31 protein-coding genes (1 of these 31 running past the window's edge) are annotated in these 57,671 nt (G+C 67.5%); 14 read left to right on the forward strand and 17 right to left on the reverse strand.

Translation table 11 applies throughout. From position 1 onward, the window contains the following. Window positions 1-299: 299 nt before the first annotated feature. The 3 genes from IB256_RS25165 to IB256_RS25175 all read right to left on the reverse strand — a co-directional run bounded on the left by IB256_RS25165 (window position 300) and on the right by IB256_RS25175 (window position 2,364). Window positions 300-1,409: an alkene reductase gene (locus IB256_RS25165; RefSeq protein ID WP_192404526.1), complete on the reverse strand. Its 1,110-nt coding sequence runs from the start codon at window positions 1,407-1,409 to the stop codon at window positions 300-302. A 200-nt stretch (window positions 1,410-1,609) separates the two neighbouring features. Next, entirely contained in the window at window positions 1,610-1,921 is a 312-nt protein-coding gene (locus IB256_RS25170; RefSeq protein WP_192404528.1) for a DUF2388 domain-containing protein, read from the reverse strand. Beyond that, window positions 1,915-2,364 carry a GNAT family N-acetyltransferase gene (locus IB256_RS25175; RefSeq protein ID WP_192295668.1) on the reverse strand — a complete coding sequence of 150 codons (450 nt, stop codon included), beginning with the start codon at window positions 2,362-2,364 and terminating at the stop codon, window positions 1,915-1,917. Before IB256_RS25175 ends, IB256_RS25170 begins: the two co-directional genes overlap by 7 nt. Before the next feature lie 354 nt (window positions 2,365-2,718). On the opposite strand from IB256_RS25175, the gene IB256_RS25180 reads away from it, so the two are divergent. Then, window positions 2,719-3,036: a DUF883 family protein gene (locus IB256_RS25180; RefSeq protein ID WP_192210945.1), complete on the forward strand. Its 318-nt coding sequence runs from the start codon at window positions 2,719-2,721 to the stop codon at window positions 3,034-3,036. A gap of 45 nt (window positions 3,037-3,081) precedes the next feature. Here the strand turns inward: IB256_RS25180 and IB256_RS25185 are convergent, their stop codons facing one another. Then, entirely contained in the window at window positions 3,082-3,309 is a 228-nt protein-coding gene (locus IB256_RS25185) for a hypothetical protein (RefSeq protein ID WP_081520531.1), read from the reverse strand. Window positions 3,310-3,721: 412 nt separating this feature from the next. Here IB256_RS25185 and IB256_RS25190 point away from each other — a divergent pair, with 412 nt between their 5' ends. Both IB256_RS25190 and IB256_RS25195 read left to right on the forward strand, forming a co-directional pair. Then, complete coding sequence (locus IB256_RS25190; RefSeq protein ID WP_192295667.1) at window positions 3,722-4,099, forward strand: DUF3509 domain-containing protein; 378 nt, start codon at window positions 3,722-3,724, stop codon at window positions 4,097-4,099. Window positions 4,100-4,101: 2 nt separating this feature from the next. Next, window positions 4,102-4,254 (forward strand): hypothetical protein, encoded by a 153-nt coding sequence (locus tag IB256_RS25195; protein WP_167523197.1) that lies wholly within the window; start codon window positions 4,102-4,104, stop codon window positions 4,252-4,254. A gap of 171 nt (window positions 4,255-4,425) precedes the next feature. Here IB256_RS25195 and IB256_RS25200 read toward each other — a convergent pair whose 3' ends face one another. Genes IB256_RS25200 through IB256_RS25210 form a run of 3 tightly spaced genes read right to left on the reverse strand, consistent with a single transcriptional unit; the run spans window position 4,426 to window position 8,510 of the window. Next, entirely contained in the window at window positions 4,426-6,036 is a 1,611-nt protein-coding gene (locus IB256_RS25200) for an arylsulfatase (RefSeq protein WP_192404530.1), read from the reverse strand. Between the two features lie 48 nt (window positions 6,037-6,084). Further along, a complete protein-coding gene (locus tag IB256_RS25205) occupies window positions 6,085-6,912 on the reverse strand; it encodes an ABC transporter ATP-binding protein (RefSeq protein WP_192295665.1) in 828 nt (275 codons plus the stop codon). Next, the gene (locus IB256_RS25210) at window positions 6,909-8,510 is read right to left on the reverse strand and encodes an ABC transporter permease (protein WP_225601951.1); all 1,602 of its coding nucleotides are present in this window, start codon (window positions 8,508-8,510) and stop codon (window positions 6,909-6,911) included. Before IB256_RS25210 ends, IB256_RS25205 begins: the two co-directional genes overlap by 4 nt. Before the next feature lie 257 nt (window positions 8,511-8,767). Here IB256_RS25210 and IB256_RS25215 point away from each other — a divergent pair, with 257 nt between their 5' ends. Next, on the forward strand, window positions 8,768-9,829 hold the full coding sequence (locus IB256_RS25215; RefSeq protein ID WP_192404532.1) for an ABC transporter substrate-binding protein: 1,062 nt from the start codon (window positions 8,768-8,770) through the stop codon (window positions 9,827-9,829). Window positions 9,830-10,370: 541 nt separating this feature from the next. Here the strand turns inward: IB256_RS25215 and IB256_RS25220 are convergent. The 6 genes from IB256_RS25220 to IB256_RS25245 form a co-directional block, all read right to left on the reverse strand. Then, window positions 10,371-11,333, reverse strand: coding sequence for an alpha/beta hydrolase (locus IB256_RS25220; protein ID WP_192404534.1), 963 nt, complete (start codon window positions 11,331-11,333; stop codon window positions 10,371-10,373). Next, complete coding sequence (locus IB256_RS25225; protein WP_192404536.1) at window positions 11,330-19,213, reverse strand: non-ribosomal peptide synthetase; 7,884 nt, start codon at window positions 19,211-19,213, stop codon at window positions 11,330-11,332. The genes IB256_RS25220 and IB256_RS25225 overlap by 4 nt, the downstream gene beginning before the upstream one ends. Beyond that, window positions 19,213-31,980, reverse strand: a complete 12,768-nt coding sequence (locus IB256_RS25230; RefSeq protein WP_192404538.1) for a non-ribosomal peptide synthase/polyketide synthase — start codon at window positions 31,978-31,980, stop codon at window positions 19,213-19,215. The genes IB256_RS25225 and IB256_RS25230 overlap by 1 nt, the downstream gene beginning before the upstream one ends. Before the next feature lie 145 nt (window positions 31,981-32,125). Next, a complete protein-coding gene (locus IB256_RS25235; RefSeq protein WP_192404540.1) occupies window positions 32,126-33,106 on the reverse strand; it encodes a TauD/TfdA family dioxygenase in 981 nt (326 codons plus the stop codon). A gap of 21 nt (window positions 33,107-33,127) precedes the next feature. Then, window positions 33,128-33,850 carry a thioesterase II family protein gene (locus tag IB256_RS25240; RefSeq protein ID WP_192404542.1) on the reverse strand — a complete coding sequence of 241 codons (723 nt, stop codon included), beginning with the start codon at window positions 33,848-33,850 and terminating at the stop codon, window positions 33,128-33,130. Between the two features lie 3 nt (window positions 33,851-33,853). Further along, entirely contained in the window at window positions 33,854-34,063 is a 210-nt protein-coding gene (locus tag IB256_RS25245) for an MbtH family protein (RefSeq protein WP_192211110.1), read from the reverse strand. Window positions 34,064-34,410: 347 nt separating this feature from the next. Here IB256_RS25245 and IB256_RS25250 point away from each other — a divergent pair, with 347 nt between their 5' ends. Further along, on the forward strand, window positions 34,411-34,947 hold the full coding sequence (locus IB256_RS25250; protein WP_081516992.1) for an RNA polymerase factor sigma-70: 537 nt from the start codon (window positions 34,411-34,413) through the stop codon (window positions 34,945-34,947). A 3-nt stretch (window positions 34,948-34,950) separates the two neighbouring features. Here IB256_RS25250 and IB256_RS25255 read toward each other — a convergent pair whose 3' ends face one another. Then, entirely contained in the window at window positions 34,951-35,748 is a 798-nt protein-coding gene (locus IB256_RS25255; RefSeq protein ID WP_192404544.1) for an AraC family transcriptional regulator, read from the reverse strand. A gap of 267 nt (window positions 35,749-36,015) precedes the next feature. Here IB256_RS25255 and IB256_RS25260 point away from each other — a divergent pair, with 267 nt between their 5' ends. Further along, on the forward strand, window positions 36,016-36,909 hold the full coding sequence (locus IB256_RS25260; RefSeq protein ID WP_192295657.1) for a DMT family transporter: 894 nt from the start codon (window positions 36,016-36,018) through the stop codon (window positions 36,907-36,909). 91 nt (window positions 36,910-37,000) lie between these two features. Here the strand turns inward: IB256_RS25260 and IB256_RS25265 are convergent, their stop codons facing one another. Continuing rightward, window positions 37,001-38,050, reverse strand: coding sequence for an NAD(P)H-dependent flavin oxidoreductase (locus IB256_RS25265; protein ID WP_192404546.1), 1,050 nt, complete (start codon window positions 38,048-38,050; stop codon window positions 37,001-37,003). A 105-nt stretch (window positions 38,051-38,155) separates the two neighbouring features. On the opposite strand from IB256_RS25265, the gene IB256_RS25270 reads away from it, so the two are divergent. Continuing rightward, window positions 38,156-39,028 (forward strand): LysR family transcriptional regulator, encoded by an 873-nt coding sequence (locus IB256_RS25270; protein WP_192295655.1) that lies wholly within the window; start codon window positions 38,156-38,158, stop codon window positions 39,026-39,028. Further along, window positions 39,025-40,185, forward strand: a complete 1,161-nt coding sequence (locus IB256_RS25275; protein ID WP_192404548.1) for a YbfB/YjiJ family MFS transporter — start codon at window positions 39,025-39,027, stop codon at window positions 40,183-40,185. Before IB256_RS25270 ends, IB256_RS25275 begins: the two co-directional genes overlap by 4 nt. A gap of 73 nt (window positions 40,186-40,258) precedes the next feature. Here IB256_RS25275 and IB256_RS25280 read toward each other — a convergent pair whose 3' ends face one another. After that, window positions 40,259-40,699 carry a carboxymuconolactone decarboxylase family protein gene (locus tag IB256_RS25280; protein WP_081516986.1) on the reverse strand — a complete coding sequence of 147 codons (441 nt, stop codon included), beginning with the start codon at window positions 40,697-40,699 and terminating at the stop codon, window positions 40,259-40,261. 149 nt (window positions 40,700-40,848) lie between these two features. Between IB256_RS25280 and IB256_RS25285 the strand changes: the two genes are divergently transcribed. Continuing rightward, complete coding sequence (locus IB256_RS25285) at window positions 40,849-42,279, forward strand: PLP-dependent aminotransferase family protein (protein WP_192295653.1); 1,431 nt, start codon at window positions 40,849-40,851, stop codon at window positions 42,277-42,279. A gap of 270 nt (window positions 42,280-42,549) precedes the next feature. After that, window positions 42,550-42,840: a putative quinol monooxygenase gene (locus IB256_RS25290; RefSeq protein ID WP_192404550.1), complete on the forward strand. Its 291-nt coding sequence runs from the start codon at window positions 42,550-42,552 to the stop codon at window positions 42,838-42,840. 1 nt (window position 42,841) lies between these two features. Here IB256_RS25290 and IB256_RS25295 read toward each other — a convergent pair whose 3' ends face one another. Further along, window positions 42,842-43,630, reverse strand: coding sequence for an SDR family NAD(P)-dependent oxidoreductase (locus IB256_RS25295; protein WP_138214355.1), 789 nt, complete (start codon window positions 43,628-43,630; stop codon window positions 42,842-42,844). A 378-nt stretch (window positions 43,631-44,008) separates the two neighbouring features. On the opposite strand from IB256_RS25295, the gene IB256_RS25300 reads away from it, so the two are divergent. The 4 genes in view from IB256_RS25300 to IB256_RS25315 are tightly spaced (at most 38 nt apart) and all read left to right on the forward strand, a layout consistent with a single transcriptional unit that may run on beyond the window. Then, window positions 44,009-54,577, forward strand: a complete 10,569-nt coding sequence (locus IB256_RS25300; RefSeq protein WP_192404552.1) for a VCBS domain-containing protein — start codon at window positions 44,009-44,011, stop codon at window positions 54,575-54,577. 38 nt (window positions 54,578-54,615) lie between these two features. After that, window positions 54,616-56,205, forward strand: a complete 1,590-nt coding sequence (locus tag IB256_RS25305; RefSeq protein ID WP_192404554.1) for a TolC family protein — start codon at window positions 54,616-54,618, stop codon at window positions 56,203-56,205. Next, entirely contained in the window at window positions 56,192-56,968 is a 777-nt protein-coding gene (locus tag IB256_RS25310; protein ID WP_138214358.1) for an efflux RND transporter periplasmic adaptor subunit, read from the forward strand. Before IB256_RS25305 ends, IB256_RS25310 begins: the two co-directional genes overlap by 14 nt. Beyond that, on the forward strand, window positions 56,961-57,671 hold the 5' portion of the coding sequence (locus IB256_RS25315; RefSeq protein ID WP_192404556.1) for an efflux RND transporter periplasmic adaptor subunit. The gene runs 630 nt beyond the window's last position; only the first 711 of its 1,341 coding nucleotides appear in the window; its start codon is at window positions 56,961-56,963; its stop codon lies beyond the right edge, outside the window. The genes IB256_RS25310 and IB256_RS25315 overlap by 8 nt, the downstream gene beginning before the upstream one ends.

Here is a 57,671-nt window from a genome sequence, read left to right on the forward strand (position 1 = left end):
TCGAGCGGCGCGGTGACGTCCCTGATACTAAGCGTATGACGACTGTGATCGAAGAAGCGGTGGGCGGCATCGATGAGCATGGCGGGCGTCCGTTCCGGGGAGAACGTCGATCCCACCAGTTAGGCTGTGCCCTTGTCAGTCAGCCCCGTCCGTAAAGTCCGTGTGAACTTGCGCCAAACCACCGACTACCATGCAGGTCAGGTGGATGTACTCGCTGGTGCCGCATCTAGCGATGCAGCACCAGCGAGTGTCTGTGAGGACACATCCTCGGACTCCTGTCTTTAAGGCAGCAATGCAGTTCAGGCACTCAAGCGCGGGTAATCGGTGAGGCCGTGGGCGCCGCCGCCGAACAGGGTTTCGCGCTGGTGCGTGTTGAGCGGTGTGCCCAGGCGCAGGCGTTCGGGCAGGTCCGGGTTGGCAACGAAGGGCCGACCGAAGGCGATCAGGTCCGCCCAGCCTTCATTCAGCGCGGCGGTCGCGCGCTCGGCGGTGTATTTGCCGGCATAGATCAGCGCGCCGGGGAACACTTCGCGCAGGCGGCGCTTGAACTCCAGCGGCATGTGCGGGGCATCGTCCCAGTCGGCTTCGGCGATGTGGATGTAGCCCACGCCGATCTCGCCCAGCAGGCGAGCGGCGGCCAGGTAGGTGGTTTCCGGGTCGGCATCGGAACAGCCGTTCAGGGTGGTCAGCGGGGCCAGGCGGATACCGACGCGGCTCTTGTCGCCGGTGCCTTCCACCAGCGCCTGGGCCACTTCAGCGAGGAAGCGCAGGCGGTTCTCCAGCGAGCCGCCGTACTGGTCGGTGCGGTCGTTGGCGTTGGAGTCGATGAACTGGTTGACCAGGTAGCCGTTGGCGGCGTGCAACTCGACACCGTCGAAACCGGCGGCCATGGCGTTGCGCGCGGCCTGGCGGTACTCGTCAACGATGACCTGGATTTCCTCCACCTTCAGCGCGCGGGGCTTCGAGGCCTGGACGAAACCGGGAGTGCCGTCGCTCTCGGCGACGAACACATTGACGCCCTCAGCCTGCATCGCCGAGGAAGACACCGGCGACTGACCGTCGAGCAGGCTGATGTGACTGAGCCGGCCGACGTGCCAGAGCTGGGCGAAGATGCGCCCGCCGGCGGCATGCACCGCCTGGGTGACCTTGCGCCAGCCGGCGACCTGGGCCGGGGTGTGGATGCCCGGAGTCCAGGCGTAGCCCTTGCCCAGCGGAGAAATCCAGGTGCCCTCGCTGACGATCAGGCCGGCGCCGGCGCGCTGGGCGTAGTACTCGGCCATCAGCTCGTTGGGCACATCGCCCGGCTGGCTGGCGCGGGAGCGGGTCATCGGCGGCATGACGATGCGGTTGGGCAGTTCGAGCCCACCCAGGGAATAGGACTGGAACAGCGGGGATGCGTTAGTGGTCATGGCGGGACTCCTTCAGCGGCAAGAGGCGCGATCGGGAAGTCCGTGGGAGCCTTGGTGCAGCGCCGCGAACCACTCGATCGTTCGAATGGAAAGCAGTCTGCGGGCTTTGCCGACGGGGATTAAGACGCCGTTTCGGCAAAATCAATTGATTCCGGCTCACGAATGCAAGCCGAATTGCCTATCTGGAAGCGGAGAATCCTTCAGCCCTGGCTGGCAATGGCCTGGGCTACCTGCTGGTCACTCAAGGGCGATTGCGGGTGCTCGCTGCGGTACAGGCGCAAGGCTTGTTCGAGCTGGGCACCATGAATCTGCCCGGCCGAAGCGACGTACGCCAGTGCATCGTCGCGAGCCTGCTGATAGGCACGTGGCGCCTGGCTGCTGGACTCGCTGACAGCGGCCGTGCCCAGACTGGTGCCGACGGTGAAGTGATCCGCGGAGTTGCCCTTGCCATCCATGGCAGCGGCGGGGCCGGCAATGGCGAGCAGCAGAACGGCAGCGGTTTTCTTCAGCATCCGCAGACCGCCGGACGCGCGCTCCAGCCCATGCGCATCTCGGGATGTCCGGTGTGTTCGTCCTTGCGTTCCTCCAGCACCTCGAAACCGTGCCGCTGGTAGAACGCCACGGCGCCGGCATTCGCCGAATAGACCGCCAGCTCCAGCATCGGCAGGTGAATCTTGGCGTCGCTCAGCAGGTGCGAACCCAGCCCTTGGCCCTGGCACTCGGGGGCAACGAACAGGGCGGCCAGTGCGCCGTCGTGCAGGCTGTAGAAGCCAATCACGCAGCCGTCGCTCTCGACGACGCGCGACGCGGCAGCAGGCAGGTAGACGTCGCGCATGTCCTGCAGGCGCTGCTGCCAGAAATCGGTATCGATGAAATTGTGGGCCTGCTGCGAAGCGCGCAGCCAGATATCCAGCACCCGGTCCATGTCGTCATCGCGAAAGTCACGGATCTGCATCGGAGTCGTCTCCCGGTCTTTTTAAGTGCTCATGGCGTGGCGGGCGGCATCCTCGCACAAGCGATCACCCCTGCGCTCCCCCGCGCACTGCCACCAATCGTCGCACCTGCGCAGCCTCCAACAATGGCAAAAAAGAGCCGGCGAGCGACCCTTGCACTCAAGCACGCCCGAGGCGAACCGTCAGGTTCCGCTCATCCGAATCAGTGAACGACCGGCGGTCTCGGGGCTCTCTCGAATGGGTCTGGCAAATCCGCTAATGCGCGCGGCAGCGCGTGCCGACGCCCGTGGCGGATAGAAGCCCGAGGGCGCAACCGACCCGCGAATTCCAACCCGAAGCAATCAAGGAGACAGTCAATGGGCAGCTATCGATGGTTCCCCTCTACCCGCAACAGTGGCGTGCAGGAGTTGCAATCCCTGGTGAACGACCTGGAATCCCTGCTGGCCAGCAGTCGGGACCTGACGGCAGAACAACTGCCGGCGTTCAAGACGAGGCTGCGGGACCTGGTGGATGACAGCCGCGAAACCAGCGAGCACCTGATTCAGCGCAGCCGCCGGGCCATTCGCGCGGGCGGCGAGTATGCCGGTGAACACCCCTGGCAGACCGTTGCAGTGCTGGCCACGGCCGCGGGCCTGCTGGCGGCGGCCTGTGCCCTGAGCCGTCATCAGCACTGACGCACAGAAGGTGAGCGGCAGCAGCGTTGCCGCTCACCGCGCGCGCTAGTCGATGAAGCTGTCGATCAGCTCCAGGCCAAGACTGCGCACCCGCCCTGCGCTGCTCAGTTCGTCACCGTGGATACCGACCACGGTGGTACAGGGCATGTCAGCCAGCTGGCTGCTGAGTCGGATTGAATAGCGACCACCCTCCTCCCGGTAGCAGGAGAAATTGAACAGCGGATAGGCTTCGTGGAGCACCGCTTCCACGTCCAGGCGTCGGAACTGCGTCATGGCCACCTCCTCTCCCTGGCTCAACCCTGCCCGCTCGGCTGCCGGAGGGAAATACTGGCGATTGGCCCTGGTGCCGGGACTCGCCGGCATCAGCAAGCGGATCGCCCGCACTGGCAGGCGCCGCTGATATCAAGGCTACCCCGGGGTTGTGCGAGTTTCGGACGGAAGGCCTGCCAGGGGGCAACCATGGCGACCAGAAAGGCGGCAAAGCTACTGGCCGTGCATTATCCAGCCTCTTGCCGGTGCAACCTTGCATCCTGCAAGTGACCAAAGGCCAGCATCTCCTCACGATCTCCAGCAATAACAGCCTGTTAAGCGGCTGAAACAGTCTTTCCCGGCCTGGCACGGCTGATGCGAGGTTTCAGGCTCAAGCCAACGCTCTGGCTTCTGTCAACCACCGGGAGGGATCGACATGTCCAGTTGCCGCGACACTGCCATCGAGCACCTGAGCCACCTGTTCAGCGACTACCGGCCACAGTTCACCACCAGGCCAGACGGCACACTGCTGATCAGCCTACGCAATACCGCGGGCAAGCGCCTGATCTCCCGTGTCATCCAGCACGAGGAGCAGACCAGCGCCGTGTTGCTGAACAACCTCGTGGAACGCATCCGGCGAGACCTGATGACCGTCGAAGGTCCGCTGGAGGAGGACAACGTCGACTGGTTTCTCAAGCGCATCGAACTGCAGACCTTCGTTCCGGTGAATCCGACCCACCGGCCGCGCAAGGTGGTGGTGGCGGGCGCACGGTTGCGCGCCCTGGCCGGCAAGCAGACCCGGCAAGCGAGGTGAGCATGAAAACACCCGTGGATACCCCTGACCCCGATCCCAGAGTGACCCGCGAAGAGTCGCTGGAAGAACTGGTGGACATCGAGCCCGAGGACAGCCGGCAGGAGCCCCATCTGTCCGCCGCCCACCAGGACGGCCTCAAGGACGGGCCCACATAAGCCGATAAGACAGAAGGCCAGCGCAGCCAAACCAATGGGAAGTGCATTCCGGTGGCCGCCGTCAGTCCGAGCAGTCGGGCGGCCACCGGTTCTCCCCCCCGCGCGGGACTGTCCTTCCTTCCCGCACGGGCACGCATGAGCGAGGGAGCAGACAGGCTCCGGCGCTGGCGATCAGCGCGCCAGGAACGGTGGCGGCGCGTCGATCACGCCGGTCTCGTTGACGTATTGCTTGTAGTGCTCGATGAGCGCTGCCAGCTTCGCCGGCTCGCTCTTGGCCAGGTCCCTCGTCTCGCCGGGATCGCTGGCCAGATCGTAGAGCTGCCAGGTGGCCGGGCCGACCGGCGCGGGCAGGTACACCGCCTTCCAGTCACCCTGGCGGATGGCGCGCATGCCGAACAGTTCCCAGCCGGTAACGGTCTTCTCGTCGTGGGCCTGCTCGGTCTCGCCGGACAGCCAGCCCAGCCACGACTTGCCACGCACCTCGGCCACTTCGCGGCCATGCCACTGCTTGCCCGGATGGCGCACGCCGGCCAGGTCGAGAATGGTCGGGGTGATGTCCATCACCGTGGAGAAGCCGTGGCTGATCTCACCCTGGCGCTGCAACGCCGGGTAACGCACCAGCGCCGGCACGCGGATGCCGCCCTGGGTAGTGAAGGCCTTGTACAGCCGCGATGGCGCGGTGGCCGCCTGGGCCCAGCGCGGGCCGTACCAGATGTAGGAGTTGGCGCGGCCGATGTTCTCCAGGCTGTTGTCGTAGTGCTGGTCGAGGAAGCTCAGCAGATCAGGGCCGAAGCGCGGGAAGGCTTCCAGCAGCGCACCCTCGGCGCCGTTGTCGGACATGAACAGGACGAAGGTGTTGTCCAGCTCACCCTGCTGGCGCAGGTACTCGACGACACGCCCGACGTTCCAGTCCAGGCGCTCGACCATCGCCGCGTAGACCTCCATGGCCCGCGCCGATTTCGCCTTTTCCTCGTCGGTGAGGCGCCCCCATTCCTTGCTGATTGCCAAAACCGGATGCGCCTTCACGTCGGCTTCGATCAGGCCCAGCTGCTTGAGCCGCTCCAGCCGTTCCAGGCGCAGTGCCTCGGGGCCGGCGTCGTAGCGGCCCTGGTACTTGTCGACCACCTCCCTGGGCGCCTGCAACGGCCAGTGCGGCGCGGAGAACGGCAGGTAGGCGAAGAACGGACGGCTCTGGTCGCGCTCCTTGAGGTAGTCGATCAGCTTGTCGCCGAAGGCGTCGGAGGAATAGAAGTCCGCCGGCAGTTCCTCGATGAACTGGTCGTCCTCTACGTACAGCGCTGGCGTGCCCTTGAGGATGCGCGGCGTGGTTTCATCGTAGGGCGGCTCGAAACCATAGTGGTTGGCGGCACCCGGCAGCAGCGAGAACGAGCGCTCGAAGCCGCGCGCGTGGGGCGCCTGCTCCAGTTTCAGGCCCAGGTGCCATTTGCCGGCCATCAACGTCTGGTAGCCGGCCTCGCGCAGCAGCTCCGGCAGCGCCACCACGCGGTCGTTCAGGTAGCCCTCGTAGCCGGGCTTGCCTTCCAGCTCCGGGGTCAGCGCCTCGGCCATGGTGCCGATGCCGGCGATGTGGTGGTCGGTGCCGGTAAGCAGCATCGAGCGCGTCGGCGAACAGGTCGGCGCGGTGTGGAAGTCGGTCAGGCGCAGACCGTCGAGGGCCAGGGCGTCGAGGTGCGGCGTGGCGATCTCGCCACCGAAGGCGCCGAGGTCGGAGAAGCCGAGGTCGTCGGCGACGATGACGAGGAAGTTGGGGCGTTTGCTCATGGTCGGACTCGTTAGGTTGGGTGAGCCTGCAAGGGCGGGTTCTCTGGATCAGCAGGCAATGAACTCGAACGGCAGGTCTTGCACCCGCTTGAGCTGCGGCGCGACGTAGTCGCCCTCGCCAGTCAGCTCGTGCAGCAGCGCCTCGCGCTGGCGCAGGAAGTCGTAGCCACCGCGCTCGCGCGGATGCACCAGCGGCACCTGGACGATGCGCTTGATGCGCCCGGGGCGCGGCGCCATGACCACCACGCGGTCGGCGAGGAACAGCGCCTCTTCGACATCGTGGGTCACCAGCACTGTGGTAATGCGTTCGCGCTGGCGGATGCGCAGCAGCTCCTCCTGCAACTGCTGGCGGGTCAGCGCATCGAGCGCGCCGAACGGCTCGTCCAGCAGCAGGATGCGCGGGCTGGCCACCAGGCCGCGGGCGATCGCCACGCGCTGCGCCATGCCGCCGGACAGCTGATGCGGGTAGGCGCGGGCGAAGGCCGTCAGGCCGACCAGTTGCAGATAATCGGCGACCCTGGCGGCCTTGCCGGTCTCGCTCAGCGGTTCGTTGACCAGACCGAGGGCGACGTTCTGCTCCACGCTCAGCCAGGGGAACAGGCGGTGCTCCTGGAACACGATGCCGCGCTCGCCGCCAATACCGTCGATGAGCGTGCCGTCGATACGGATCTCGCCCTGGAACTCGCGGTCCAGTCCCACCAGGAGCCGCAGCAGCGTGGACTTGCCGCAACCGCTGGCGCCGACGATGGCGATGAATTCACCGTCGGCGATCTCCAGGTCGAAACGCTCGATGGCCTGAAGTTCGCGGCCGTCCACGGGGAAACTCTTGGCGACCTGGCGAAAGCTCACCAGCGCCTGGGATGCGAAAGCGTTCATGCGTGTCTCCAGCGCGTCACCCGCGCTTCGATGCGCTGGCCGAGGGCGGCCAGCAAGGCTCCGGTGAGTCCGACCAGCAACATGCCGGCGCCGACCAGGTCCATGCGGAAGAGTTGTTGCGCGCCGATCATCAGGCTGCCGATGCCGCCGTCCGAAGGCATGAAGTACTCGGCACCAATGGTCCCGAGCCAGGCATAGATCAGCGCCAGACGCACCCCGGCGAACACCGAGGGCGCGGCCCCTGGCAGTACCAGCCGCCGCAACCGTTGCCAGGGCGAGAGGCGCAGCGCGATGGCCGCTTCGCTCAGTTGCGCCGGCAGGCTGGCGATGCCGCGCTGGGTGGCCAGCAACAGCGGGAAGAATGCGGCCAGGCCGACGAACACCACCTTGGCCAGCTCGCCCAAACCAAACCAGGCGGTGAGCAGTGGCACCCAGGCAAAGATCGCCACTTGCCGCAGCGCAGCGAAGGACGGGCCTAGCACCCGCTCCGCCGGGCGCCACAGGCCCAGTCCCAGGCCGAGCAGGAAACCCAGCGAGCCGCCCAGCAGCAGGCCGGCGAGCGTGCGTTGCAGGCTGGCCAGCAACGCGGCGGTCAGGCTGCTATCCAGCAATCCCTGCCACAGCGCGACGGCTACCGACGCGGGGCTGGCGAGAATCGCCGGATCGACCCACTGCAGTGCGCTCGCCGCCTGCCAGATCGCCAGCAGCGCCAACGGCAGCAGCCAGGGTTGTAGGCGTTCCCAGCCCTGCCCCGCCGTACTTCTCCGGAACTCTCCTGCGGCCTGTTGCGGCCAGTGAACCAGACGCCGGTCCAGCGCCTGGATGCCACGGTCCATGGCCGCGCCCACCAGGCCGATGACCAGGATGCAGACGAACACGATGTCGAGCATGAACAGCTGGCGCGCCTGCACCATCAGGTAGCCGACGCCTTCGCTGGAAGCCAGCAGTTCCACGGCCAGCAACGAGGTCCAGCCCTGCGCCAGCGCCAGGCGCACGCCGGTGAGGAAAGCCGGCAGCGCCGCCGGCAGGATCAGCCGCCACAGCAACAATCGGCGCGGCAGGCGCAGCACGGCTGCGGCCTCGCGCAGACGCGGCTGGGCATCACGCACGCCGACCAGGGTGTGCAGCGTCACCGGCACGATGATCGCCTTGACCAGCACCACCAGCTTGAGCAGCTCGCCGATACCGAAGAACAGCATGAACAACGGAATCCAGGCCAGGGTCGGAACCTGCGCCAGGGCACTGAAGGTGGGCAGCACCAGACGCTCGGCGCGGCGGCTGAAGCCGAGCCAGGCGCCCAGTGCCAGCCCGCTGAGGATGCCGGCCAGCAGGCCCCGGAGCAGACGTTTCAGGCTGATGCCCAGTTGCTCCCAGAGCTCGCCGGCGAGCAGCTCGCGGCCGGCCTGCAGCACCAGTTCGGGCGTGGGCAGGATCTGCGCGGACATCCAGTGACGGTGGCTGGCGGTCCACCAGAGCACGGCAATGGCCAGCGGCACCAGCCACGGCAGGATGGGGTCAAGCCCGCTCCAACCGACGGTGGAAGGCCTCAGGCGGGGGCTGGGAAAAGCAAGGCGATAGGGCTTCGTAATATTCTTCATTGGAATATAAATAGTTATATCAATTCATTTATGAGCTAACACAAGCCATTTAAGGGAAGGTCCCGGTGCTCATCCAATGCATTCGCCGAATATTTTTTATGCCCGCCGGGCATCTACCCGCGAAGCCTTGTCATCCCTCGCTTAGCTCGAACAGTTTCTAAAAAATGAATTTTTATTATTTTGTTGATGAACAGCCCCATGCCTTTAGTGCGCTCGCCGGAGCCACACGCGCTCCCCCACTGCAGGAGGCAGGCGCCATGAAGGCCCTCACCACTCAATTGCTGTCCCTCTTCGCTGCGCCGGTGCTGGCCGGCCTCCTCGGCGTCTACCCGCTGGCCACTCAGGCCGCCGACCCGGTGAAGGAAATCCGCATCGCCGTGCCCGACGTCAGCGCCGGCCAGAACCACTCCGGCGGCGGCGTGGTGGACATCCTCTACACCCGCCAGTTACTGGAGAAGGAATTCGCCAAGGACGGCATCCAGGTCAAATGGAGCTTCTTCAAGGGCGCCGGCCCGGTGGTCAACGAGGCCTTCGCCAACGGCCAGGTGGACTTCGCCTACCTGGGAGACCTTGCGGCGATCATCGGCAAGTCCAGCGGCCTGGACAGCCGCGTACTGGCCGCCACCGCGCGCGGCGTGAACCATTACCTGGGCGTGCAGCCGGGCTCAGGGATCAAGGCCCTGGCCGACCTCAAGGGCAAGCGCGTGGGCATCTTCCGCGGCACTGCCAGCCAGCTGTCGTTCGACAACGCCCTGGCCAGCGCCGGCCTTACCGAGAAGGACCTGAAGGTGATCAACCTCGACTTCAGCGCAGCGCTTGCGGCGTTGGCGGCCAGGCAGATCGACGCCACCTGGGGCCTGGCCGGCCTGTTCGCCCTGCGCGACAAGGGCCTGGCGGAAATCCCGCTGAACACCCGCGACCTCGGCGGCGCCGGCACCCTGCAGGCGCTGCTGGTGGGCAACGGCGAATTCGTCGACGCCCACCCGGACATCACCGAGCGGCTGCTCAAGGTGCAGCTGCAGGCCGTGCAATGGGCCAGTGCGGAGGCCAACCGCGATGCCTATATCGAACTGGTGTCGAAGCAGGCCAGCTATCCGGCGGTGATCTTCAAGAGCGAATACCAGGACCGGCCGCTGGTGGAAGTACTGTCGCCGAAGCTGGACGCCGATTTCCTCGGCCGCCTCGATGCGTCCATCACGGCCGCGAAGAGCTACGGCCTGATCCGCCGCGACTTCAAGGCCGCCGACTGGGCCAACCCCGCTCCACTGGAGGCAGCGAGCCGGCAGGTGGCTGGGCAGCCGGTGGCGGCGATCCAGTAGTCCGTAGCAACGGCGCCTACCGGCGCCGTTCGCGGGCATGGCCCGCTCCTACAGGAAAACGTCGGTGTTGGGCGGTTCGCGAGCAAGCTTGCTCCTACAACCGCTCTTCGCTCTCTGAAGACTTCCAGCGACATGTCCGAGCACGCCGAACGCCCCGTTCAGGAGGCCTCGTTGAAGCGGAGTTTCAGGGGTTGAGCGACATGGATGTCGCGAGAGCTGCGATGGGCCAGGGATGGCCCTTCGCAGCGTGCCCCTGAAACTTCGCTTCAACGAGGGTATTTTTCGCCTAAGCGAAAAACCGGATGTCCGGGGCAAGCCTTTTGGTTACTTTTCGGCGTTTGGAAAAGTGACTCGCCCGAGGGGGCGAAACAGGAAGTCCGGGCGCACGCCGAAGCGACGCAGAAATACCCAAGCCAACGCAGCAATACAGGACCAACATCGGAGCGGAGGAAGGCGCCGGCCATGCCGGCGGATCGCGGGCATGGCCCGCTCCTACAGGTTGAAGTCGATGATCCGGGTTATGCAGCAGCAGGCCGCCGGCTTACCAACGGGCAGCGAGGAACTCGGCCACGCGCCGGTAATACCCCTCCACCTCCGGCACCAGGTTGCCCATGCGCAGGAAGTCGTGGGTCATCCCGCAGCAGCGCTCCGCCTCCACTTCCACGCCCTGCTCCACCAGCGCGCGGGCGTAGGCCAGGCCTTCGTCCAGCAACGGATCGAACTCGGCCGCGAACAGCAAGGCCGGCGCGCTACCTTGCAAAGCAGCACCGGCATGGACCGGAGAGCAGCGCCAATCACCTCGCTGCGCAACGTCAGGCATGTACTGCTGATAGAACCAGTCCAGGCTGGCCGTCTCCAGCAGATAGCCCTCGGCAAACAGTTCCTCCGACTCAGTGCGCGCGCTGGCGTCCGCCGCCGGATAGAACAGCAACTGCGCGCAGGGCTGCTCCGCCCCCTCGCCTGCCAGCTCGGCGCAGAGCACGGTGGCCAGTGTCGCGCCGGCACTGTCGCCACCGACGGCAAGGCGGCGCGGACTCAGGCCGAGGCTGGCAGCCGCGTTCAGCAGCCAGTTCCAGGCATCACGCGCGTCGAAGGTCGCCGCCGGGAACGGCGCCTCCGGCGCCAACCGGTAACCCACCGAAATCACCGCGCAATCGCAGTGCTTCGCCAGCCACCGGCACAGCCCGTCATGGGAATCCAGGCTGCCGACCGTGTAGCCGCCGCCATGGAAATACAGGATCGCCCCATCGCCAGAACCGGCAGGCCGGTACAGGCGGACAGGCAGCTGCCGGCCCTCGCGCGCCGGGATCAGCAGCGCTTCCACCGGCATCGACGGCGCCCCGGCCTTGAGTGATTCTGAGGAGGCCTCGAAGTCCTGCCGCGCCTGCTCCAGCGGCAATTCGTGCAACGCCGGGCGCCCCGTGCGGCGGCCGTCGTCGACCATGTCCAGGAAGGCGGAAATCTCCGGGTGCAGCATGCCGACCTCAATCATCAATGCGTTCATACCGTGGCTTGCTCCTTGCGCGCGCCGCTTTCCACCTGGGCGCAGCAATGGCCGATCACCCCTTCCAGTTCCGTGCGCAGCTGCGCCATCAGCGACTCGATGCGCGACGGGCGGAACACCCGGCGACTGAACATGCAGCGCAGGGTCAGCTCGCCGTCATAGACCTGGCCGACAATCTCCAGCCAGTTGTTCATCGGCGTGCTGGCGGCGTAGGTGTCGCCGGGCTTCTCCTGCAGCGGTACGAACAGCGCCTTGTCGTCGAAGCTCTGGTCGAACTGGCCGAGGTAGTTGAAGGTGACGCGCGGCTCGGCGCGGGCGGCAAGCTGGCGGCGCAGCGCACTGTCGCCCAGGTAGCGCAAGGCGCCATAGCCAATGCCCTTGTCCGGCACCGCGCGCAGTTGCTGGCGGATCGCCGGGATGGCCTGGGCGTAGTCGCCCTGCCCCGGCGTCAGGCGCAGCGGGAACAGGCTGGTGAACCAGCCCAGGGTACGGCTGTGGTCGACTTCGTCGAGGACATCCTCGCGGCCGTGGCCTTCCAGGCCGATCAGCACGGATTGGCTGTCGCACCAGTGGCACAGGGTGCGACCAAGGGCAGTCAGCAGCAGATCGTTGATCTGCGTGCGGTAGGCCTCTGGCGCCACCTTCAGCAGGCGCTGGGTCTGCTGGCGGTCCAGGCGCAGGAACAGCTGCTCCAGGTGCGTCATGCGCTCGGCGCCGCGCGGGTTGTCGCGTTGCGGCTCGCCAAGGCCAGCGCTGTCGGTCTGTTCCAGCCAATACGGCAGGTCGGCCTGGGCCAGTTGGCTGTCGGCGTAGTCGCGCAGGCCTTCGGCCCAGGCGCGGTAGGCGCTGGTGCGTTCGAAGATCGGCGCCGGCTCGCCAATGAGCTGCGCGGCATAACGCTGTTGCAGCTCCTCCAGCAGGATGCGCCAGGACACGCCGTCCACGCCCAGGTGGTGGATCACCAGCAGCAGACGCTGGCTGCCATCGGCCATGTCGGTGAGCACGCCGCGCAGCAGCCGGCCTTCGCCCAATTCCAGGCTACGTTGCGCCTGGTTGGCGATCAGCAATGCCTCCTCGGCGTTCGCCGCCTGCCGCTGCCAGAGCAGCGCACCGGTGATCTCGCTGGCCTCGCGATAGCGCTGGCGCCACAGGCCGTCAGCCCCTTGGGCGAACGACAGGCGCAGGCTGCCGTGCTCGGCCAGCAGGCCTTGCAGCGCCGCTTCCAGCGCCTCGGCGTCGAGGCGCTGGCGGCACTCCAGCAGCACCGCCTGGTTGAAGTGGTTCGGCTCCTCCAGCTGCTGCTCGAACATCCATTGCTGGATCGGCACCAGGCCGAAGGATTCGCCATCGTCGGCCACCGCCACAGACACTGTTGGCGCTGCCTCGGCGACGCTCTCGGCGCGCTCCAGCAGGCCGGCGATGGTCTGGTACTGCAGCAGGTCGCGCAGGCGGATTTCCACGCCCTCGCCCAGCGCCTGGCGGGCGCGGGAGACGATCTGCAGGCTGAGGATGGAGTCGCCGCCCAGGTCGAAGAAGTTGTCGCGGATGCCGACGCGCTCCACTTGCAGCACGTCCTGCCAGATGACCGCCAGCGCGCGCTCGCGCTCGTTTCGCGGTGCCTCGTAGGCCTCGCCCTTCCAGGTCGGCTCGGGCAGCGCCTTGCGGTCGATCTTGCCGTTAGGCGACAGCGGGAAACGCTCCAGCCGGAGGATCTGCGCGGGCACCATGTAGTCCGGCACCTGCTCGCGGAGGAAGCTGCGCAGCGCATCGCCTTCCGCTGCGCCGACCACGTAGCCGACCAACTGCTTGCCGCTGATACCGTCGCGGGCCACCACCAGCGCCTCGCTGACCTGCGGGTGATCCTGCAGGCGCGCCTCGATCTCGCCCAACTCGATACGGAAGCCGCGAATCTTCACCTGATGATCGATGCGCCCGACGTAGTCGATCACGCCATCAGCGCGGCCGCGCACCAGGTCGCCACTGCGGTACAGGCGACCGCCTTGCGAGAGGTCGAACGGATCGGCGACGAAGCGCTCGGCGGTCAGCCCGGCGCGCTCGTGGTAGCCGCGCGCCAGGCCATCACCGCCGATGTACAGCTCGCCGGCCACACCCAGTGGCACCTGGCGCAACTGCTCATCGAGGATGTACAGCTTGCGCGCGCCGACGCCCTTGCCGATGGGCGCATAGGCGGCATCGCAGTCCGTCGTGCGGTCGGCCTTCCACAGCAGCGGCGTGACCACGGTTTCCGTGGGGCCGTAGCCGTTGATCAGGTGCTCGGCCCGCAACGCGCGCTTGGCCAGCTCGAAGCTGGCGTTGGGCACCGCGTCGCCGCCGAAGCAGTAGATGCGCACCGGCGGCGGGTTGCCGTCACGCAGCGCATGTTCGGCCAGTTGCTGCAGGTACACCGGCGGGAAGGCCGCCACGCTCACCTGCTTGTCGTGCAGTACGCGGTAGGTCTGCTCCGGCGTCCACAGCTCGTCGCCGCGCAGCACAAGGCTGCCGCCATGTACCAGGGTAGTCAGCCAACGCTCGTGGGCGCCGTCGAAGGCGAAGGACATGAAGTGCAGCTCGCGGGTCGCAGCATCCATCCGGTACAGCTCGCCGATGGCCGCACAATGCATGGCCAGCGGGCCATGGCTGACTGCAACGCCCTTGGGCTTGCCGGTGGAACCGGAGGTGTAGATCAGGTAGGCGAGGTTTTCCGGCTCCAGCGCCACCACCGGCAGATCGCTGTCTTCGCCGGTGAGGTCGAGGCTGTCGAGCTCCAGGCAGGTCACGCCCGCCGGCAGCGGCAGGCGCTCGCGCAGGCGGTTGTCGGTGATCAGCAGCGCGATGCCGGCATCGGCCATCTGGAATTCCAGGCGCTCGCGCGGGTACTCGGCGTCCAGCGGCACGTAGGCGCCGCCAGCCTTGAGCACCGCCAGCAGCGCCAGCGGAATGCGCACGCTGCGCGGCAAGGCCACGCCAACGCGGACTTCCGGGCCAACACCGAGGGCCATCAGGCGATGGGCCAGGCGGTTGGAGTCGCGCTCCAGCGCCGCGTAGTCGATCTCCTCGTCGCCACAGATCAGCGCCACCTCATCGCCACGCAGCGCAGCCTGGCGGGCGATGGCCAGGTGCACCGGCTCGGCCGGCGGCAGCGACTGGTGCGGGCCACGACAGGCAGCCAGGGCCGCACGGTCGCTGGCGGACAGGCATTGCAGTTCGCCGACGCGCTTGCCGGCGCCGTGCAGCAGGCTCTCCAGCACCTGCTCCATATTGCCGCGCAGGCGCGTTACGGCGGCTGCGCTGAAGTGCGCACGCAGGTACTGGTACTCGATCTCAAGGCGTTCGCCGACACGCACGGCAAGGTCCATGGGGATGCTGGTCTCGTCCTTCGACTTCAGCTCGCCGAAACGCGGCCCCTGGGCGCTGCGCAGCACCTCGTCGACCGGATAGTTCTCGAACACGATGATGCTGTCGAACAGCGCCTGCCCGGCCTGACCGGCCCAGCGCTGGATGTCGTACAGCGGCGTGTGCTCGAACTCGCGGACGTCCAGGTTGTAGGCCTGCAGCTCGCGAAGCCAGTCGCCGAGGTCGGCTTGCTCTGCCGGCGCCTGGACGATGGGCAACGTGTTGATGAACAGCCCCAGCAGGCTGTCGGCGCCGGCCAGTTGCGCAGGACGCCCGGCCACGGTGGCGCCGAAGGCCACGCGCTGCTGCCCGGTGTAGCGTTGCAGCAGGAGGATCCACGCCGCCTGCACCAGGGTATTGAGCGTTACCCGCTGGCTGCGGGCGAAGGCCTTCAGGCGTTCGGTGGCCGCCGCGTCGTAGCGGCTGTATTCCAGGCCGTGGCCGCTGCCTTCGACCGGGCGCGCCAGGCTGTCGGCGAGTACGGTGGGCTGGGCAAAGCCTTGCAGGCGACCGCTCCAGAAGTTCTGGGCCTGCTGCTGGTCCTGCACCTGCAGCCAGTGGATGTAGTCGCGGTAGCGGCCCTGCTCGGCGATGCTCTCGCCGTTGTAGCGGCGCAATGCTTCGGCAAACAGCTGGGCGTTGCTCCAGCCGTCGAGCAGGATGTGGTGGTGGGTGTAGATCAGCTGGTGGCTGGCCTCGGCGCTGCGCACCAGCACCAGCCGCAGCAGCGGCGGGCGTTCCAGGTCGAAGCTGCGGCTGCGCTCGGCGGCGGCCAGTTCGTCCAGTGCCGCGTCCATGTCCTCGCGGCCGCGCCAGTCGAGCACCTCCAGCGGCAGCTCGACGTGTTTGTGCACGGCCTGCACCGGTTGATCCAGCCCCTGCCAATGCACACCGGCACGCAGGTTGTCGTGGGCATCCAGCGCGGCCTGCCAGGCGGCACGGAAGCGCTCCACGTCCAGGTCCTGCACCTCCACGCGCAGCTGGTTGACGTAGACACCGCCCTCACTGCCGTCCACGCCGTGGAACAGCATGCCCTGCTGCATCGGCGACAGCGGGTAGAGGTCTTCGATCTGGTCTGGATTCAGACCGAGTGCGGCCAGCTGTGCGGCGTCCGGGGCTTCGAGAGCGGCGACGGCAACGGGTACTTCGGCCGCAACGAAATCACCGGCCACGCGGGCCAGCGCCTGCAATGTCTGGTGCTGGAACAGGTCCTTCGGGCTCAGTTGCAGGCCGGCGGCACGGGCTCGGCTGACCACCTGGATGGAGACGATCGAGTCGCCGCCCAGCTCGAAGAAGTTATCGTCCAGCCCCACGCGATCAAGGCCGAGCACGGCGCACCAGATGGCCGCCAGGGTTTGCTCGCGTTCGCTTTCCGGCGCGCGGTAGGTCTTCTGCAACAGGCTGAAGTCCGGCTCCGGCAGCGCCTTGCGGTCAAGTTTGCCGTTGGGGGTCAGCGGCATGCGTTCGAGCTGGACGATCTGCGCGGGAACCATGTAGTCCGGCAACTCTTCCAGCAACGCGGTGCGCAGGTCGCAGTCGATGTGCCCGGTGACGTAGCCCACCAGTTGCTTGACCTGCCCCGCATCTCGGGCGATCACCACCGCCTCGCGCACGCCGGGCTGGCCGAGCAGGCGCGATTCGATCTCGCCCAGCTCGATGCGGAAGCCGCGGATCTTCACCTGATGATCGATGCGGCCGAGGTATTCCAGCACGCCGTCAGCGCGCCAGCGCGCGAGGTCGCCGGTGCGGTACATGCGCGCGTTTCGCTCCGAGCTGAATGGGTCAGCAACGAAGCGCTCGTTGGTCAGTTCCGGGCGCCCATGGTAGCCGCGCGCCAGGCCGTCGCCGGCGATGTACAGCTCGCCCGCCACGCCGATGGGTGCGGGTTGCAGCTCGCCATCGAGGATGTACAGCTGGGTGTTGGCGATAGGTTTGCCGAGCAGTACGCGGGCGCCCTTTTCTATCTTCCAGGCCGCCGACCAGATGGTGGTTTCGGTGGGTCCGTAGAGGTTCCACAGCGCTTCTGTTTGTGCGGTGAGCTTGTCCGCCAGCTCAGCAGACAACGCTTCGCCGCCGCAGAAGAAACGGCAGCCGGTCAGGCGCGGGAAGTCCTCGTGGCCACTGAGCAGAGTCCAGGTGCTGGGGGTCGCCTGGATCACCGTCACGCCTTGCTCCAGCGCCACCCCGAGCAGGCGCGACGGGTCGCGGGCGACGTCGCGGTCGACCAGCACCACACGGCCGCCGACCAGCAGCGGCAGGTACAGCTCCAGCGCGGAGATATCGAAGGACAGCGAGGTCAGCGCAAGCACGCGGTCCTGCGCGTTCAGGCCCGGCTCGCGGGCCATGCTCAGCATGAAGTTGACCACCCCGACGTGGCGAACGGCGACGCCCTTGGGCTTGCCGGTGGAGCCAGAGGTATAGATGACGTAGGCCAGATCATCCGGCTTGGCGAGGTTTGCCAGATCGTTGTCGGCGTAGCCATCCAGCTGCGCCCAGTCGCGGTCCAGGCAGAACGCGCGGGCACCCGTCTGCGGCAGCTCGCCGAGCAGGACTTGCTGGGTCAGCAGCAGGCGCACGCCGCCGTCTTCGAGCATGTGCGCCAGGCGTTCGGCGGGGAATTCCGGGTCCAGCGGCACGTAGGCGCCGCCGGCCTTGAGCACCGCCAGCAGCGCCACCGGCAGCTCCACCGAGCGTTCCAGCGCGACGCCCACACGGCTGTCCGGGCCGACGCCCTGCTCGCGCAGCCAGTGCGCGAGGCGGTTGGCGCGGCTGTTCAGCTCGGCGTAGCTGAAGCTGCGCTGGCCATCGGTGAGCGCCACGTCGGCAGGCGAGCGCTGCACCTGCTGTTCGATCAGCTGGTGCATGCAGGTATCGCGCGGGTAGTCCATCGCGGTGGTATTCCAGCCGTAGAGCAGTTGCTCGCGCTCGCTGCCGTCCAGCAACGGCAGGCGCGCCACCGGGCATTGCGGGTCGCGCACCAGGGCCTGCAGCAGGTTGAGGAAGTGCCCGCCCAGGCGTTCGATGGTCGCCGTGTCGAACTGGTCGGTGGCGTACATGAACTGCCCGCGCACCTGGCCGTCACGGCTTTCCTCGGTGTTCAGGGTCAGGTCGAACTTGGCGATACCGCTGTCCAGCTCCAGGCTTTCCAGCTGCAGGCCACCGGGCAGCTCGCGCAAGGCGTCGCGGCGACTCGGCTGGTGGTTGCAGGCCACCTGGAACAGCGGGTTGTAGCTCAGACTGCGCTCGGGCTGCAGGGCATCCACCAGTTGTTCGAACGGCAGGTCCGGGTTGGCCTGGGCACCCAGCACCGCTTCGCGGGTGCGGGCGAGGAAGGTGTTGAAGGATTCGTCGCCGTCGATGCGTGCGGACAGCACCTGGGTATTCACGAAGAAGCCGATCAGCCTTTCGCTCTCGGCGCGGCCACGGCCGGCGATGGGCACGCCCACACGCAGCTCGCGCTGGCCGCTGTAGCGCGACAACAGCAGCTGGTAGGCCGCAAGGATCAGCATGAACAGCGTGGCGCCCTGCCCGCGCGCCAGTTCGCGCAGGGAATCGCTGAGCGCGCGGGGCAGTTCGAAGTCCAGCGTCGCACCGCGATAGCTCTGCACCAGCGGGCGCGGCCGGTAGCCCGGCAAGGTCAGCAGCAGGGACTCATCACCCAACTGCTCCTTCCAGTAGTTCAGCTGCCGCTCGCCTTCGCCGGCCGACAGCCACAGGCGCTGCCAGCGGGCAATATCACTGTACTGGATCGGCAAGGCTTCCAGCTCGGCCCGGGTGCCCTGCACTTCGGCACCGTAGAGAGCAGCGAATTCATCGATCAGCACGCCGATGGACCAGCCGTCGGCAATGATGTGGTGCAGGTTTACCAGCAGCAGCGCCTCGCCCGGCAGGCGTGCCAGGTGCAGGCGCAGCAGCGGGCCTTCTGCCAGATCGAAGCAGCGCTGGGCGCACTCGTTGAGCCATTGCCGCGCCCCGGCTTCGCTGCCGAAATCCTTCGCCTCCAGATGCGCCGGGCCCGGAGGCAGGACGCATTGCAGCACCTCGCCATCCGGCTCCTGTAGGGCGCTTAACGCGCCAGCGTTATCCGCCGCCGCACTCTGCCCAGCCTGCGGCGGATGACGCTGCGCGTCATTCGCCCTACGAGAGCGGTCCTCTGCGCTGCGGAATACGGTGCGCAGGCTTTCATGGCGCGCGATCAGCGCGGCGAAGGCGCGCTCCAGCGCACCCTCGTCCAGCACACCGCGCAGGCGCACGGCGGCGGGAATGTTGTAGGCGGCGCTGTGCGGTTCCATCTGCCAGAGGAACCACAAGCGCGCCTGGGCTGCCGAGAGCGGCGCGTGCTCGCGCCCCTCGCGCAGGATCGGCAGGCGCGACAGGCTCACGCCTTTCTCGCGCAGCTGGCGCAGGAAGACGATCTGCTTGTCCTCGGGCAGCGCGCCAAGGCGCTCCGCGACCTGTTTCAGCTGGGCGTCCATCGGTTGACTCATTACAGGTTCTCCAGCTCGCCGAGCAGTTCGTCCATCAGGTCCAGTTCCTCTTCCGCGCTGGCGGCGCCTGCCCGCTGGGCTTCGATCCAGGCGGCCAGCGCCTCGATATTGCTCAGCTCGAACAGGCGGTGCAGCGGCAGTTCCAGGCCCAGGCGCTGACGCAGGGTCAGGCCGACCTGGGTGAGCAACAGCGAATGGCCGCCCAGTTCGAAGAAGTCGTCGTGCAGGCCGACGCGGTCCACCTGCAGCACGTGCTGCCAGATGCCGGCCAGTTCGACTTCCAGGTCGCTGCGCGGCGCCATGTACTCGCGCAGGCTGTCGCCCAGCTGCGGGTCCGGCAGGGCCTTGCGGTCAAGCTTGCCGTTGGGCGACAGCGGCATGGCGTCGAGGGCGATGATTCGCGACGGCACCATGTAGTCCGGCAATTCGCCTTGCAGCGCCTGACGCAGGGCTTCGGGCTCGGCGCTGGCGACCACGTAGGCCAGCAGCACGCCGTCCTTCGCCACCACCACCGCTTCGCTGACCTGCGGATGGGCCTGCAGGCGCGCCTCGATTTCGCCCAGTTCGATACGCAGGCCGCGAATCTTCACCTGGTGATCGAGACGGCCGAGGTATTCGATGGCGCCGTCTTCGCGCTGGCGAGCCAGATCGCCGGTACGGTACAGGCGTTCTCCACTGCCGAACGGGTCGGCAATGAAACGCTCGGCAGTCAGGCCGGGACGCGCGTGGTAACCGCGCGCCAGGCCCACACCACCGATGTACAGCTCGCCGGCCACGCCTCGCGGCACCGGTTCCAGGCGCTCGTCCAGCAGCACCAGGCGCAGGTTGTCGATGGGCCGGCCGATGGGCACGACCTGCCGCGCGTTGTCCTCGTCGCAGGCCCAGAAGCTGACGTCGATCGCCGCCTCGGTCGGGCCGTAGAGGTTGTGCAGCTTCGCACTGCTGCGCTGGCGGAACTGCTGTTGCAGCTCATAGGGCAGCGCCTCGCCGGAGCACATCACCTGCAGCAGCGACGGGCAGCGCTCCAGTTCACCGGAGGCGACGAAGGTCTGCAGCATCGACGGCACGAAGTGCAGCGTGGTGACCTGCCCCGCCTCGATCACCTGACGCAGCGCCAGCGGATCGCGATGCGCGCCGGGCGCGGCGACCACCAGGGCGGCGCCGGTCAGCAGCGGCCAGAAGAACTCCCACACCGACACGTCGAAGCTGAACGGGGTCTTCTGCAGCACGCGATCGGAGGCGTCCAGCGCGTAGGCCTTCTGCATCCAGTTCAGGCGATTGACCAGCGCGCGATGGCTGTTGCCGGCGCCCTTGGGCTTGCCGGTGGAGCCGGAGGTGTAGATCAGGTACGCCAGGTTCTGCGGGCTGCCGGCGCTGGCCGGATTCTGCTCGGAGGCCGTGGCGATCTCGCCCCACTGGCTGTCCAGGCAGATCAGCTCAGCAGTGCTCGCCGGCAGGCGATCCAGCAGGTGCTGCTGGGTCAGCAGCAGGCTCACGCCGCTGTCGCTCAGCATGTGCTGCAGGCGTTCCTGCGGGTAGTCCGGGTCCATCGGCACGTAGGCGCCGCCGGCCTTGACGATGCCCAGCAGGGCCACCACCAGTTCCACCGAACGCTCGGCGGCCACACCGACCAGTACGTCCGGGCCGACGCCCTGACCACGCAACCAGTGCGCGAGCTGGTTGGCACGGGCATTGAGCTGGGCGTAGCTCAGGCGCTCATCACCGAATTGTACGGCCAGCGCCTCCGGGGTCGCGGCGACCTGCCGCTCGATCAGCTCCTGCAGTTGCACGTCGGCGGGGAATTTCGCCTCGGTGTCGTTGAAACGCTGCAGCAGCTCGTTGCGCTCGGCATGGGCCAGTTGGCTGACCCGGCCCAACGGGCGCTCGGCGTCTTCCACCAGGGCCAGCAACAGGTGCTCGAAGTGCCCGCGCAGCTGCTCGATCTGGCTCGCGCTGAGACGGTCGGTGCGGTAGGTGTAGCGCACATCCAGCTGTTCGCCGGCACTGGTCACCAGGGCCAGGGCGTAGTTGGTGCCGTCCACCGGGTGGTGGTCGAGGATGCGCAGGTCGTCCTCGCTGGAGGACGCCAGCGCCGCATCCATGGGGAAGTTCTCGAACACGATGATGCTGTCGAACAGCGCCTGCCCGCCGCGGCCAGCCCAGCGCTGGATGTCGTACAGCGGTGTGTGCTCGAACTCGCGTACGTCGAGGTTGAAGGATTGCAGCTCGCGCAGCCAGTCGCCGACGCGCTGGGCGTCATCCGGCGCCTGGACAATCGGCAGGGTGTTGATGAACAGGCCAAGGCTCTCTTCCGCTCCCGGCAGCGTGGCCGGGCGCCCCGCCACGGTGGCGCCGAAGGTCACGCTGCGCTGCCCGCAGTAGCGTTGCAGCAGCAGCGCCCACGCGCCCTGCACCAGGGTGTTGAGGGTGACGCGCTGGGCCTGGGCGAAGCGCTGCAGCGGCGCGCTGTCGAGGCGGCTGTGCAGCTCGCACAGCGGCTCCTCGCGGAAACCGGCGCTGCAGGCGGTGGCCAGCAGGGTCGGCTCGTCGAAGCCCTTCAGGCGCTCGCGCCAGAAGCTCTCGCCCGCCGCGCCGTCCTGGGCGTGCAGCCAGCCGATGTAGTCGCCGTACTGCGCCGCCGGCGCCGACAGTGCTTCGCCACGGTAGAGCGCGAGCACTTCGCCGATCAGCCGCGCGCTGCTCCAGCCATCCAGCAGCAGGTGGTGGCAGGTCCAGATCAGGTGGTAGCGGCGCTCGCCCAGGCGTACCAGCGCCAGGCGTTGCAACGGCGGCTTGGCCAGGTCGAAGCCAAGGTTGCGTTGCGCGTCAGCGACGTTTTCAAGCTGTTGCTCACTCACCTGCTGGTCGCGCCAGTCGAAGGACTGCACCGGCAACTGCGCGTCGCGCAGGACGAACTGCAACGGCGCCGCGTCGGCACCGGCGAGGAAGCCGGTGCGCAGGTTGGCGTGGCGGGCGATGACCGCGCGCCAGGCGTCCAGGAAACGCACCTCGTCGAGGCCGTCCAGGTCGACCCGCAGCTGATTGACGTAGAGCGAGGAGCCCGGCACGTCGAGGGCATGGAACAGCATGCCCTGCTGCATCGGCGACAGCGGATAGAGGTCTTCCACCCCGGCCGGCAGCGGCATTGCGTCGAGCTGTTGCTGATCGAGACCGAGCAGCGGCAGCTCATTTGCGCCGAGCTTGTGGGGATGGCTCAGGCAGTAAGCGACCAGTGCTTGCAGTTCGGCGCGCAGCAGCGCTTGCAGCTCGTCGATGTCCGCCGCGTCGAACATGGCGCTGCTATAGGTGACTTCCAGGCTCAGCTCGCCGCCGAGCACGCGGCCGGCATAGACCAGCGCGTTGCCCAGCGCAGCGTTCAGCGGCTGGCTGCGGCCCACGCCTTCGAAGGCCGGCAGGAAATCGGCGTCAGCGAAGGCCTGGTCGAGCTGGCCGAGGTAGTTGAAGGTCACCTGCGGCGCCGGCAGGTCACGCAGGCTGGCGGCGTGCTGGCTGAGGTAGCGCAGCTGGCCGTAGCCGATGCCGGCGCGCGGCAGATTGCGCAGGTGTTCGCGGGTGGCGCGCAGGTCCGCACCCGGCTCGCCGCCGGCTTGCAGGCGGACGGGATAGAGCGCAGTGAACCAGCCCACGGAGCGGCTCAGGTCCAGCGCTGCTTCGCCGTCGAAGGCGTCGCGGCCGTGGCCTTCCATCTCCACCAGCGCAGAGCTTTCACCGGTCCAGGCGCAGAGGGCGCGGGCCAGCGCGGTCAGCAGCAGGTCGTTGATCTGCAGGCGCTGCGCTTTCAGTGCCGGGCCGAGCAGTTGGCGGGTGGTCTCGACATCGAGGCTGAAGCGCGCGTTGGCGGCTTCCTTCCAGGTGGCCGGGGCGCCGCTGCGGGCGCGGGTCAGACGCGGCGCATCGTGCAGCTCGGCCTGCCAGTAGCCAAGCTCAGCCGCCGCGCCATTGGCAGCCGCCTGCTGGCGGGCGCTCCAGGCCTGGTAGCTGTCGCTGCGCGGCAGTGCAGCGGGGGTGCGGCCGGCGCGCAGTTCGCGGTAGGCGTACTGCAGGTCTTCCAGCAGGATGCGCCACGACACGCCATCCACCGCCAGGTGATGGATCACCAGCAGCAGGCGCTCGCTGCCGTCTGCAAGGCCGACTTGCATGGCGCGCAGCAGCGGGCCGTTGGCGATATCCAGGCTGGCCTGGGCGTCGTCGCACAGGCGCTCCAGGGTTTGCGCGTCTGCCGCGCGGCGGCGCCACAGCAGCGTCATATCCAGCGGGCCGTGTTCGGCGTAACGCTGGCGGCTGCCGTCGAAGCGCAGGCGCAGCGCGTCGTGCTGGCCGACCAGCCAGTGCAGTGCGCGGGCGAGGACGTCACCGTCCAGCGCTTCACGCGGTTGCAGCAGCAAAGCCTGGTTCCAATGGTGGCGCTGGGCGCTCGGCACGCGCTCGAAGAAGCGCGCCTGTACCGGCGATAGCGCCACCTCACCGCTAACCGAAACGACCGGCGCAGCTGCTGCCGGCGCGGCCGGAGCGCGGCTTTCCAGCCACTGCGCCAATTGGCGAACGCTCTGCCGCTCGAACAGCTGTTTCGGGCTGAGCTTGTAACCCAGCTTGCGGATGCGCGCGATGATCTGCAGGCTGAGGATGGAGTCGCCGCCCAGCTCGAAGAAGTTGTCTTCGGCACCAACGCGCTCGACCTTCAGCACTGCCTGCCAGATATCGGCGATGCGCTGCTCCAGCTCGCTCAGCGGCGTGCTGTCGGCTGCCTTGGTAGCCACTTCGACGCGTGGCAGCGCCTTGCGGTCGACCTTGCCGTTGGCGTTCAAAGGCAGGCGTTCCAGCAGCATCAACTGGGCCGGCAGCAGGTATTCAGGGACAGCGGCGGCCAGGGCTTCGCGCAGGCTTTCCACGCTCCGCCCCTCAGCCACGGCCCAGGCCAGCAACTTCATCGGGCCGTCGTTGTCACGCTCGGCCAGCGCTACGGCATCACGTACGCCGGGCAGGCGCTTGAGCGCTTGCGCCAGTTCACCCGGCTCGACGCGGTAACCACGGATCTTCACCTGGTCATCGACGCGGCCGAGGAATTCCACGACGCCGCGACGGCTCAGCCGCACGCGGTCGCCACTGCGGTACAGGCGCTCGCCCTCAATCGCCACGAAGCGCTCGGCGGTCATTTCCGGCAGGCCGAGGTAACCCAGCGCCAGGCCCGCGCCGCCGATGTACAGCTCGCCGGGCACGCCCGGCAGCAGGTCGCGGCCGCTCTCGTCAAGCACGCGAATGGCACTGTTGGCCAGCGGCGTACCGATGGGCAGGCTGCCTGCCGGCAGGTCGTCCAGCAGCGACCATTCGTGGGTCAGCACGCCCACGGTGGATTCACTGGGGCCGTAGTGGTTGACGATGCGCAGCTTGGGCGCCAGCTCGCGGATCGGCTGCAGCAGCGCGCGGTCGCAGGCTTCACCGCCTACCACCAGCAGACGCCGCGGCAGCACGGCGGCAGCGCTGGGCGCGGCGGCCAGCAGGCCGGCGAGATGACTGGGGACGATCTTCAACACGTCCACGTCCTGCATGAACGCGGCAAAACGCTCGGCATCGGCCACGGCCTGGGCATCCGCCAGGTGCAGGCGACCGCCGCCGCACAGCGCGCCGAACAGCGTGGTGTGGCCGAGGTCGGCAGCCACCGAGGAGACCATCGCCATGCCCAGGCCCCGGGCGCGGCCCTGGTCCAGTTGCAGGCGTTCGAGCACGGCCTGCACATAGTTGGCGAGCGCCGCGTGGCTGACGCGCACGCCCTTGGGTTGGCCTGTCGAGCCGGACGTGAAGATCACATAGGCAGCCTGCTGCGGGTCGATGCTCCGCGCAGGCGCGGCAGCGCTATCCTGCTCCGGGCCACCGGCCGGGATCAGCGTGGCGGCGTCGCCGAAGGTCGCCAGCAGCGCGGCATCACTCACCAGCACGCGGCCGATGCCGTTGTCGGCGAGCAACTGGCGCAGACGCTCGGCCGGTTGCGCCGGGTCCAGCGGCACATAGGTGGCGCCGGCCTTGAGCACGCCCAGCAGCAGGAGCACCCACTGCGCGCTGCGCTCCTGGCAGAGGGCGATGCACTCGCCCAGCTCCACGCCGCTGGCGATCAGCGCGTTGGCCAGGCGGTTGCTGCGCTGGTCCAGCTCGGCGTAGCTGTAGCGGATGCTGTCGTCCTGCACGGCGATGGCGTCCGGCTGCGCGGCGACCTGCGCGGCAAACAGGCCGAGTACGTCGGATTGCGGCCATTGCCGGGTCTCACCGCGACGGCGCGAAGCCACCGGGCGCGGCAGTTCGCCAAGGGCGCGCTGCGGTTCGGCGCACAGCTGGCGCAGCAGCGCTTCGAACTGGCCGGCGATGGCGGCGACGCTGTCCTCGTCGAACAGGTCGCGGGCATAGACGAAGCTACCGCGCAGTTCATCGCCCGGCTGGCCGCTGGCGTCCAGCGCCTCGGCCATGTCCAGGGCGAGGTCGAAGCGCGCGCCGTACTGTTCCTCGCTGAACAGTTCCAGCTTCAGCGCGCCGGCATCGGGCAGGCGGCTGACGTCGAAGCCGAAGTTGAACTTCACCTGCACCAGCGGGTTGTAGGCCAGGCTGCGCTCGGGCTGCAGGGCTTCCACTAGTTGTTCGAACGGCAGGTCCTGGTGCGCCTGGGCGCCCAGGGCCAGCGGCTTGAGGCGGGCCAGCAGCGCGGCGAAGGATTCGTCGTCAGCCAGCGCGCAGGGCATGACCTGGGTGTTGACGAAGAAGCCGATCAGCCCTTCGGTTTCCAGCTGCTGGCGGTTGGCGATGGGCACTGCGACGCGCAGGTCGCGCTGGCCGCTGTAGCGTTGCATCAGCACCGCGTAGGCACCGAGCAGCAACATGAACAGAGTGACGTCCTGCTTGCGGGCCAGTTGCTTGAGTCGACCGCCGAGGTCGGCGTCCAGGCTGAAGCCGAGGCTGCCGCCACGATAGCTCTGCACCGCCGGGCGCGGGCGGTCGGCAGCCAGTTCCAGGACGGGCGTTTCGAGGCTCAGCTGCTCGGTCCACCAGCTCAGCTGACGCAGGCCCTCCTCGCCCGCCAGCAGCTCGCGCTGCCACTGGGCGTAGTCGGCGTATTGCACCGGCAGCTCCGGCAGTTGCAGTTCTTCGCCTGCTGCGAAGGCGCCGTAGAGGCGACTGAATTCGTCCACCAGCACGCGGATCGACCAGCCATCGGAGACGATGTGGTGCATCGTCAGCAGCAATACATGGTCGGCATCGGCCAGCTTGATAAGGGTCAGGCGCAGCAGCGGGCCATTGCGCAGGTCGAACGGATGCTGTGCTTCTTCCTCGGCCAGTTGGCGCGCGGCGCTTTCGGCTTCTTTCTCATCGGACAGATCGACCCGCGCGAGGTCCAGGGGCTGCGCCGGCTGGATGCGCTGGAAGGCCTGGCCGTCCACCTCATCGAAGGTGGTGCGCAGGGTTTCGTGGCGCGCCACCAGGGCATCGAAGGCACGGCGCAGCGCAGACTCGTCGAGCTGGCCGCGCAGGCGCAGCGCACCCGGCACGTTGTAGGCGGCGCTGGTCGGTTCCATCTGCCAGAAGAACCACAGGCGGCTCTGGGCGGCGGATAGCGGCAGGTCGCCGTCGCGGGCCACGGCGCGCAGTGCCGGGCGAGCGCTGGGCGCAAGAGCCGTCAGCCGTGCAGCGAATTCGTCCAGGCGGCTGGCTTCGAACAGGTCGCGCAGCGGCACTTCGCAGCCCAGGTCACGGCGCAGACGGGAGATGACTTGCGTGGCCAGCAGTGAGTGGCCGCCCAGCTCGAAGAAGTCGTCCTCGCGGCCCACCGCAGGCACGCCGAGCACTTCCGCCCAGACAGCCGCGACGCGGCTTTCCAGACCCTCGCGCGGGGCTTCGGCGGTGCTGGCGGCTTCCTGCAGCTCGGGCAGTGTTTTACGGTCGATCTTGCCGTTGGCATTGAGCGGCATCTGCTCCAGCACGAGGATGCGCGACGGCACCATGTAGTCCGGCAGCTGTGCACGCAGGGCGGCTTTCAGTGCATCTTCGGCGAGGCTGTCACCACAGACATAACCCAGCAGGCGCTTGCCACGCTCGCTGTCGCGGGCGATTACCGCCGCTTCGCGCACGCCGGGCAGCGCGCGCAGGCGGGCTTCGATCTCGCCCGGCTCGATACGGAAGCCACGAATCTTCACCTGCTGGTCGACGCGGCCGAGGTAGTCCAGCGCGCCGTCTTCACGCCAACGCACGCGGTCGCCGCTGCGGTACAGGCGGAGGCCGTCTGCATAAGGGTCGGCCACGAAGCGTTCGGCGGTCATGCCGGCGCGCTGGTGGTAACCACGGGCCAGGCCGTGGCCGCCGATGTACAGCTCGCCGGCCACACCGCGCGGCAGCGGCTGGAGGCGGTCGTCGAGGATGTACAGGCTGCGTTCGCCGACCACTTCGCCGATGGGCGCGTAGGCCGCGCCGCAAGTCGTGTGTGCGTCGGCTTTCCACAGCAGGGGGGTGACCACGGTTTCGGTCGGGCCGTAGCCGTTGATCAGGTGTTCGGGTTTGAGCGCCCGGTGCGCCAGGTGATAAGCCGCTTCCGGCACCGCATCACCGCCAAAGCAGTAGATGCGCATGCCCGGCGCGTGACCGGTGATCAGAGCTTGTTCAGCCAACTGCTGCAGGTAGGCCGGCGGGAAGGCGGCGACCGTCACGGCATGGCGGCGCAGCTGGTCCAGGGTCTGCTCGGCGGTCCACAGCGCGTCATTGCGGATCAGCAGGCTGCCACCGTGGGACAGCGCGGTGAGCCAGCGTTCGTGGGCGCCGTCGAAGGCAAAGGACATGAAGATCAGCTCGCGGTCCGCCTCGCTCATGGCGTAGCGCCGGCCGATGGCGCGGCAGTGCGCGGCGATCTCGCCGTGGGCGACGGCAACGCCCTTGGGCTGGCCGGTGGAGCCGGAGGTGTAGATCAGGTAGGCGAGGTTCTGCGCCTGAACGCGCAGCAGCGGGCGCACGGCCAGGGCGTTGCCGAGGTCGGCCTCTTCCAGCACCAGACGCTCGACACCTACGGGCAGCGGCAGGCGTTCGGCCAGCTCGGCGTTGGTCAGCAGCAGGTCGACGCCGGCGTCCTGCATCAGCCAGGCCAGGCGCTCTTCGGGGTAGTCGATGTCCAGCGGCAGGTAGGCGCCGCCGGCTTTCATGACAGCCAGCAGGGCCAGCGGGATGTCCACGCCGCGCGGCAGGGCCACGGCGACTCGGCGCTCGGCGCCGATTCCGCGCTGGATCAGGCGTTGCGCCAGGCGGTTGGAGCGATCCTCCAGTTCGGCGAAGTTTACCTCGCGCTGCTCGTCGATCAGCGCGACCTTGGCCGGATGGCGGCGGGCCTGGGCGGCGATGGTCTCGCTCAGCGCCTCGAAGGCCGGCGCGTCACTGGCCACGGCGATGCTCCAGTCACTGGCGGGCAGCCAGTCGCGGGCGTCCAGCACGGCGTCGGCATTGAGCTGCGGCAAGGCGCGCAGCAGGTCGAGGAAGTGCCCGACGAGGCGCTGCATGCCATTGGCGGCGTACCGCTCGCGGGCATAGCAGAAGCTCAGCCGCAGGGTCTGTTCGCCCTCGCGGACCCGCAGCACCAGATCGAAGGGCGTTTCCAGGTCGATCTGTTCCAGTTCTTCCACGCTGACGCCGGGCAGGCCGTTGCCGGCTCGCGGCTGCCACTGGTGGTCGAAGGCGACCTGGCACAGCGGGTGGCGGCCGTGGCCGCGTTCGGGTTGCAGCGCCTCCACCAGTTGCTCGAACGGCAGACCCTGGTGCGCCTGGGCTTGCAGGAGGTCGTCGCGCAGTTGGCGGAGCACGCCGCGCAGGCTGGCACCTTCGGGCAGCTCGCTGCGCAGCACCAGCAGGTTGACGAAGAAGCCGACCAGTCGCTCGCTGTCGAGCTGCTCGCGGCCGGCCTGGGTCAGGCCGATGCGCAGATCGTGCTGGCCGCTGTAGCGCTGCAGCAGCAGGTTGTAGGCGCTGAGCAGGAGCATCGGCAGGGTCGCGCCGTGGGCCTGGGCCAGGCTGCGCAATTTGCCGGTCAGCTCGGCGTCCACTTCGCGTTCGATCAGCTCGGCGCTCTGGCCTTTTTCACCCGTCGTAAAAGGCAGCTCCAGCGGCGAGTGCTGGTTGCCCAGGCGCTCGCTCCACCAGTCCAGCAGGCGCGCGCCCTCACCCGCTTCCAGCTTGTTCTGCTGGGCGGCGGCGAGGTCGAGGTACTGGCGCGGTAGTGCCGGCAGCACGGGCTCGCGCTGTTCGACGATGGCGCGGTAGCACTCGGCAAACTCGTCCAGCAGCAGGTTCAGCGACCAGCCGTCGGCAATGATGTGATGCACGCAGAGCAGCAGCGCCTGGCGGCCACCGCCGAGGTTCTGCAGGCGCAGGCGCAGCAGCGGGCCGCTGGCCAGATCGAAGGGCTGCGCGGCGAAGGCAGTGGCGTCCTCGCGGGCGGCGATGTCGCGGCGGGCGTTGCCCAGGGAGCTGAAGTCGCTCTCGGCCAGCTCCACTTGCGCAGCGTCGGACAGGCTCAGCGACACCTCGCCATCGGGCTGTTCGATGAAGCGGCTGCGCAGGGTTTCATGGCGGCCCAGCAGCACGGCGAAGGCTTGCTCCACGGCCGGGCGGCGCAGTTCACCGCGCAGGTTCATGCGCCCGGCGATGTGGTAGACGGCGCTTTCCGGCTCCAGCTTCCAGAGGAACCACAGGCGGCGCTGGGCCGGCGACAGCGGCAGCAGGCCGTCACGCGGGACCTGCGGCACGCTTTCAACTTCAGCAGTCGGCAGGGCTGCCAGGGCGGCGGCGAAGGCGCCGAGCTCCGGCGCTTCGAACAGCAGGCGCAATTCCACGGCGCGGCCGAGGCGCTCGCGCAGGCGCGCCATCAGCTGGGTGGCCTTGATCGAGTTGCCGCCCAGGGCGAAGAAGTTGTCGTCGCGGCGGATCGCCGGCAGCTCCAGCACTTCGCTCCACAGCGCGGCGATGGCTTGCTCTTCAGCAGACAGTGGTGCGACCGGCTTGGCGCTGGCGCCATCGCTGATCGGCTCGCCAGCGCGCTGGATAGCGTAGGCCTGCAGGCTGCCGTCGAGCAGCTGGGTGCGGCAGGCCGAGCGTTGCAACTTGCCGCTGGAGGTCTTGGGCAAGGCACCCGGTTCCAGCAGCGCCACCACCAGCGGCGCTTCCTGGAAGGTTTCCGCCACGGCGGCGGAGATGGCTTTCGCCAGCGCCTCGGCGGAGATCAGCTTGCGCACGCTGCGCCCGACTTCGGCGGCGATGCCGATGCCCTCGCGGCCCTGATGCTCGATGGCGAAGGCAGAGACGCGGCCCTTGCGCACCAGGTCCACCTCTTCCTCGACGCAGCGTTCCAGGTCCTGCGGGTAGAGGTTCTGGCCACGGACGATGAGCATGTCCTTGAGGCGACCGGTGACGAAGAGTTCGTCGTTGTGCAGGAAGCCCAGGTCGCCGGTGCGCAGCCAGGTGCGGCCGTCCTTTTCGACGAAGGTGCGCGCGCTGGCTTCCGGGTTGCGCCAGTAGCCAAGGGCAACGCTGGGGCCGCTGCTCCAGATTTCGCCGACGCGGTCAGGGCCGAGGCATTCACCACTCACCGGGTCGACCAGCTGGATTTCATGGTCGGGCTGGGCCCGGCCGCAATTGATCAGCGAGGTGCCGCGCCCCGGGCGGGCGATGTTCTCGCCCAGGGCATCGAGGTTCACTTCCAGCTGGCCGATACCGTCGCCGCGTACGCCGCCGGTGACGAACAGGGTCGCTTCGGCGAGGCCGTAGCAGGCGTAGAAGGATGAGGCGTCGAACTGCGCCGGGGCGAACCAGGCGGCAAAGCGCTCCAGGGTATCCGGGCGGATCGGCTCGGAGCCGGAGAAGGCCACGCGCCATGTGCTCAGGTCGAGACCTTCCATGGCCGCCTCGTTGACGCGCTCGCAGCACAGGCGGTAGGCGAAGTCCGGCCCGCCGCTGACGGTGCCGCCGAAGCGGGCGATGGCTTCCAGCCAACGGCGCGGGCGCTCGAGGAAGTAGCGCGGCGACATCAGTACGCATTCGATACCACTGTAGATCGGTTGCAGCAGGCCGCCGATCAGGCCCATGTCGTGGAACAGCGGCAGCCAGCTGACGATCACGTCGTCGTCACCGATGCCGAAGCCGTGGCGGATCAGGCGCTCGTTGGCCACCAGGTTGCCGTGGCTGACCTGCACGCCCTTGGGCGTCGAGGTGGAGCCGGAGGTGTATTGCAGGAAGGCGATGTCGTCGTCGGCCAGTTCGGGCATCTGCCACTCGACGGCCAGCGCCGGGTCGGCCTGGTCCACCGCCAGCAGCAGCGGGCTGTCGCCGTTCTCGCGCTCGCAGGCCGGGCGCAGGGCGTCGATCAGCGTGGAGTCGGTGAGCACCAGGCTCGGTTCGGCGTCATCGAGGATCGAACGCAGGCGCGCCAGGTGCTGCGGGCGCACGGACTCCGGCGGATAGGCCGGCACGGCGATGATTCCCGAATAGAGGCAGGCGAAGAACGCGGTGACGTACTCCGGGCCGCTGGGCAGCAACAATACGGCGCGGTCGCCGTGCTGGCCGTGGCGCAGCATCCAGGCGGCCATGGCGCGGGCGCGCTCGTCCAGCTCGCGGAAGCTGATGGGCTGTTCGACATTCTCGGCGATGAATCGCAGGGCAGTCTTGCGCGGCATTTCGCAGGCGCGTTGCAGCAGGGCCTCGACCAGGTTTCCTGCGGCTTCGTAACGGTCGTTCATGACATCACCTGTTCTGTCGGCGGGCGCATGGGCCCGCCGGAGGGAAATTCGTGGGGTGTACCGGGGGATGGCCGTCGCAGGCGCTTCCCGGGTACTCCGAACTGTTCCCTCTCCCTTCAGGGAGAGGGAGCTATCCGCGCCGGCGTCAGGCGTCAGCGCCATGCCCTTGCGCCATCGCCACCACCACCTTGCGCGGGCCGCTGAACGACGAACGCGCGTGGGCAGCGAGCATGTTGTCGAGCATCAGGACGTCGCCGCTGGTCCAGGGGAAACTCACCTTGGCCTCCTCCAGCACGCCGCGGATTTCGTCGAGCACCGAGGGCTCGATGGGGCTGCCGTCGCCGTAGTAGACGTTGCGCGGCAGGTCTTCCTCGTCGACGATTTCCAGCAGGCTTTCGCGCACTTCCGGCGGAAGATTCGAGACGTGGAACAGGTGCGCCTGGTTGAACCAGACCCAATCTCGGGTGACCGGATGCTGCGCCACTGCCTGGCAGACCTGGCGGGTACGCAGCTCGCCGTCTTCTTTCCACTCCCAGCCGATCTTGTGGGCCTTGCAGTAGGCCTCGACCACGGCCGGGTCGGCGCTGTTGAACACCTGCTCCCAGGCCACGTCCAGGCCGTTGCCAAAGTTGCGGGTGTACATCAGCCCGCGCTCGGTGAAGCGGCGGCGGATGCCTTCATCGACCCGACGGTAGATCTCGCGACTGTCAGCGATCGGTGTCTCGCCGCCGCTTTGTGCGGCCTGAACGCAGTAGAACCAGATCTTCATCGGCCACTCGCGGGTATAGGCCTGCTCGTTATGCAGCGGGATGTGCTGGTGCGGCGGGTATTCGGTAGAGGTGTACACACCGCTGGTGACGTTGCTGCGCGGGGTGGAGCCGAACTCGTAGTTGAGCAGCGGGTGGCCGAAGCCGGCGGCGAACTCACGGAAGCGCTCCGGCGCGCCGACCTGGAAGCCACGGAAGAGAATGCCGGCGCACACCGGCAGGCGTTCATCCACCAGCGGGCGCAGTTCGGCCAGTGCGTCGAGCAGGTCGATGCCGTCGCCGCGGGCCTGTACCAGCAGCGGCAGACCACCGCGCGCTTCGGCCAGGGGAGCAATGTCGAACAGAGTGGAGGTGGGCATCTGGGTCTCCGCTTGAATCGATCAGGCCAGCGCTGCGCTGGTCGACTGGCCGGGCTGGCGCAGGTGGCCGAGCAGCAGCTCGAGCAGGCGCGCCTCGCCGGCATTGAGGAAGAAGTGGCCGCCGTCGAGCATCTCCAGGGAGAAGCCGGCGCTGGTCTCGTCCTGCCACGCGGACAGGGACTCCACCGAAAGCCGGTCGGCCTTGCCGCCGAACACATGGATCGCGCAGGCCAGCGGCGCGCGGCGGCGGTAGTCGTAGAGGCCGCAGAGCAGGAAGTCGGCGCGCATCACCGGCAGGGTCAGGCGCAGCATTTCCTCGTCGGCGAACACCGCTTCGGGCGTTCCGCCCAGGCGGCGCATGCGGTCGATCAACTGGGCATCGCTCTGCTCCTGCGCCAACTCGCGATGGCTGTCGCGGCGCGCCGGCGCGGAGGCCGCCGAGGCAAACAGCGCCTGCGGCATCGGCAGGCCGCGCTCACGCAGCGCATGGGCTAGTTCGAAGGCCAGCAGGCCACCGAGGCTGTGGCCGAAGATGGCGTAGGGCTGGTCCAGGCGCGCAGCGATTTCATCGGCCAACTGGCTGGCCAGGGCGCGCAGGTCGGTCTGCAGCCTTTCGGCGAAGCGTCGGCCACGGCCGGGCAGCTCCACCGGGCAGACTTCGATCCAGCTCGGCAGCTGGCGCTTCCAGCGTGCATAGACCATGGCGCTGGCGCCGGAGTACGGCAGGCAGAACAGACGCAGCATGGGTTACTGCCCCTCGGCCATCTTCTGCCGCAGGCTGAGCGGGCGCATGTCGGTCCAGTTGGCTTCGACGAAGGCCAGGCACTCGGCCTTGCTCCCCTGCTTGCCGGCTTCGCGCCAGCCGGCCGGGACTTCCTTGTACTGCGGCCACAGCGAGTACTGCTCTTCGCCGTTGACCAGCACCTTGTAAACCGCATCTTCGCGATCGAACGCCATCGCCCTTCTCCTTCCGCTGTATGGGATGCCGGCCACCGGCCATTACCGATGTTTTCCAGCTCTGCCATGAAGACGAGGGAGACGATGAAATAGTTAGTGTTCTCGGATGCGATTAATTCTCATAAGATATGCGCCGGCGAAATTTCCTGGCTTGCCCTTCACCAGAGTGCTGAGAGATCTGACGAATGGATGCGAATGAAAAATCTTCACACTTGTGTGGGAACCCTGTCGCAGAGCGATAGTCGGAGTCTCTCGAATAAATTGATAATAATTATCATTTGATCTAGATTGGCCGCCTCAACCCATGTGGACGTCCCCGCCTCCGCCGCCGCATAGGAAACCCTTGCATGTCCAAGCCAATGCCCGCCGAGTCGCGCCCCGCTCTCCACGAGCTGTTCGCTACCCACCGGCAGACCTTCATCAATGCGGCCGCACGCATCCTCGGCTGCCGCAGCCATGCCGAAGACGTGGTCCATGATGCGTACATCAAGCTCAATGCGAGCGACCTCACTCCCGGCATCCAGTCGCAGAGCGGCTATCTGATGCGCGTGGTGCGCAACCTGGCCATCGACCTCTATCGCCGCCAGGCGCTGGAGAAGCGCTACTCGGGTAGCGAGGAAGAAGGCATGCACATCGCGACGCCGTCCGCGTCACCGGAGATCGAGCACGAGGACCGGCAGACCCTGGAGGCCATCTCCAGCGCCCTGCAGACGCTGCCCGAGCGCACGCGCTACGCCTTCGAGATGTATCGCCTGCACGGCCGCACGCAGAAGGAAATCGCCGAGGAACTGGGCGTCTCCCCGACCCTGGTGAACTTCATGGTGCGCGATGCGCTGATCCATTGCCGCAAGACCCTGAAGGGCCTGGAGGACGGCAAGCCGTAAGCCTCAGCCTTCCGCCAGGGCGCGGAAGGTCGAGCGATACTGCTCCGGCGTGGTGCCCGACAGCCGCCGGAACATCGCGATGAACGCCGAAGGGCTGCTGTAGCCCAGGTTGAAGGCGATCTGCTGTACCCCTTCCCCCGATGCCAGTGCCTCGATGGTGGCGAGAAACCGCAGGCGCTGACGCCATTCGCCGAACGACATCCCCAACTCCCGCTGACAGGCCCGCGCCAGGGTGCGCTCGGTGCTGTGCACGCGCTCGGCCCATTGCGCGAGGGTGCGGTTGTCGCCGGGCTCGGCCTGCAGCGCGGCCAGCACTTCGCCGAGCGCACCGCCACTGGCGTATGGCAGGTAGTCGTCGTGGGGCTGCGCGGCCTGCAGCTGGTCGATCACCACTTCGGCCAGGCGCTGATCGGCGGCGCTCTGCGGGATGTTCACCTGGCGTGCGGCGAAGTCGGAGAGGATCGCCTTGAGGATGTCGCTGATGGCCAGGGTGCAGGGCCCCTGCGGTAGCTTGCGCGCCAGTTCGGCGGACACGTAGAGCGAGCGGTAGGTAATGGCCTGGCGGTTGTAACAGCTGTGTTCGAGTCCCGGCGGTACCCACACGGCGTATTGCGGCGGCGAGAGGAAGCGCTGGCCGTCCACTTCCAGCTCCATCACCCCGTGGGACGCGTAGTTGAGCTGGCCCCAGGCGTGACGATGGCTGGGGGAATGGGTTCCAGCGTCGAACTCGTCGTAGCGGAAGTACAGATCGGCGGGCAGCTGGTCGATGTCGGGAAGCGGGAGCGGCAGTACGCGGGTCATGTCCGAATGCCGGGGTGGATTGTCCGGTTTTCATTATACGTCTGGTTTCGGACGAGGCGAGAATGGGTGCCATCTATGGAGCCCCTCTCCCCAGCCCTCTCCCTGAAGGGAGAGGGAGCCGTTTGGCGCTCAGCGCAATAGCGGAGTCAGCCGGCTAACACTGGACTTTCCGGCAACTCTAGACAGTCCCCTCTCCCTTCAGGGAGAGGGTTAGGGAGAGGGAAACAGCCCCACTCCGAAGCCAAACCTGAGACCTGCAAGAATCCCATGAACTACCTGTTCCCCCTGCTGGCCGTGGTCATCTGGTCCGGCAATACCGTCGTCAACAAGCTCGCCGTGGGGCAGATCGCCCCGGCGGAGATCGGCTTCTACCGCTGGGTGCTGGCCGGCGCTCTGCTGACGCCCTTCCTGCTGCGTGCCACCCTCGCCCACTGGCCGGTGATCCGCGCCAACCTGGGCAAGCTCGTCACCCTAGGCCTGCTCGGCATGGCCGTCTACCAGTGCCTGGCCTACTACGCCGCCGCGCTCACCTCGGCGACCAACATGGGTATCATCCTCTCGCTGATGCCGCTGATGTCCCTCGCACTGGCATCAGTACTGCTGCGCCACAAGTTGAGCCTCGCCGCGCTGCTGGGCGCGCTGGTCTCACTGGGCGGCGTGCTGCTGGTGATCACCCAGGGCAACCCGCAGCAACTGATCAGCCACGGCGTGAACCTGGGTGACGGCATGATGATCGTCGCCACCCTCGCCTACGGCGTGTATGGCGTGCTGCTGAAGAAGTGGAACCTGCCCCTGCCGCCGCTGCTGATGCTGTACCTGCAGGTGCTGGTGGCGATCGTCGCGCTGGCGCCGCTGTACCTGGCCTCGCCGCACCATGGCCTGAACGCCGGCAACCTGCCGCTGGTGCTGTATGCGGGCCTGCTGGCCTCCATCGTCGGCGCGCTGGCGTGGATGCAGGGCGTGCAGCGCATGGGGCCGAGCCGCATGTCGCTGTTCTTCAACCTGCTGCCGGTGCTGACCGCCGCCATCGCCGCCGTGGTGCTGGGCGAACAGCTGACCAGCTACCACCTGGTGGGCGGTGCGCTGACCCTCGCCGGCGTGCTGCTGGCCGAACTGTGGCGACCGCGGGAAAAGCCCGCCGCTGCTGTCAGCGCCCGTTGACCCGGGTGCTCTTGCAGGGCGCATAACGCGCCAGCGTTATCCGCCGTGAGTGGGCCGGCGGATAACCTGTTCCAGGTTACGCGCCCTACGCTCAACCGGCGTGGAACTCGGCCATCAGGGTCGAAACCAACTCCGCCGCCGACATCTCCCGCGACAGCGGTGCACCCTGCCCCGCCCATTGCACGGCGAAATCGCTGTTGCCCTTGGCGGTCGCCGCGGCGGTCAGCGCCTTGGCGGCGTCATAGGTGATCGGATAGTCCGGCAGCGCTGGCGCATCCGCACTGCCCAGGTCGGTGAACAGCCGGTTGACCATGCCCCGCGCGGCACGGCCGGAAATCGCCGCCGTCACCTCGGTACGCTCCCCACGCTCGCCGCGCAGCGCTGCCTTGAATGCAGCGTTGGCCGAGGATTCGTCGGCAGAGATGAAGGCGGTACCCATCTGCACCGCCTGCGCGCCCAGCTCGAACACTGCGCGCATGCCCTGCCCGTCCATGATCCCGCCCGCCGCGATCACCGGTAGGCCGGTGCCCTTCGCCAGCGTACGGACCAGTGCAAAGGTGCCAATGCGCGCGTCCTTCTCCGGCTCGAACACGCCCCGGTGGCCGCCGGCCTCATAGCCTTGCGCAACGATGGCGTCGATGCCCGCCGCCTCGATGGCACGACCTTCATCCAGACAGGTGGCGGTAGCCAGCAGGCGGATGCCGGCGGTTTTCAGGCGGTCGATCCAGTCCTGCGGCGGCAGGCCAAAGTGGAAACTGACCACGGCCGGGCGCGCCTCGATGAGGAATTCCAGCATCTCGGGGTCGGCCAGGAAGCTGCGGTAGATCTCGGTGATCTGCGCCGGCGGCTGCGCATCGAACTCGGCGAACAGCGGGCGCAGGTGTTCCAGCCACGCGGCCTCGCGGGCCGGGTCCGCCACGGCCGGGCGGTGGCAGAACAGATTGAGGTTGAGCGGCTTGTCGGTCAGCGCGCGGGTCTGCTCCAGCAGGGCACGGGCCTGCTTGGCATTGCTCGCGCCCAGGCCGATGGAGCCCAGCCCGCCGGCATTGGACACCGCCGCCGCCAGCGCTGGGGTGGACACGCCGACCATGGGCGCCTGGATGATGGGGTGCTGGATGCCGAGCAGTTCGGTGATGGGCATGACGGGGTCCTCGTGGTCGGCAGGGCCGACTGGCTGATTGGCACTTGACCAACAATCTCACAAAGAGAATATTAACGGCAACTTGTTCTCTACTGAAGATCAATCATGGATCTCTCCAGCCTGGAAATCTTCCGCTGCGTGGCCGAGGAACAGAGCGTCACCCGCGCCGCCGCCCGCCTGCAACGCGTGCAATCGAACGTCACCACGCGCATCCGCCAGCTCGAGGAAGACCTCGGCGCGGCGCTGTTCCTGCGCGACGGCAAGCGCATGACACTGACCGACCAGGGCCGCGAATTCCTTCGCTACGCCGAGCAATTGCTGGCCCTGGCCAGCGAGGCGCGACAGTCGCTGCACCCTCACAGCGCCACCGGCAGCCTGCGTCTGGGCAGCATGGAGGCCTCCGCCGCCAGCCGCCTGCCCGAGCCGCTGGCGCGCTTCCACCGCGCCTACCCCGAGGTGGAACTGCACATGACCACCGGCCACAGCCAGAAGCTGCTCGGCGAAGTGCTGAACCGCCAGCTGGATTGCGCCCTGATCGCCCACCCGGACATCCTTCGCGCCGAGCCGGGCTTCGAAGCGAAGCTGGAGCGCGGCCTGCGCGCCGAGCCGGTATTCCGCGAAGAACTGCTGCTGGTGCTGCCGGGCAACCATCCGCCGGTACACCGGCCAGAGGATGTGCAGATTCGCACCCTGGTCGGTTTCACCCGTGGCTGCACCTACCGTCAACTGGCGGAAGGCTGGCTGAAAGGCACGCCGTTGGCGGTGCAGGAGGTGGGCTCCTACCACGGCATCCTCGCCTGCGTGAACGCCGGCTCCTGCATCGGCGTGCTGCCGCGCTCGGTGCTGGAGCTGCAACGGGAAACGCCGGACCTGCAGGTGGTGCCGCTGATGGAAGTGGACACCCTGCTGATCTGGCGCGATGGCTACGCCACCGGCGCCTTCCAGCGCTGGCGGGAAACCCTGGAGGCACGCCCATGAGCCGCGCTCGCCGCCTACCCGCCGCGTTATCGGCGGCACTGATCCTGGCCGTCGGCATGGGCTTCGGTCGCTTCGCCTTCACCGGGCTGTACCCGTTGATGGTGCGCGACGGCGTGCTCAGCGTCACCGGCGGCTCCCTGGCTGCCTCGGCCAACTACGCCGGCTACCTGCTCGGCGCGCTGCTGCTGGCACGCAGCCAAGAAAGGCATGCCGCGCGCATCTGCGTGATCGCGCTGGTCGGCACCTTGGCTACCCTCGTCGCCATGGCAGTTCCGGCACCGGCCTGGTTCGCCATCGGCGTGCGCCTGCTGGCCGGCGTGCTCAGCGCCATGGCGCTGGTCAGCGCCGCGCAGTGGCTGTTGCAGAGCATGGGCGAAAGCCATGGCGCACCGATGATGTTCGCTGGCGTGGGGATCGGCATCCTGGTCTCGGCGGAGCTGATCGCCGCTGGCAACGCCTTCGGCCTGGGCAGCGCGGCGATCTGGTGCGTGCTGGCGCTGGCCGGACTGGTACTGTCGCTGCTGGCCGCGCCTGCGCTCGGCCGGGAAGCGCCGGCCGGGCCGCATCAGGCAGTGAACGGAGCGGGGCCGGCTCCGGAGTTGTCCGCGCCGATCATCCTGCTGGTCTACGGGCTGGCCGGCTTCGGCTACATCATCACCGCCACCTACCTGCCGCTGCTGATGAAGAGTGGCCTGGGCGCCATCGACGCTTTGCAGGTCTGGGCCGCGTTCGGCCTCGGTGCTGCGCCATCGTGCTTTCTCTGGCATCGCCTGCACCTGAAGCTGGGCGGCCGGCGCGCATTGGCGCTCAACCTGCTGGTGCAGGCGGTAGGCGTGATGTTGCCGGCGCTGGGCGACTCCGCCGTCCTTTACCTGGGCAGCGCGGTGCTGGTGGGCGGCAGCTTCATGGGCACCGTGACCATCGCCATGCCGGCGGCCCGAGCTGTGGCCTCGCAAGTGCGCTTCAACATGCTCGCGGCGATGACGGCGCTGTATGGCGTCGGGCAGATCGTCGGGCCGCTGGCGGCCAGCGCCCTGCGTGGGCTGACCGGGAGCTTCATCCCGGCATTGGGAGCGGCAGCCAGTGCGTTGCTGGTTGGGGCGCTGTGCTGTCTCCCCCTGCGTCACGCCGAGGTGGAGCCCACGCAGGGCGCATAACCTGGAACAGGTTATCCGCCAGCTGCCGCGCGGCGGATAACGCTGGCGCGTTATGCGCCCTACAAGGTGCAACTCACGCAGGCGGCTGCTGGCGGAAGGACACGCCCAGGCGGTTCCACACGTTGATCGCGCCGATGGCCACGGTGAGGTCCACCAGCTCCCGTTCGCTGAACTGCTCGCGGGCGAGCTGGAAGACCTCCAGCGGCACCTTGGATTCGGACAGCAGCGTCACCGACTCGCACCAGGCCAGCGCCGCCCGCTCACGCTCGGTGAAGAACGGCGACTCACGCCAGACGCTGACGGCGAACAGGCGTCGCTCGGTCTCGCCGTTGCGGCGCGCTTCCATGGCATGCATGTCGGCGCAGAATGCGCAGTTGTTCACCTGCGATACCCGCAGGCGCACCAGCTCCAGCAGCGGCTTCTCCAGCGACAGCTCGAAGATCGCGGCTTCCAGCGCCAGCACCGCCTTCAGCGCTTCCGGCGAGGCGGTGTAGTAATCCAGGCGTGGCTCCATGACGGCACTCCAGAAGTTGACCGTGCCATTGTGCGCCGAGGCGTGCCGGCCACAAGTGACCAATCCGCGGAATTTCGACCGCGCAACTTCACCGCGCCCCGCGCCGGCGCTACGCTTGCGCCACTGCCCAGAAGCTGCGGAGTTCGCCCTTGGAGCTGCACCTGATCATCCACGGCCAGAAGGATCTCGCCGGGCAACTCTATCGTCAGCTGCGCGAAGCCATCGACTCCGGCCGCCTCGCCGCCGGCACCCGCCTGCCGCCCAGCCGGCTGTTGGCCGAACAGTTGGGCATCTCGCGCAAGACCATCTCCGACACCTACGCCCAGCTCACCTACGAAGGCGTGCTGGTGGGCAAAATCGGTAGCGGCACCTTCGTCAACACCCATCTGCCGCGCCACGCCCGGCGCCAGGACGGCGTGCGCTTCGCCAGCCAGGACAACATCGAGCGCTGGGCCGATCTCGACACGCGCCTGCGCCACCCCGGCGCGGGCACGGCGAAGGCCGACTTCATCGGCGGCGCCACCACCCAGCTGCAGTTTCCCCAGGAGGAATGGCGGCGCTGCGTGAACCATGCCTTGCGCCAGATGACCGGCCTGCGCGGGCACTACAGCTCGCCCGAAGGCATCGCCCCGTTGCGCGACGGCATCGCCCGGCACATCTCCTATGCCCGTGGAGTGAACTGCCAGCTGGACGACGTGATGGTCTGCAATGGCGCGCAGCAGGCACTGGACCTGCTCGCCCGCGTCATGCTCCGCCCCGGTGATAAGGTCGCCATGGAAGACCCCGGCTACACCCCGGCGCGGCTGATCTTCCAGACCCTCGGCGCCGAGGTGGCCAGCGTGCAGGTGGACGCCGAGGGCATCCGCGTCGACCTGATCCCCGACGGTACGCGGATGATCTACACCACGCCCTCGCACCAGTTCCCGCTGGGCATGCCGATGAGCCCGGCACGCCGCGAGGCCTTGCTCGCGCGGGCGCTGGAACTGGGCGCGCTGGTGATCGAGGACGACTACGACAGCGAGTTCCGCTACGAAGGCCGGCCCACCGACGCGCTGCAAAGCCTCGATCGCCACGGCGTGGTGGCCTATATCGGTACCTTCTCCAAGGTGCTGCTGCCGGAGTTGCGCCTGGGCTACCTGATCCCGCCGTCCAGCCTGTTCACGGCGCTGGTGCGGGCACGGCAGATTTCCGACTGGCACAGCTCGACGCTGCCGCAGTGGGCGCTGGCCAAGTTCATCAGCGAGGGCTACCTGCTCAAGCACATCCGCCGCTGCCACGGCATCTACGCCGGACGCCGCGAGCGCATCCTGACGCGGCTGGCGGGCGACCTGTCGCCCTGGCTGGAAGCAGTGCCCTCGGTGGCCGGCTTCCACCTCACCGCCTTGCTGCGCCAGCCGGTCAACGTGGCACTGCTCTGCGAACTGGCGCGCAAGGTCGAGGTCGGCCTCTACGGGCTGGCGCCCTTCCACCATCAAGCGCCGGTGCGCGAAGGCCTGCTGCTGGGCTTCGGCGCCATCGACACGCTGGACATCGACCCGGCGCTGGACAAGGTGCGCGACCTGTTGCAGCAGTTGGCCTGAGCCTCATTCCCCCTGTAGGAGCGCGCTGCGCTCCCCGTCGACTCCGACGAACAGACAGCGATACCCATCGATTCCATGCCAGGGGCAGCGACGGCCGATCAGCAATAGCCATCCGAGAACGATTGGCCCGGCGGTTTTCCCTGGAATTGGCAGTTCAGCCGGGGGCGGCGCGGCCGTAACCTCCCAGCATCGGTTTTGAAAGCCGGTTCCGGCCTTTACCGGCCCCCGGCGTCAGCGCCCAATGGCCACCCAGCACGAAGGAGCCTCGCCATGTCCCCGTCCGCCATTGCCATCGTTCGCGTCCAGGCATTCCCCGGCCAGGCTGCCGCGCTGAGCGAGCATCTCACTCAATTGGTCACCCAGGTCCGCCAGCAACCCGGCTGTCAGGGCAGCGAGTTGCAGGAGCTGGCCGCCGATCGCTGGCAGGTGCTCACCCGCTGGGCCAGCCAGGCCGAGCTGGAGGCGCACCTGGCCGGCCCGAGAGCGCAGCAGTGGCTCGGCCAGCTCGGCTGTGGCGACCTGGCGCTGGGGCTGGAGTTCGAAAGCCGCAGCGCCGACTGACTCAGAACGCCGTGCGCACCAGCCCGCCATCCACCCGCAGCGCCGCGCCGTTGGTGGCCGAGGAAAGCTCCGAGCAGACATAGATCACCAGGTTGGCGATCTCCTCGGGACGAGCGAAGCGCTGCAGCAGCGAGCCCGGCCGCGCGGTGCGGAAGAACTCGGCCTCGAATTGCTCGAACGGCTGGCCGCCGGAGAGCTTGTCGACGAAATCACCTACGCCCTCGGAGGCGGTCGGCCCCGGCAGCACGGCGTTCACCGTCACCCCTGTGCCCGCGCAATACTCCGCCAGTCCGCGGGACAGGCCGAGCTGGGCGGTCTTGGTGACGCCGTAATGAATCATCTCCAGGGGAATCTGGATGCCGCTCTCGCTACTGATGAACACCACCCGCCCCCAGTTCTTCTGCTTCATGCCCGGCAGGTAGGCACGGGACAGGCGCACACCGGACAGCAGGTTGACGTCGAGGAAGCGCAGCCACTCCTCGTCGGCAATTTCCTCGAAGGGCTTGGGATCGAAAATACCCAGGTTGTTCACCAGCACATCCACCGCCGGGTAGCGCTTCACCAGCGCGGCAATCTGCTGCGGGTCAGAGAGGTCACCGGCGAAACCCTCGACCTTCGCATCGGCCTGCCCGTCGCGGATGCGTGCCAACGCATCATCAACCGACGCCTGGCTGCGACCATTGAGGATTACCCGCGCCCCTTCGCGGGCCAGGCCCTGGGCGATGGCGAAACCGATGCCCTTGGTCGAACCGCTGACCAGGGCGAGCTTGTCGGACAGATGCAGGTTCATGGCGAGTCTCCAGTAGACGGAACACGAGGACGCCGGCGCGGGCCGGAGTGGGAATGGACGACTCAGCATAGGCGGCGCTTTCTCACCGGTGCCAGCCAGCCCGTCAGACGCTGGAAGACCCCGACTGGCTCCTCGGACAGCTTCCTGCACCGTCATCCGCTCTACGTCAGGCGTCTGCCGCGGAGCCGCGGTTCCCAAGGCCTGCAGCCGACGTCTTTGTAGGAAGGCTGTTACATTTCTGAGACAAAAAGCGCTTCTATTTGTCGCTTATGTATCTGTTCTGCTGGCGAAAATTCCAATCGCGACTAGCGTCAATTCCGTAAGCAGATATGCGTAGGACTGCTTTTCTCTGGGGATTTACCAGCCGGAATTAGGGAAATGCAGGCCAAATATCGCTCGAAGCTCTTCCAGCCAGTTGCCCACGCCCTGGCGCTGGAACAACGCATCCTGTTCGACGGCGCAGCCGCTGCGGCCGTCGATCAACAGCATCACGACAGCACCGCCGCCGAGACGAAGGACACGGCCAAGCCGGCCACTGCCGTCGAGGCTCGCGCCCAGGCAGCCGCCCCCGCACAGGCGGCGCCGCGCAACCTGGTGGTGATCGATGCCCGCCTGGAAAACCGCGACCAGCTCGCCGCCAACCTGCCGGTGGGCACCACCGCACTGGTGGTGGACGCGGGCCAGGACGCCATCGCGGCCATCAGCAACGCGCTGACGCAACTGGGCAAGGTCGACTCGATCCAGATCTTCTCCCACGGCGCCACCGGCCAGTTCACCCTGGGCAACCAGACCTTCACCAGCCAGAGCGTCGACCAGCTCGGCGATCGCCTGAGCGCCTGGCGCGGCGAGCTCAATACCGGTGCGGACATCCAGCTCTACGGCTGCGACGTCGGCGCAGGCAGCGCCGGTCAGGCGCTGGTCAACGAACTGGCACGCTGGACCGGCGCGGACGTCGGCGCCTCCAGCAATGCCACCGGCTCCACCAGCGCCGGTGGCGACTGGAACCTGGAAGTGCGCACGGGCGACGTGGACAAGTCCATCGCCCTGAGCGCCGACACCCTTGTGAGCTTCCAGGGCCTGCTGGCCGACGCCAGCCCCACCGTGGCCATGGGCAGCGGCGGCGCGGCGGTGCGCCTGGGCGATACCTTCACCTTCGACGTCAACTTCAGCAACCCATCCACCCAGGTCGGCTTCGCGCCCTACATCGACCTGTTCATGCCGGCCACCGGCCGCGACGGCAATGACGGCGCCACTTTCGTTTCCGCCACCTACCTGGGCCAGGCGGTGACCAGCTATGTGATCACCTTCGACGCCAACGGCAATGCCACCCACCCGCTGGCCAAGGACGCCAACGGCAATGCCCTGGTGATCAACGCTGCCAGCGTCGGCATGAAGGCCGGCGACCAGATGGTGGTGCTGCAGCTGCCCTACGCCAGCGTCACCAGCGGCCAGCCGGCCATCGGCATCCAGGTCACCGCGCAGCTGAGCAACCTGGCCGACACCAGCTATTCCGACGGGGCGCCCAATCTCACCATCAATGCCCGCGGTGGCTTCGAGTACGGCAACGATTCACTGAACAACCCGGCGCAGGACCCAACCCTGGTGGAAGCGGCGCTGCACAGTTTCGTGGTCACCCCGACGCTGCTGTCGGTGACCCAGACGGTGAACATGCCCGAGGGCGAGACGGTCACCGGGCCGAACTTCACCCGCACCGAAACGGTGACAGTGACCCCGGCCCCCGGCCAGACCCTGACCAACGTGACGGTTACCCAGACGGTGCCCGACCAGGTTCACGTCAGCTCCATCACCCCTGGCGCCGGCGGCACCCTGACCTCGATCACCCTGCACGACGGCACTGTACTGACCAACCCGACGCTGATCGCCGCGGCACTCAACAACCCCAATGCCTTCGTCGCCAGCTACACCATTCACTACGACACCCTGAGCGCGGCCAGCACCACCACGGTCGGCTTCTACGTACCGGAGATCGACGCGGCCGGGCGGCCGGTGCTCGACCCTGCCACGGGCAACCCGCGCACCATCACCTTCGGCACCGCCACGGTGAATGGCGACTGGAACCCGCTGGACCCGCGCGACCGCCCCACCGACCCGGACGGTTATCCCTTCACCGTGACCGGCGACGGCGCAGGTATCACCTTCGTCGCCAAATCGATCACCCTGCTCAAAACGGTGAACCTGCAGACCGACGTCGGCACCCCCGGCATTACCCCCGGCGACACCCTGCGCTACACCATGGATGTGGCCATCTCCGACTTCTATGCCTTCGGCAAGAACATCCTCGGCCAGGGCACCTTCACCGTCACCGACCAGCTCAGCGACGGCCAGACCTTCTCCGCCGCCAATGCGCCGAGCATCGTCATCCAGCAACACGGCGCGTCGCAGGTCATCCCGGTGATCTACACCGCCACGGTGAACGCCGACGGCAGCACCACGCTGGTCTTCGACATCGGCGCGTCCATCGCTGCCGCCGTCCAGGGGCCCGGCCTCTATGCGCTGTTCGGCGACCTCTGGGATGACGATGTGCAGGAAGGTGCCACGCGGATGTCCATCGTCTACGACGCGACCATCGACACCACCTATACCTCCGACCACCCGCCCCATGACCAGCTCAACGAGGGCGACAGCGTCAGCAACAACGCAACGGTGGATGCCACTGTGCTGCGCGACTCGCTGAACATCGGCGGCGAGCAGACTGACGGCTCCGGCACCACCAGCACCATCGACACCTCCAACATCGATATCACCCTGACCCAGGTGAACGGCGGCAACCCGCCTGCCAACGGCGAGCTGCGTCCCGGCGACGTGGTCACCTTCACCATTACCTACGACCTGCTGGTGGCGGACTACGAGAACTTCAAGCTCACCGCCTACCTGCCGCTGCCGCTGCTCAACGCGGCGGGCATTAACTGGAGCATCGGCAACGGTGTCGGCCAGTGGAGCTTCGGCGCCGGCAACAGCATCCTCGACGTGCCCGACAGCGTCACCACCGGGGCCGGCAACTCGATCATCTTCGACTTCGGCAACTATGTTTCCGGCGGCCTCAACGGCGGCACCGTGCAGGTGCGCTTCACCATGGTGGTCGGCGACCAGCCCTACGCCGACCAGCGCGAACTCGACGTGCTGGCACAGTCCAGCCAGACCACCACCATCGACAAGACGCCGCTGATTTCCTCGGATGTCGCGGTCATCGAATCGGTCGCCGAACCGGTGCTGGACATCAAGCACGGCGTGGTTTCCACCACCAACGGCACGGTCACCGGCACCACCGGCACCTGGGCCCAGCCGGGCACCACCGGCACGCCCTTCAGCGGCAGCGTGACCAGCCTGGCGGCAGTGGATGGCAACGTCAGCGGCATCGACGGCGCCGACACCCTGCGCCTGGCCACGGCGATCAAGAACAGCGGCGGCGGCAACGCCTTCGACGTGTCCACCAGCATCACCCTTCCGGCAGGCCTGGCCTTCGTCGGCGGCAGCCTGTCCACCGCCAACCTGCAGATCCATCGCGGCGACGGCAGCCTGCTGGTGCAGGGCGTCGACTACAGCATCAGCGGCAACAGCATCACCTTCCTCGACCCCAACAACCAGGGCACCCTGCTCGCCGGCCGCGCCGGCACGGCCAACGACCTCTCCGGCGCCAACGTCGTGGTGATCACCTACGACGTCACGGTGAGCAACGCCATCCTCGCCTCCAGCACCCTGCAAAGCAGCGCGGCGCTGACCCACTACGCCAGCGTTGAGGGCGGGCAGGACTTCACTCCGGTGGACATCGTCGAAGTCGCCAACCAGCAGGTGGCCGCGCCGACCATCACCAAGACCTACCAGAACGGCAGCCTCACCGACGACGACTCCAGCGCCGGCCACACCAGCGGCAGCAACCTGGTGATCGGCGAGAAGATGACCTACGACATCGTCGTCACCCTGCCCGAAGGCAGCACCGCCAACCTGCGTCTTTCCGACCTGATTCCGCCGGGCCTGCGCCTGGACCTCACGGCCTTCGGCGGGGCGGGCTACCAGATCATCTACAACGCCGCGAACAACGGCATCGATCCGTTCAGCGGCGCGCTCACCCAGGCCTTCGCCGGCTCTGTCAACGTCCTCACCTTCAGCGGCGACGGCAGCGATGGCGGCGACCTGAACCTGCTGTTCAGTGCCGCCGGCTCCACGGCGGACAACAACATCGGTAACAACGCCTTCGTCATCCGCCTGGTGCTGGTGGCGAGCAACGTGCAGGGCAACCAGCAGGGCGTCACCCTGAACAACGGCGCGCAGCTGACCTACAGCGACCCCGACGGCGATACCCCCAACGGCGCCACGGCGGTGGACCGCACCGTCGCCAGCCCGCAGCAACCTTCGGTGACCATCGTCGAGCCGACCCTGACGGTGAGCCAGCAGGTCACGGCCACCCCCACCTACGGCGGCTTCGACGAAGGCGACACGGTCACCTACACCATTACCATCAGCAACACTTCCGGCACCAATGCCTTCGATCTCAGCCTGCTGAACATACTGCCCACGCAGATGGACAACATCGTGATCACCGGCAAGGTCTACAACGGCGCCACCAACAACGGCGGCGTGGACTTCATCATCCAGAACGGCCAACTGGTCACCGCCAGCGGCGCCAACATCGATATCGCCAATGGCGGCAGCATCATCATTTCCCTCTCGGGCGTGGTGAACGACACGGCAGCCGGCCAGGCAGTCATCACGAACAACGTCGTGGTGCGCTGGACCAGCCTGGATGGCCTGAGCAACGCCACCGACACCGGCGCGGGCGAGCGCGGCGGCGACGACGGACTGCTCAATTCCGGGGTGCTCAACGACTACCGGCAGATCAACACACTGCTGATTCCCGTCACCAATGGCATCCAGGTCTCCCGTGTCGGCGGCCTCGACGCCACGCCGCCGGCGACCAACTCCTCCGGCGCTACCGATACCGCCGGCCTGGAAGAAACCGTGGTGGTCGGCGAGATCGTCCGCTACCGCGTGGCGATCGTGGTGCCCACCGGCGTAAACCCCAATTACCAGATCCGCATCGAGTTGGCTCCCGGGCTGGAGTTCATCCCCGCCGACCTCAACAACATCCTTATCGCCCTGGGTTCCAGCGCCATTGGCGGCCTCACTACCGACGCCACCGACCTGATCAGCGGCGGCACCCTTGGCATGGTCGGCAACCAGAACAGTGACGTATCGCTGCCGATCCATCCCGACCTGTCCGGCGACAAGCCCACCGGCATCTTCAACATCAACAGCGGGCGCCTGCAGATTTCCCCTGATGGTCGGACCATCACCTTCAACCTGGGCAACCTGACCAACAACGAGATCAACGACGGCGATATCGAAGGGGTGATCCTGGAGTTCAACGTGCGCGTCGCCAACATCGCCTCAAACATTAGCGGTGCGCAGCTGAGCATGAATGTGTTCGAACACGTCGGCACCGGCGGCGGGGTCGACCGCGGCCACAGCGCCACGATCTTCGAGCACGTGGTGGAACCCAGCTTCACCGGCATGGACAAGTCGGTCATCGACATCGCCACCGGCAGCGTCGCCGGCACGACCCAGGCGACGGTCTCGGTCAGCTTCACCCAGAACGGCGAAGTACCGGCCTACAACATCGTGCTGCGTGACCAGTTCCCCAACGGCAGCGACTACGCGATCCAGAGCATCGTCATCAACGGCACCAGCTACACCACCGGCAACCTGCCGGCAGGCGTCACCGCCAGCGTGGTGGGCGGCCAGGTGGTGCTCAACTTCGACCAGCTGAACGTCAACGACAAGGTACAGGTGATCTACAGCGTCACCCTGCCCAACACCATCGTTCCCGACGACGTCACCAGCTCTGCGGTCCTGACCTGGACCAGCCTGCCCACCAGCTTCGAGAACGCCGGCTGGGGCGGCTCGCTGCCACTGACCGCCGGCGGCGCCGATGGCGAGCGCACCGGCCAGGACGGCGTCAGCGGGCTGAACAATTACATCCTCAGCGATGGCGCCGGCATGGGCGTGGTGCAAGGCACCCTGTGGGATGACACCAAGTCCGCCACCAACAGCATCACGCCCGACGGCCCTGGCCTGGGCGGCATCGACGTGACCCTGACCTGGGCCGGCGACGACGGCGTGTTCGGCAACGCCGACGACCGCACCTTCAGCACGGTGACCGCCGCCGACGGCACCTACCAGTTCGCCATCCTGCCCTCGGGGAATTACCTGGTGGCGGTGGCGCAGAACTTCGCCCAGGCGAGCAACAACCGCTTCCACGTGCGCGTCGACTCCGACAGCGGGACCTCCACCGTCGGCCTGGGCAACATCAACCTGAACCTGGCCGAAGGCGCCATCGGCATCGCCGATGCCGGCTACGTGCATATCAACGAAGCGCCGATCAACACCGTCGCCGACCAGCATGGCCAGGAAGATACCGTGCTGCACATCGTCGGCCTCGCCACCAGCGACGTGGACGTCAACGCCGGCAATACCGCCGGCGTCATGACCGTCACCCTCAGCGTGGTGCACGGCGTGCTCTGGCAGAGCGCAACGACGCCCGGCGCTAACGATACCCCCCCGACCGGCGCCGGCCGCACCCTGGTGCTCACCGGCACCCTGCAGCAGATCAACGTGTTGCTCAGCCAGATTTATTACAAGGGCGATCAGGACTTCAACACCGCCCGCAATGCCGAAACCCTCACTATGGTCACCAACGATCAGGGTAACTTCGGTGACGCGGACGGCGACGGCATCCCCGGCGAAAACCCCGACGACGCCCTGAAAGACACCGACACCCTGAACATCGTCATCGACCCGGTGAACGATGCGCCCATCGCCCGTCCCGACATTGCGATCGCCATCGAAGCCGGCGGTTCGAACAACGCCACGGTCGGCGTCGACCCCACGGGCAACGTGCTGGATAACGACACCGACGTGGACATCGCCACCAACGGCGACATCCTCAAGGTCACCCGCCTGGAGAACTCCACCGGCGGCTTCGTGGTAGTGCCCGCTGCTGGCGTCGTCAGCCTCGCCGGCCGCTACGGCACGCTCTACATCACCGCGACCGGTGGCTTCCAGTACGTGGTCGACAACAGCAATGCCGAAGTCCAGGCGCTGCGCACCGCGGGCGACGTGCTGCGCGAGTCGTTCGGCTACTTCATCACCGACACCGGCGGCCTTTCCAGCTCCACCTCCCTGACCATCGACATCCACGGCGCCAACGACACACCGGTGGCGCAAAACGACACCGGTGCCGCCATCGAAGCCGGCGGCACCAATAACGGCACCGCCGGCAGCGATGCCACCGGCAACGTGCTGACCAACGACAGCGATGTGGACGCCACGGTCTATGGCGAGACCAAGGCCGTCAGCCTGGTGCGCTTCGACGGCACCGGCGGTGGCGCTATCCTGCCGGTCGCCCCCGGCTCACCGACCACCGTTGCGGGCCTCTACGGCAGCCTGACGATCAACTCCGACGGCACCTATCGCTACGTGGTGGACAACAACAATCCCGTGGTCCAGGCGCGGTCCCCCAGCGACCCTCTCCTCTCCGAGCAGTTCACCTACCAGGTCACCGACAAGGGCGGCCTGAGCGCCATCGCCACCCTCACCATCACCATCCAGGGCGCCAACGACGCGCCGGTGGCAGTGGACGACCACGGCAGCGCCACGGCCGGCGCCAGCGACGGCAGCCCGGCACCGGTCAACGCCAGCGGCAACGTGATCACCGGTAACGCCGGGGTGGGCACTGACACTGACGTCGACAACGTCGACCGACCCAACGCCGACAAGCTCAAGGTCGACGGCGTGCGCTCCGGCCTGGAAAGCGCCGGCGGCACCCTGACCGGTGTCGTCAACGGCATCACCACCAACATCGCCGGCACGGTCGCCCGGCTGGCCAACGGCAGCATCATCAGCGGCAACTTCGGCCAGCTCAGCCTGAACGACGACGGCACCTACACCTTCGTGGTCAACAGTGCCGATCCGGCCATCCAGGCACTCACGGCGAACCAGAGCCTGGACGTCATCTTCACCTACCGCATCCACGACACCGGCGGGTTGACCGACCAGGCGCAGCTGGTGATCACCGTACGCGGGGTGAATGACCCGCCCGTCGTGCAACCCGTCGTGATCCACGCCACCGAGGCCGGCGGCCTGCTCAACAACGTCGCAGGCCTCGACCCGATCGGCAGTATCCGGGGCTCCTATGTCGATCCCGACGGCGATGTCCTGACCATCACCGCCGTGGTCAACCCCAACGGCGTCAGCGGCAACGTGGGGGCGGACCTGGCGGGCAACTACGGCGTACTGCTGCTCAACGCCGACGGCAGCTACCGTTTCGTGGTCAACAACCTCGACCCGGCGGTGCAGTCGCTGCGTACCTACAACGACACACTCAGCGAGGTCTTCACCTACAGCGTCAGCGACGGGAACGGCAAGACCGTCACCCGCACCTTCACTGTTATCATTCACGGGCAGAACGATACCCCCATCGCTGCCGACGACACGGGGGCCGCCATCGAAGCCGGCGGCACGCTGAACACCACGCCCGGCGCGCCCGCCACCGGCAACGTGCTGCCCAACGATCTGGATGTGGACGGCGCGGCTTACGGAGAAACCCATGTAGTCGACGCTGTGCGCACTGGCACCAAAGGCGCCGGCGGCACGCTGATCGACCTGACCGCCAGCGGCGGCGTGATCGCTGGGACCTACGGCACTCTGACCCTCAACGCCAACGGCACCTATACCTACACCGTCAACGACAGCCTGGCCGCCGTGCAGGCGCTGAAGAACGGCGACTCGCTGACCGAAGCCTTCACCTACCGCATGCATGACACCGCTGGCGCCACTTCCATCGCCCAGCTGACCATCACCATCGAAGGCCGCTACGACGCCCCGGTGGCCAACGACGACATCAACTACGCCGTAGCCAACCTCGATGGCAGCGGCGGGCGCAACCCCACCGGCAACGTGATCACCGGTCTGACCGGGATCTTCGCCGGTATCGGTGCCGACACCGATGTCGATGCCGGCGATCACATGCGCGTCACCACCATCGCGGTCGGCCCGGAGGGTGCGCAGGTGAGCACCGTGGCGGTGACACCCGGCAGCCCGCAGACCATCGTCGGCGCGTTCGGCACCCTGGTGATCAATGCCGACGGCAGCTACCAGTACTTCGTCGACAACACCAACGCGGACATCATCGCCCTCGGCCCGCTGGCGTTCGCTCTGGAATCCTTCACCTACCAGGTCACCGACGATGGCGGCCTCAGCGACCAGGCCACACTGATCATCCTGGTCCGTGGCCAGAACCAGCCACCGGACACCGCGCCGGACTTCGGCACGGCGGTCGAAGACGGCGGCCTGCACAACAACGTGCCAGGCAGCAATCCATCGGGCAACGTGCTGGACAACGACACCGACCCGGACACCATTACAACCATCCCGCAGGATGTGATGCACGTCGTCTCGTACTGGGCCGGCGACCGCCCCGTTCCGCCCGACGCCAGCGTTCCCGGCCAGAGCCTGCGCGGCCTGTACGGCACCCTGACGCTCAACGACGACGGCAGCTGGAGCTACGAGCTGGACAACTCCCTGCCGGAGGTCGAAGCCTTGCGCGCCAGCGGCCAGACCCTGCAGGACAAGTTCACCTACCTGGGCGCGGACATCTGGGGCGGCGCCACCCCAGGCCTGCTGACCATCACCATCGACGGGCGCAACGACACGCCGATTGCCAGCGACGACAACGCGCTGGCTGTGGAGGCCGGCGGCGTCAACAACGGCACCCCCGGTGTCGACCCGCGCGGCAACGTGCTCGACAACGACACCGACGTCGACGGTGTGCAGTACGGCGAAACCAAGTCGGTCGTGGACTTCACCAACCAGAACGGCAACACGGTCAATGCCGGAAACGTGCTGCAAGGTCTCTACGGCAAGCTGGTCATCAATGCCGACGGCAGCTACGAGTACCGCGTCGACAACGACAACCCCGCCGTGCAGGCCATGCGCAGCGCCAACGAGAAGCTGCAGGAAGTCTTCACCTACCGCATGCGCGACACCGCCGGCGCTACCTCCGACGCGCGCCTGACCGTGGTCATCCAGGGCGCCAATGACAACCCGGTGGCGCGCGACGACAGCAACAGCGCCACCGACCAGACGCCGGCACCGCAGGCCAGCGGCAACGTGCTGCCCAACGACAGCGACGTGGATGGCGGCGACTCGCTGACCGTCACCGGCATCCGCACCGGCCAGGAAACCGGCAACGGCACTGCCGGTGTGATCGGCCAGCCGATTGCCGGGCGCTACGGCACGCTCGTTCTCAACGCCGACGGCAGCTACACCTACACCATCGACCTGACCAACCGCGAAGTGCTGGCGGCGGCCGGACTCGGGCAGGTGCTCAAGGACTACTTCACCTACACCATCAGCGACCTGGCCGGCGCCACCGACGATGCCGTGCTGACCATCACCCTGGACATCGCCACGCCGTACATCCCGCCGGGCCCGCATTTCGACCGCTTCGGCGACGACGGCTACCCGCGTGACCGCCTCCCGGACGTAGACCCGGCGATCTTCGTGCAGCCGGTGGTCGAGCGTATCGACGATCGCCTGTCGCTCTCCAACTGGGGCGCCGATGGCAGCCACATCGACATCTTCGCCACGCCGGAAATCGAGAGCCCGTCGCTGGGCTCACAGCTGGGCCAGGTCAAGGGCCAGTTCGTCGCCCGCGCCGTGGCCGAAAGCCGCCGCGCGGCAACGCTGGACAAGAATTGGGTGGACGGCCGCCACGGCGTCATCAGCCTCAGCGCCGACGGGCTGTTGCCCGACCCGTCGCTGTGGGCGCCCTTCCCCGCCGACATGGTCGGCAAGGCTGACAAGGCGCAGAACACCCAGGGCTTCCGCGCGCAGCTGCGCGAGGCCGCCCAGCGCCGGAGTGGCCAATGAGGAACCCGCGACTCTTTAGGATCGATCAAGGACAGACTATGCCTGCCTACGCACTGAAATGCCTGAGCGCCACCATCACCGTCAGCCTCTTCCTCAGCGCCTGCTCGGCGTTCGAGCCCAAGCCCTACACCGAGGAGGAAATGCGCCAGCGGGTGATCGACGACCAGGCGCGGATGTACAAGGAGCAGGAGCCGGTCAGCGGGCCGATCACCTTCTACGAAGCCTCAGCGCGCGCCCTGAAATACAACCTCGACTACCGCCTGAAACTGCTGGAAAGCGCGCTCGCCTCCGACCTGCGTGACGTCACCAGCCACGAGATGCTGCCGCGGGTGGTCGCCTCCGCCGGCTACGCCGGGCGCAACAACGATTCGGGCGGCACCTCCATCGGCATCGAGGACCGCCAGGTCAGCCTGCGTCCGTCCACCTCGGAAGAGCGCTACCGCCAGCTCTACAGTCTCGGGCTGTCCTGGAGCCTGCTGGACTTCGGCGTCGCCTACTACCGCACCCAGCAGAAGAACGACCAGATGCTGATGGCCGAAGAGCGCCGCGAGAAGGTCGCGCAGAACGTCCTGCAGGACGTGCGCAACGCCTACTGGCGCGCGCTGGGCGCCCAGCGCCTGCTGCCGGAAGTGGACGGCCTGCTGATGCGCACCCACCGTGCCCTGACCTCCGCCCGCGAGGCCGAGGGCAAGGGCCTGCTGCCACGCCAGGACATCCTCGCCTACCAGCGCGCCCTGCTCGACTCGGTGTACATGCTCACCGTGCGCCGCCAGGACCTGGAATTCGCCCGCGCCGAACTGGCAGCGCTGATGTCGCTGCCGCCGAACACCAAAATGGTCCTGGCCGACCTCGGCGAACAGCCGCTGCCGCTGGTGACCAACAACGTCGAACAACTCGAACGCCTGTCGCTGGAACGCCGCCCGGAAATCATGGAGGAGTGGTACCGGAAGCGCGTCGACATGAACGACCTGAAGATCGCCAAGGCCCAGCTGTGGCCCAACGTGAGCTTCAACTACGGCTACGAGTACGACTCCAACAAGTACCTGTACAACAACGACTGGAACCAGACCGGCATCAATGTCTCGATGAACCTGCTGCGCCTGGCGCAGTACCCGGACATCAAGGCCGCCGAGGCCAGCCAGGAAAAGACCGACGACATGCGCCGCACCGCGCTGTCCATGGCCATCCTCACCCAGGTCCGCGTCGGCCTGCTGCGCTACCAGCTGGCCAGGCAGGAAGTGGAGTTCGCCGACGAGAGCCTGCGCGTCGATCAGAGCCTGCTCAGCTACGCCCAGTCCGCCCGTGGCGCCGCCCTGGGCAGCGAACTGGAGCTGATCCGCGCCGAGGGGCGCTTCCTGCTCTCGCGCTACCAGCGCGAAGCCGCCTACTCCGACGCCCAGGCCGCCTGGGGCCGGCTGTACAACTCGGTGGGCTTCGAGGTGATGCCCAGGGAAATCGAGAACCACGACGTGAAGACCCTGGCGCGGGAAATCCAGCGCACGCTGGAGCAGCAAACCAGCACCAACCTGCTCGCCAGCAGCGGCGCCACGACCATGAAATCAACCGTTCAACCGACCGCTGGGCAAGCATCCGCAGGGCAGAAGGAAATCGCCAATGCCGCGCAGTAAGCCGTACCTGCTCCTCCCGTTGTGCCTGATGTTGCTCCAGCCGGCGCTGGCCGATGACGCCCCCAGCGGCCTGCCGCCACTGCCCGACAACCAGGACCCCGGCGCTATCCGCGTGCTGCTGGTGTCCAACCTGGAAACCACCCTCTCCGCGCAGATGAACGGCACCCTCGGTGCGCTCAAGGCAAGCCTGGGCGACAAGGTCGCCAAGGATGCCGAGCTGGCCCAGCTCAACTGCGTGGAGGTCAACGCCCGCGCCAAGGTTGCTGCCGCCGAACTGAACATGGCCCGCTCCAATCTTGCCGCCAAGCAGAACCTGCGCAAGCTCGATGCCGTGGGCGACCTCGAAGTCGCCATGGCCAACACCGAGGTGCAGAAGGCCGACGGCGCCCTCACCCTGGCCCGCGCCCAGGCCGGCTACTGCCTGGTCGACGCGCCCTTCTCCGGGCGCATCGCCAAGGTCTACGTCAAACCCTACCAGACGGTGACGGCCGGCACGCCGCTGTTCGATCTGGTCAGCGATGGCGCACTGAAGGTCCGCCTCAATGTGCCCTCGTCCATGCTGCCCAGCCTGCGTCCGGACATGCCGCTGGAAGTGGACATCCACGAAACCGGCAAGCACTACCCGGCCAAGGTCAGCGTGATCAACGCGCGGGTCGACGCCGTGGCGCAGACCGTGGAGCTGGAAGCGAAGCTCGACGCCAGCTACCCCGAACTGATCGCCGGCATGAGCGGGGTCGCGCGCTTCCCCGAAAGCCATGAGTGAGCTGCTGCCGCCACCCCAGCTGCTGCTGAGCCTGGCCAATGTGCGCGACAAGGCGCTGACGGCCGACTCCCTCGGCGCCCTGGCCTTCAGCATCGCCAACGACCTGTTCCCGCTGCTGCGCTTCCACCAGGCGCTGGTGTTCGCCTGCCATGAATCGCGCAACGAACTGCTGGCAGTCTCCGGCCTGGCCAAGCCCACGGAAGACTCGCCTTATCTGGTCTGGCTGGAGCGCGCCAGCCGTTGGGTCGCCGCGCAGCTGCCCGACGCCACGCAGACCTGGCTGGCCCGCGACGCCCTCGAACCGCCCGCCGATATCGCCGAAGGCTGGAGCGAATGGTGGCCCGCCGGGCTCTGGTGCGTGCCGCTGCACGACCGTGCCGGCAAGCGTCTGGGGCTGGTGCTGTTCCTGCTCGACGAGCCGCCAGCGCGCAACCTGCAACCGCTGCTGCAAGGCATCTGGCAGACTTGGGCGCACGCCTGGGCATCGTTCGGGCCGCGCACCCGCCTGCGCTTCTGGCGGCCGAGCAAGCGCCAGGTGCTGGTCGGGGTGATCGCCCTGGCCGCTCTGCTGCTGATCCCGGTGCGGCAGACCGCCCTGGCGCCGGCGGAAATCGTCTCGCGCAACGCCCAAGTGATCAGTTCGCCGATCGACGGCGTGATAGTCCGGATGCTGGTGCGGCCGAACCAGAGCGTCGAGGTCGGC

The sequence above is a fragment of the Pseudomonas sp. PDM17 genome (assembly GCF_014851985.1).
Lineage (GTDB): Bacteria > Pseudomonadota > Gammaproteobacteria > Pseudomonadales > Pseudomonadaceae > Pseudomonas.

Excerpts from the sequence above, each read along its gene's own strand:
- IB256_RS25165 (WP_192404526.1), bottom strand. The coding sequence starts at position 1,409 with ATGACCACTAACGCATCCCCGCTGTTCCAGTCCTATTCCCTGGGTGGG.
- IB256_RS25170 (WP_192404528.1), bottom strand. The coding sequence starts at position 1,921 with ATGCTGAAGAAAACCGCTGCCGTTCTGCTGCTCGCCATTGCCGGCCCC.
- IB256_RS25175 (WP_192295668.1), bottom strand. The coding sequence starts at position 2,364 with ATGCAGATCCGTGACTTTCGCGATGACGACATGGACCGGGTGCTGGAT.
- IB256_RS25180 (WP_192210945.1), top strand. The coding sequence starts at position 2,719 with ATGGGCAGCTATCGATGGTTCCCCTCTACCCGCAACAGTGGCGTGCAG.
- IB256_RS25185 (WP_081520531.1), bottom strand. The coding sequence starts at position 3,309 with ATGACGCAGTTCCGACGCCTGGACGTGGAAGCGGTGCTCCACGAAGCC.
- IB256_RS25190 (WP_192295667.1), top strand. The coding sequence starts at position 3,722 with ATGTCCAGTTGCCGCGACACTGCCATCGAGCACCTGAGCCACCTGTTC.
- IB256_RS25195 (WP_167523197.1), top strand. The coding sequence starts at position 4,102 with ATGAAAACACCCGTGGATACCCCTGACCCCGATCCCAGAGTGACCCGC.
- IB256_RS25200 (WP_192404530.1), bottom strand. The coding sequence starts at position 6,036 with ATGAGCAAACGCCCCAACTTCCTCGTCATCGTCGCCGACGACCTCGGC.
- IB256_RS25205 (WP_192295665.1), bottom strand. The coding sequence starts at position 6,912 with ATGAACGCTTTCGCATCCCAGGCGCTGGTGAGCTTTCGCCAGGTCGCC.
- IB256_RS25210 (WP_225601951.1), bottom strand. The coding sequence starts at position 8,510 with ATGAAGAATATTACGAAGCCCTATCGCCTTGCTTTTCCCAGCCCCCGC.
- IB256_RS25215 (WP_192404532.1), top strand. The coding sequence starts at position 8,768 with ATGAAGGCCCTCACCACTCAATTGCTGTCCCTCTTCGCTGCGCCGGTG.
- IB256_RS25220 (WP_192404534.1), bottom strand. The coding sequence starts at position 11,333 with ATGAACGCATTGATGATTGAGGTCGGCATGCTGCACCCGGAGATTTCC.
- IB256_RS25225 (WP_192404536.1), bottom strand. The coding sequence starts at position 19,213 with ATGAGTCAACCGATGGACGCCCAGCTGAAACAGGTCGCGGAGCGCCTT.
- IB256_RS25230 (WP_192404538.1), bottom strand. The coding sequence starts at position 31,980 with ATGAACGACCGTTACGAAGCCGCAGGAAACCTGGTCGAGGCCCTGCTG.
- IB256_RS25235 (WP_192404540.1), bottom strand. The coding sequence starts at position 33,106 with ATGCCCACCTCCACTCTGTTCGACATTGCTCCCCTGGCCGAAGCGCGC.
- IB256_RS25240 (WP_192404542.1), bottom strand. The coding sequence starts at position 33,850 with ATGCTGCGTCTGTTCTGCCTGCCGTACTCCGGCGCCAGCGCCATGGTC.
- IB256_RS25245 (WP_192211110.1), bottom strand. The coding sequence starts at position 34,063 with ATGGCGTTCGATCGCGAAGATGCGGTTTACAAGGTGCTGGTCAACGGC.
- IB256_RS25250 (WP_081516992.1), top strand. The coding sequence starts at position 34,411 with ATGTCCAAGCCAATGCCCGCCGAGTCGCGCCCCGCTCTCCACGAGCTG.
- IB256_RS25255 (WP_192404544.1), bottom strand. The coding sequence starts at position 35,748 with ATGACCCGCGTACTGCCGCTCCCGCTTCCCGACATCGACCAGCTGCCC.
- IB256_RS25260 (WP_192295657.1), top strand. The coding sequence starts at position 36,016 with ATGAACTACCTGTTCCCCCTGCTGGCCGTGGTCATCTGGTCCGGCAAT.
- IB256_RS25265 (WP_192404546.1), bottom strand. The coding sequence starts at position 38,050 with ATGCCCATCACCGAACTGCTCGGCATCCAGCACCCCATCATCCAGGCG.
- IB256_RS25270 (WP_192295655.1), top strand. The coding sequence starts at position 38,156 with ATGGATCTCTCCAGCCTGGAAATCTTCCGCTGCGTGGCCGAGGAACAG.
- IB256_RS25275 (WP_192404548.1), top strand. The coding sequence starts at position 39,025 with ATGAGCCGCGCTCGCCGCCTACCCGCCGCGTTATCGGCGGCACTGATC.
- IB256_RS25280 (WP_081516986.1), bottom strand. The coding sequence starts at position 40,699 with ATGGAGCCACGCCTGGATTACTACACCGCCTCGCCGGAAGCGCTGAAG.
- IB256_RS25290 (WP_192404550.1), top strand. The coding sequence starts at position 42,550 with ATGTCCCCGTCCGCCATTGCCATCGTTCGCGTCCAGGCATTCCCCGGC.
- IB256_RS25295 (WP_138214355.1), bottom strand. The coding sequence starts at position 43,630 with ATGAACCTGCATCTGTCCGACAAGCTCGCCCTGGTCAGCGGTTCGACC.
- IB256_RS25300 (WP_192404552.1), top strand. The coding sequence starts at position 44,009 with ATGCAGGCCAAATATCGCTCGAAGCTCTTCCAGCCAGTTGCCCACGCC.
- IB256_RS25305 (WP_192404554.1), top strand. The coding sequence starts at position 54,616 with ATGCCTGCCTACGCACTGAAATGCCTGAGCGCCACCATCACCGTCAGC.
- IB256_RS25310 (WP_138214358.1), top strand. The coding sequence starts at position 56,192 with ATGCCGCGCAGTAAGCCGTACCTGCTCCTCCCGTTGTGCCTGATGTTG.